The 55761-nt window shown below is 55.8% G+C and carries 53 protein-coding genes (2 of these 53 running past the window's edge); 33 read left to right on the top strand and 20 right to left on the bottom strand.

Going from position 1 to position 55761, the window contains the following annotated elements:
• A protein-coding gene (locus SYN8016DRAFT_RS07665; RefSeq protein WP_006853776.1) for a cation:proton antiporter crosses the window boundary here: on the top strand, positions 1-706 show its 3' portion. Its footprint begins 689 nt before the window's first position; only the last 706 of its 1395 coding nucleotides appear in the window; its start codon lies beyond the left edge, outside the window; its stop codon occupies positions 704-706.
• A 19-nt stretch (positions 707-725) separates the two neighbouring features.
• Here SYN8016DRAFT_RS07665 and SYN8016DRAFT_RS07660 read toward each other — a convergent pair whose 3' ends face one another.
• Entirely contained in the window at positions 726-1040 is a 315-nt protein-coding gene (locus SYN8016DRAFT_RS07660) for a hypothetical protein (RefSeq protein WP_006853775.1), read from the bottom strand.
• Between the two features lie 63 nt (positions 1041-1103).
• Here SYN8016DRAFT_RS07660 and SYN8016DRAFT_RS07655 point away from each other — a divergent pair, with 63 nt between their 5' ends.
• Positions 1104-2060: an alpha/beta fold hydrolase gene (locus SYN8016DRAFT_RS07655; RefSeq protein ID WP_006853774.1), complete on the top strand. Its 957-nt coding sequence runs from the start codon at positions 1104-1106 to the stop codon at positions 2058-2060.
• 32 nt (positions 2061-2092) lie between these two features.
• Positions 2093-2953 carry a galactose mutarotase gene (locus SYN8016DRAFT_RS07650; protein WP_006853773.1) on the top strand — a complete coding sequence of 287 codons (861 nt, stop codon included), beginning with the start codon at positions 2093-2095 and terminating at the stop codon, positions 2951-2953.
• Here SYN8016DRAFT_RS07650 and SYN8016DRAFT_RS07645 read toward each other — a convergent pair.
• Complete coding sequence (locus tag SYN8016DRAFT_RS07645; protein ID WP_071778042.1) at positions 2928-4151, bottom strand: FAD-binding oxidoreductase; 1224 nt, start codon at positions 4149-4151, stop codon at positions 2928-2930. The genes SYN8016DRAFT_RS07650 and SYN8016DRAFT_RS07645 overlap by 26 nt on opposite strands.
• Positions 4152-4207: 56 nt before the next feature.
• Between SYN8016DRAFT_RS07645 and SYN8016DRAFT_RS07640 the strand changes: the two genes are divergently transcribed.
• Positions 4208-5626 carry a four-carbon acid sugar kinase family protein gene (locus SYN8016DRAFT_RS07640; protein WP_006853771.1) on the top strand — a complete coding sequence of 473 codons (1419 nt, stop codon included), beginning with the start codon at positions 4208-4210 and terminating at the stop codon, positions 5624-5626.
• Here SYN8016DRAFT_RS07640 and SYN8016DRAFT_RS07635 read toward each other — a convergent pair.
• Together SYN8016DRAFT_RS07635 and SYN8016DRAFT_RS07630 are read right to left on the bottom strand one after the other, a co-directional pair.
• Positions 5623-6897 (bottom strand): (Fe-S)-binding protein, encoded by a 1275-nt coding sequence (locus SYN8016DRAFT_RS07635; RefSeq protein ID WP_006853770.1) that lies wholly within the window; start codon positions 6895-6897, stop codon positions 5623-5625. The genes SYN8016DRAFT_RS07640 and SYN8016DRAFT_RS07635 overlap by 4 nt on opposite strands.
• A 49-nt stretch (positions 6898-6946) precedes the next feature.
• Positions 6947-8371 carry an NADP-dependent isocitrate dehydrogenase gene (locus SYN8016DRAFT_RS07630; RefSeq protein ID WP_006853769.1) on the bottom strand — a complete coding sequence of 475 codons (1425 nt, stop codon included), beginning with the start codon at positions 8369-8371 and terminating at the stop codon, positions 6947-6949.
• A 207-nt stretch (positions 8372-8578) separates the two neighbouring features.
• Here SYN8016DRAFT_RS07630 and SYN8016DRAFT_RS07625 point away from each other — a divergent pair, with 207 nt between their 5' ends.
• The 9 genes from SYN8016DRAFT_RS07625 to SYN8016DRAFT_RS07585 all read left to right on the top strand — a co-directional run bounded on the left by SYN8016DRAFT_RS07625 (position 8579) and on the right by SYN8016DRAFT_RS07585 (position 20920).
• Positions 8579-9040, top strand: a complete 462-nt coding sequence (locus SYN8016DRAFT_RS07625; protein ID WP_006853768.1) for a hypothetical protein — start codon at positions 8579-8581, stop codon at positions 9038-9040.
• 73 nt (positions 9041-9113) lie between these two features.
• The gene (locus SYN8016DRAFT_RS07620; protein WP_006853767.1) at positions 9114-9827 is read left to right on the top strand and encodes a heme oxygenase (biliverdin-producing); all 714 of its coding nucleotides are present in this window, start codon (positions 9114-9116) and stop codon (positions 9825-9827) included.
• A complete protein-coding gene (locus SYN8016DRAFT_RS07615; RefSeq protein WP_006853766.1) occupies positions 9828-10928 on the top strand; it encodes a glycosyltransferase in 1101 nt (366 codons plus the stop codon).
• A 607-nt stretch (positions 10929-11535) separates the two neighbouring features.
• Positions 11536-13326, top strand: coding sequence for an ABC transporter ATP-binding protein (locus SYN8016DRAFT_RS07610; RefSeq protein WP_253909826.1), 1791 nt, complete (start codon positions 11536-11538; stop codon positions 13324-13326).
• 8 nt (positions 13327-13334) lie between these two features.
• On the top strand, positions 13335-14516 hold the full coding sequence (locus SYN8016DRAFT_RS07605; RefSeq protein ID WP_006853763.1) for a glycosyltransferase: 1182 nt from the start codon (positions 13335-13337) through the stop codon (positions 14514-14516).
• Positions 14517-14976: 460 nt separating this feature from the next.
• Positions 14977-16125: a glycosyltransferase gene (locus tag SYN8016DRAFT_RS07600; protein WP_006853762.1), complete on the top strand. Its 1149-nt coding sequence runs from the start codon at positions 14977-14979 to the stop codon at positions 16123-16125.
• Complete coding sequence (locus SYN8016DRAFT_RS07595) at positions 16118-17386, top strand: glycosyltransferase (protein WP_006853761.1); 1269 nt, start codon at positions 16118-16120, stop codon at positions 17384-17386. The genes SYN8016DRAFT_RS07600 and SYN8016DRAFT_RS07595 overlap by 8 nt, the downstream gene beginning before the upstream one ends.
• A complete protein-coding gene (locus SYN8016DRAFT_RS07590) occupies positions 17386-18534 on the top strand; it encodes a glycosyltransferase (protein ID WP_006853760.1) in 1149 nt (382 codons plus the stop codon). Before SYN8016DRAFT_RS07595 ends, SYN8016DRAFT_RS07590 begins: the two co-directional genes overlap by 1 nt.
• A 901-nt stretch (positions 18535-19435) precedes the next feature.
• The gene (locus tag SYN8016DRAFT_RS07585; protein WP_006853759.1) at positions 19436-20920 is read left to right on the top strand and encodes a hypothetical protein; all 1485 of its coding nucleotides are present in this window, start codon (positions 19436-19438) and stop codon (positions 20918-20920) included.
• A gap of 92 nt (positions 20921-21012) precedes the next feature.
• Here the strand turns inward: SYN8016DRAFT_RS07585 and SYN8016DRAFT_RS07580 are convergent, their stop codons facing one another.
• Complete coding sequence (locus SYN8016DRAFT_RS07580) at positions 21013-21891, bottom strand: glycosyltransferase family 2 protein (protein ID WP_006853758.1); 879 nt, start codon at positions 21889-21891, stop codon at positions 21013-21015.
• A 53-nt stretch (positions 21892-21944) separates the two neighbouring features.
• Here SYN8016DRAFT_RS07580 and SYN8016DRAFT_RS15020 point away from each other — a divergent pair, with 53 nt between their 5' ends.
• The 4 genes from SYN8016DRAFT_RS15020 to SYN8016DRAFT_RS07560 all read left to right on the top strand — a co-directional run bounded on the left by SYN8016DRAFT_RS15020 (position 21945) and on the right by SYN8016DRAFT_RS07560 (position 28718).
• Positions 21945-23504 carry a hypothetical protein gene (locus SYN8016DRAFT_RS15020; protein ID WP_006853757.1) on the top strand — a complete coding sequence of 520 codons (1560 nt, stop codon included), beginning with the start codon at positions 21945-21947 and terminating at the stop codon, positions 23502-23504.
• A gap of 336 nt (positions 23505-23840) precedes the next feature.
• Positions 23841-25070 carry an O-antigen ligase gene (locus SYN8016DRAFT_RS07570; RefSeq protein WP_006853756.1) on the top strand — a complete coding sequence of 410 codons (1230 nt, stop codon included), beginning with the start codon at positions 23841-23843 and terminating at the stop codon, positions 25068-25070.
• Positions 25067-27478 (top strand): UvrD-helicase domain-containing protein, encoded by a 2412-nt coding sequence (locus SYN8016DRAFT_RS07565; RefSeq protein WP_006853755.1) that lies wholly within the window; start codon positions 25067-25069, stop codon positions 27476-27478. The genes SYN8016DRAFT_RS07570 and SYN8016DRAFT_RS07565 overlap by 4 nt, the downstream gene beginning before the upstream one ends.
• Before the next feature lie 4 nt (positions 27479-27482).
• Complete coding sequence (locus SYN8016DRAFT_RS07560) at positions 27483-28718, top strand: CCA tRNA nucleotidyltransferase (protein WP_006853754.1); 1236 nt, start codon at positions 27483-27485, stop codon at positions 28716-28718.
• Between the two features lie 15 nt (positions 28719-28733).
• Here the strand turns inward: SYN8016DRAFT_RS07560 and selD are convergent, their stop codons facing one another.
• Both selD and galE read right to left on the bottom strand, forming a co-directional pair.
• Positions 28734-30842, bottom strand: coding sequence for a selenide, water dikinase SelD (gene selD / locus SYN8016DRAFT_RS07555; RefSeq protein ID WP_006853753.1), 2109 nt, complete (start codon positions 30840-30842; stop codon positions 28734-28736).
• On the bottom strand, positions 30833-31954 hold the full coding sequence (gene galE / locus SYN8016DRAFT_RS07550) for a UDP-glucose 4-epimerase GalE (protein WP_038014099.1): 1122 nt from the start codon (positions 31952-31954) through the stop codon (positions 30833-30835). Before galE ends, selD begins: the two co-directional genes overlap by 10 nt.
• A gap of 91 nt (positions 31955-32045) precedes the next feature.
• On the opposite strand from galE, the gene hisS reads away from it, so the two are divergent.
• Genes hisS through SYN8016DRAFT_RS07535 form a run of 3 tightly spaced genes read left to right on the top strand, consistent with a single transcriptional unit; the run spans position 32046 to position 35857 of the window.
• A complete protein-coding gene (gene hisS / locus SYN8016DRAFT_RS07545) occupies positions 32046-33332 on the top strand; it encodes a histidine--tRNA ligase (RefSeq protein ID WP_038014003.1) in 1287 nt (428 codons plus the stop codon).
• A 36-nt stretch (positions 33333-33368) separates the two neighbouring features.
• Entirely contained in the window at positions 33369-34808 is a 1440-nt protein-coding gene (locus SYN8016DRAFT_RS07540; protein WP_006853750.1) for a nucleotide sugar dehydrogenase, read from the top strand.
• Positions 34805-35857: an NAD-dependent epimerase gene (locus SYN8016DRAFT_RS07535; protein ID WP_006853749.1), complete on the top strand. Its 1053-nt coding sequence runs from the start codon at positions 34805-34807 to the stop codon at positions 35855-35857. Before SYN8016DRAFT_RS07540 ends, SYN8016DRAFT_RS07535 begins: the two co-directional genes overlap by 4 nt.
• Here SYN8016DRAFT_RS07535 and SYN8016DRAFT_RS07530 read toward each other — a convergent pair.
• The 7 genes from SYN8016DRAFT_RS07530 to SYN8016DRAFT_RS07500 form a co-directional block, all read right to left on the bottom strand.
• A complete protein-coding gene (locus SYN8016DRAFT_RS07530; RefSeq protein ID WP_253909825.1) occupies positions 35848-36165 on the bottom strand; it encodes a hypothetical protein in 318 nt (105 codons plus the stop codon). The genes SYN8016DRAFT_RS07535 and SYN8016DRAFT_RS07530 overlap by 10 nt on opposite strands.
• A gap of 392 nt (positions 36166-36557) precedes the next feature.
• The gene (locus SYN8016DRAFT_RS07525) at positions 36558-36758 is read right to left on the bottom strand and encodes a photosystem II reaction center protein J (RefSeq protein WP_006853747.1); all 201 of its coding nucleotides are present in this window, start codon (positions 36756-36758) and stop codon (positions 36558-36560) included.
• Positions 36759-36769: 11 nt separating this feature from the next.
• Positions 36770-36889, bottom strand: a complete 120-nt coding sequence (locus SYN8016DRAFT_RS07520; protein ID WP_006853746.1) for a photosystem II reaction center protein L — start codon at positions 36887-36889, stop codon at positions 36770-36772.
• 18 nt (positions 36890-36907) lie between these two features.
• The gene (psbF, locus tag SYN8016DRAFT_RS07515) at positions 36908-37045 is read right to left on the bottom strand and encodes a cytochrome b559 subunit beta (RefSeq protein WP_006853745.1); all 138 of its coding nucleotides are present in this window, start codon (positions 37043-37045) and stop codon (positions 36908-36910) included.
• Between the two features lie 3 nt (positions 37046-37048).
• Positions 37049-37297 (bottom strand): cytochrome b559 subunit alpha, encoded by a 249-nt coding sequence (psbE, locus tag SYN8016DRAFT_RS07510; RefSeq protein ID WP_006853744.1) that lies wholly within the window; start codon positions 37295-37297, stop codon positions 37049-37051.
• 109 nt (positions 37298-37406) lie between these two features.
• Entirely contained in the window at positions 37407-38417 is a 1011-nt protein-coding gene (locus SYN8016DRAFT_RS07505; protein ID WP_006853743.1) for a photosynthesis system II assembly factor Ycf48, read from the bottom strand.
• A gap of 17 nt (positions 38418-38434) precedes the next feature.
• Entirely contained in the window at positions 38435-38881 is a 447-nt protein-coding gene (locus tag SYN8016DRAFT_RS07500) for a rubredoxin (protein WP_006853742.1), read from the bottom strand.
• A gap of 100 nt (positions 38882-38981) precedes the next feature.
• On the opposite strand from SYN8016DRAFT_RS07500, the gene SYN8016DRAFT_RS07495 reads away from it, so the two are divergent.
• The 3 genes from SYN8016DRAFT_RS07495 to SYN8016DRAFT_RS07485 are packed head-to-tail and all read left to right on the top strand — an operon-like array spanning position 38982 to position 40675.
• Entirely contained in the window at positions 38982-39344 is a 363-nt protein-coding gene (locus SYN8016DRAFT_RS07495; protein ID WP_006853741.1) for an NAD(P)H-quinone oxidoreductase subunit 3, read from the top strand.
• Between the two features lie 3 nt (positions 39345-39347).
• Positions 39348-40127 carry an NADH-quinone oxidoreductase subunit NuoB gene (nuoB, locus tag SYN8016DRAFT_RS07490; protein ID WP_006853740.1) on the top strand — a complete coding sequence of 260 codons (780 nt, stop codon included), beginning with the start codon at positions 39348-39350 and terminating at the stop codon, positions 40125-40127.
• Complete coding sequence (locus SYN8016DRAFT_RS07485; protein WP_006853739.1) at positions 40124-40675, top strand: NAD(P)H-quinone oxidoreductase subunit J; 552 nt, start codon at positions 40124-40126, stop codon at positions 40673-40675. Before nuoB ends, SYN8016DRAFT_RS07485 begins: the two co-directional genes overlap by 4 nt.
• On the opposite strand, the gene yvcK is transcribed toward SYN8016DRAFT_RS07485, so the two are convergent.
• Complete coding sequence (gene yvcK / locus SYN8016DRAFT_RS07480; RefSeq protein ID WP_006853738.1) at positions 40676-42031, bottom strand: gluconeogenesis factor YvcK family protein; 1356 nt, start codon at positions 42029-42031, stop codon at positions 40676-40678.
• A gap of 140 nt (positions 42032-42171) precedes the next feature.
• Between yvcK and SYN8016DRAFT_RS07475 the strand changes: the two genes are divergently transcribed.
• Both SYN8016DRAFT_RS07475 and SYN8016DRAFT_RS07470 read left to right on the top strand, forming a co-directional pair.
• Complete coding sequence (locus SYN8016DRAFT_RS07475) at positions 42172-42999, top strand: ABC transporter ATP-binding protein (RefSeq protein ID WP_006853737.1); 828 nt, start codon at positions 42172-42174, stop codon at positions 42997-42999.
• A 3-nt stretch (positions 43000-43002) separates the two neighbouring features.
• Positions 43003-43896, top strand: coding sequence for an MlaD family protein (locus tag SYN8016DRAFT_RS07470; protein ID WP_006853736.1), 894 nt, complete (start codon positions 43003-43005; stop codon positions 43894-43896).
• A gap of 16 nt (positions 43897-43912) precedes the next feature.
• On the opposite strand, the gene SYN8016DRAFT_RS07465 is transcribed toward SYN8016DRAFT_RS07470, so the two are convergent.
• Positions 43913-46012, bottom strand: coding sequence for a putative cobaltochelatase (locus tag SYN8016DRAFT_RS07465; protein WP_006853735.1), 2100 nt, complete (start codon positions 46010-46012; stop codon positions 43913-43915).
• Positions 46013-46033: 21 nt separating this feature from the next.
• Here SYN8016DRAFT_RS07465 and folK point away from each other — a divergent pair, with 21 nt between their 5' ends.
• The 3 genes from folK to SYN8016DRAFT_RS07450 all read left to right on the top strand — a co-directional run bounded on the left by folK (position 46034) and on the right by SYN8016DRAFT_RS07450 (position 48698).
• Complete coding sequence (folK, locus tag SYN8016DRAFT_RS07460; RefSeq protein WP_006853734.1) at positions 46034-46582, top strand: 2-amino-4-hydroxy-6-hydroxymethyldihydropteridine diphosphokinase; 549 nt, start codon at positions 46034-46036, stop codon at positions 46580-46582.
• A 77-nt stretch (positions 46583-46659) separates the two neighbouring features.
• Positions 46660-47220, top strand: coding sequence for an NUDIX hydrolase (locus SYN8016DRAFT_RS07455; protein WP_006853733.1), 561 nt, complete (start codon positions 46660-46662; stop codon positions 47218-47220).
• The gene (locus tag SYN8016DRAFT_RS07450; protein WP_006853732.1) at positions 47220-48698 is read left to right on the top strand and encodes an FAD-binding domain-containing protein; all 1479 of its coding nucleotides are present in this window, start codon (positions 47220-47222) and stop codon (positions 48696-48698) included. The genes SYN8016DRAFT_RS07455 and SYN8016DRAFT_RS07450 overlap by 1 nt, the downstream gene beginning before the upstream one ends.
• Here the strand turns inward: SYN8016DRAFT_RS07450 and SYN8016DRAFT_RS07445 are convergent.
• Entirely contained in the window at positions 48677-49891 is a 1215-nt protein-coding gene (locus tag SYN8016DRAFT_RS07445; protein WP_006853731.1) for a DegT/DnrJ/EryC1/StrS aminotransferase family protein, read from the bottom strand. The two genes, SYN8016DRAFT_RS07450 and SYN8016DRAFT_RS07445, sit on opposite strands and share 22 nt — an antisense overlap.
• 10 nt (positions 49892-49901) lie before the next feature.
• Positions 49902-50519 (bottom strand): thioredoxin family protein, encoded by a 618-nt coding sequence (locus tag SYN8016DRAFT_RS07440; protein ID WP_006853730.1) that lies wholly within the window; start codon positions 50517-50519, stop codon positions 49902-49904.
• Positions 50520-50562: 43 nt separating this feature from the next.
• Here SYN8016DRAFT_RS07440 and SYN8016DRAFT_RS07435 point away from each other — a divergent pair, with 43 nt between their 5' ends.
• A complete protein-coding gene (locus SYN8016DRAFT_RS07435; RefSeq protein WP_006853729.1) occupies positions 50563-51093 on the top strand; it encodes a hypothetical protein in 531 nt (176 codons plus the stop codon).
• 10 nt (positions 51094-51103) lie between these two features.
• Here SYN8016DRAFT_RS07435 and SYN8016DRAFT_RS07430 read toward each other — a convergent pair whose 3' ends face one another.
• Positions 51104-51532 (bottom strand): hypothetical protein, encoded by a 429-nt coding sequence (locus tag SYN8016DRAFT_RS07430; RefSeq protein ID WP_006853728.1) that lies wholly within the window; start codon positions 51530-51532, stop codon positions 51104-51106.
• The gene (locus SYN8016DRAFT_RS07425) at positions 51532-52479 is read right to left on the bottom strand and encodes an FAD-binding domain-containing protein (protein ID WP_006853727.1); all 948 of its coding nucleotides are present in this window, start codon (positions 52477-52479) and stop codon (positions 51532-51534) included. Before SYN8016DRAFT_RS07425 ends, SYN8016DRAFT_RS07430 begins: the two co-directional genes overlap by 1 nt.
• A gap of 109 nt (positions 52480-52588) precedes the next feature.
• Here SYN8016DRAFT_RS07425 and fabI point away from each other — a divergent pair, with 109 nt between their 5' ends.
• The 4 genes from fabI to SYN8016DRAFT_RS07405 form a co-directional block, all read left to right on the top strand.
• A complete protein-coding gene (gene fabI, locus SYN8016DRAFT_RS07420) occupies positions 52589-53371 on the top strand; it encodes an enoyl-ACP reductase FabI (protein WP_006853726.1) in 783 nt (260 codons plus the stop codon).
• Complete coding sequence (locus tag SYN8016DRAFT_RS07415) at positions 53368-54267, top strand: bestrophin family ion channel (protein WP_038013999.1); 900 nt, start codon at positions 53368-53370, stop codon at positions 54265-54267. The genes fabI and SYN8016DRAFT_RS07415 overlap by 4 nt, the downstream gene beginning before the upstream one ends.
• A gap of 54 nt (positions 54268-54321) precedes the next feature.
• A complete protein-coding gene (gene hisB / locus SYN8016DRAFT_RS07410; protein ID WP_038014090.1) occupies positions 54322-54927 on the top strand; it encodes an imidazoleglycerol-phosphate dehydratase HisB in 606 nt (201 codons plus the stop codon).
• 73 nt (positions 54928-55000) lie between these two features.
• Positions 55001-55761 carry the 5' portion of a carotenoid oxygenase family protein gene (locus tag SYN8016DRAFT_RS07405; protein WP_006853723.1) on the top strand. It continues 727 nt past the right edge of the window, so the window shows 761 of its 1488 coding nt (coding positions 1-761); the start codon lies at positions 55001-55003; the stop codon falls past the right edge of the window.

Here is a 55761-nt window from a genome sequence, read left to right as displayed (position 1 = left end):
GGGCGGAACCCTGGAGATTGGTCCAATCCTCAAGTTGGTGGCTGCAGCGGCTGTGTTTGTTGTGGCGGCGATTGGTTTGAGTCGTACGGCAGCGCCTGCCTTCGATTGGTTGATCGACAAGCTCAAGGCCCCGGGTGAGGTGCTGGTGGCGTCCTTCGTGATCCTGGCGCTGAGCTGCTTTACCGCTACGGCGATTGGCTTGGAAGCGGCCCTTGGTGCCTTCGCGGCAGGGTTGATTCTCAGCAGTTCGAAGCACAATCACGCCATCCAACAGGCCGTGCTGCCGATCGTGACCCTCTTTGCCACGATCTTCTTCGTGCTCGTGGGTGCGGGCATGGATCTGTCGGTGATCAATCCTTCGGACCCTGCGAGCCGTACCGCTTTGGTGATCGCCGCTTTCCTGTTTGTGGTGGCGGTGATCGGCAAGATTGCGGCTGGTTGGGCCTTTGTGAGCAAGCAACCCACCCGTCGTCTTGTCGTTGGGCTGGGAATGATGCCGCGCGGAGAAGTGGGTTTGATTTTCCTGGGCCTTGGCACCAGCGCCAAGCTGCTTTCACCGTCTCTCGAAGCAGCCATCCTGTTGATGGTGATCGGCACCACCTTCCTGGCGCCGGTGCTGCTCAGGTTGGTGATTGGTGGTGACAAACCCGATGACGACGACAAGGTCGACAGCGAGGTGGCGGCTGATCCGGTGGGTTTGATCTAACCGCTAGAGCTTTGAGGCCCTACTCCCCTTGCCCGCGGGCGACCACGAGAAACAAACTCCAGCCAATGGTGATTAAGGCCAGGCTGGAGGCCCAGCCTGGTCCGAGGGCCCAGGCCAGGATGAGTTGGGTGATCACCCCCACAGCGAGGGCGAGCAGCAGACTGCTGATCACCAATGCGGCCTGACGCCAAGCTCCACTGAGGGGCCCCTCCTCCAAGCTGGCCTCCAGTCGTTGTAGTGGGCCACTAAGTGGTAGGTAGAGGGCAAGCGCCCAAAACAGGCCTCCGCTGAGGGTGCTGCTTTGCAGCAGGGGCCCCATGTCGTATGTGTCCATCGTTGGCAATTGCCCGGCGCTGCGGAGGAATGAACTGGATGCCTAGCATCGCCGCCCGACGGGATGTGCGTGGTGGGTGAGACCTGGTGGCAGTTTGAGAACCATGCGGTGCATGGTCTTTGCCAGATGCCTGAACAGCCTGAGGCCGCGGCCCAGGCCAAAAAGCGACCCGCCGTGTTGCTGGTGCATGGCTTTGGCGCTTCGACCGACCACTGGCGCTACAACATTCCAGTGCTGGCAAGTGAGTACGAGGTGCATGCCCTCGATCTCCTTGGTTTCGGCCGCAGCGCCAAACCAGCCGGGCTCACCTACGGCGGTGCGCTTTGGCGAGACCAGTTGGTGGCCTATGTCCAGGAACGGATCGGCCGCCCCACCGTGATCGCCGGAAATTCGCTTGGGGGGTTTGCGGCCTTAGCGGCTGGTGCTGCTTTGAAGGACCAGTCGGCGGGGGTGGTGCTCCTGAATGCGGCAGGCCCCTTTAGTGATGAGCAGCGTTCATCACCCGGGGGCTGGGGTGCGATCGCCCGTCGCACCATTGCTTCGGCCCTGCTCAAAAGCCCGGTGCTGCAACGGGTGTTGTTTGAGAATTTGCGCCGCCCGGCCACGATCCGCCGCACCTTGAATCAGGTGTACGTCGACCGCACCAATGTGGACGAGGCCCTCGTGGAATCCATTCGCCTTCCGTCGCTGGATCCGGGGGCGTTTGGCGTGTTTCGCACCGTGTTCGATATTCCCAGTGGCCAACCCCTGGATGAATTGTTTGATCAGCTGCAATCCCCCCTGTTTCTGCTCTGGGGGATCCGCGATCCCTGGATCAATGCCGCTGGACGTCGCGCCAGCTTTCAACGCCATGCTCCGGAGAACACCCATGAGGTGGTGTTGGAGGCCGGTCACTGCCCCCATGACGAGGTTCCTGATCAGGTGAACAAGGCTCTGCTCGATTGGCTCGGCTCCTTACAAAGCTCACAAACCAAACCAGCGGCGGCTGGATCGAGTCACACCCGCAGCGCGGATGGCTGAACTGTGGTCACACTGAAGAGGCTCTGGGTTTCATGGCCATGACCCTTCGTCAACTGTCGACGCCGTATCCCCATTGGGAATATGTGCATCCCCAAAGTGGTGATCGCCTACGGCTTGTGCCCGAACGGGGCGGCATCGTCACGGAATGGCTCTGCAATGGGCGGGAGATTCTCTATTTCGACCAGCTGCGCTATGCCGACCCGGCGCAGAGCATCCGGGGGGGAATTCCCGTGTTGTTTCCCATCTGCGGCAACCTTCCCGGCGACCGGCTTCCCTTGAAAAGTGGGGAAGCCACTCTCAAGCAGCATGGGTTTGCCCGTGGCTTGCCCTGGCAGCTGGAGCTGCTGGATGACCAGAGCGGCGTGCGTTTGCGTTTGACCGATACGGACGAGACCTTTGCGCACTATCCGTTCCGTTTTCGCCTGGAGATGGCGGTGCGTCCGGTGAGTGGTGCGTTGGAGATCACCACCACGATTGCGAATCTCAATAAGGGAGGAGAGTTGATGCCGTTCAGTTTTGGTCTTCACCCCTATTTCAATGTGACGGACCTCAGCCGCACGAGCATCGAGGGCTTGGCACCCCAGTGCCTGAACCACCTCGTGATGGCAGAGGCTGAAACCGGAGATCAATTGAGCCGACTGCCAGAGGGAGTGGACTTTCTCACCCGCCCGGCTGGACCGGTCACCCTGGTGGATGAGGCTGCGGGGACGCGCTTGCAGCTTCAGCATCAAGCGCCGATGGATCTCACGGTGGTCTGGACAGAGCCTCCGCGTCCGATGGTGTGCCTCGAGCCCTGGACGGGACCGCGCCAGTCCCTGATTAGTGGGGACGGCAAGCTAGAGCTCGCTGCGGGCGAGAGCATCCAGCTCAGTTGTCGCTACGCGCTGAGTTGAGAGGCGTTGCGACCCCAGGCAGTCGCCCTCTTGAGAGTTGTTGTTTGGGGTCAAACTGACGCTTCACGGCCTCAATCAGGGGGCGGGATGGGGCATCCAGCCAGGCCGGTAGAGCCCCGGGCTGGGTCCCTGGCCCTGGTTGGATCAGCACGCTGAGCTGCCCCCCTAACGCCATCACCCGTCGCCTCAGCGCTTCGATTTGGTACGGCGGTGTGGGGTGACCGCTGGTCTGCCAGCCCTCACCGCTTCCGGCTCCAGCGGCCAGCCTCCAATGCCAGCCCGAGAGCGCCGTGCATTCACGCGAGCTCAGCAAGGCTTGGAGCTCGGCGGGGGGGAGGCAGAGGCGCAGCAGCCAGGGCGGATCTGTGCTTAGGCCAGATTGTTCGGGGATCGGGTGGTCCCACGGCTGTCGCTCTGCGCTTACCCCCGCCTGGGCAGCGAGCGTCTCGAGCCGGTTGAGCTGGTCGACGACCGCAGCATCACTGATGCTGGCTACGCCAAGAAGGATCCTTGGCCCCTGGTCTGGGCGGAGCTCCCAATCAATCCACTCAGGTGTGAAGCTGCTGCCCACCACCTCGGCTCTGAATGCTTCGAGCTGGCTGAGCTCACCCTCTAGAACAAGCTGCCCGCGTGGTTCACGCAGCGGTTGCACGCGCAACGTGACCCCGGAGATCAAGGCGACACTGCCCCAGCTGCCGCAGAGCAGGCGCATCAGGTCATAGCCGGCCACGTTTTTCACCACCCTGCCGCCGGCTCGGGCGCTCACCCCATCGCTGCGGATCAAGCTGATGCCAATGATCTGGTCGCGCACGCCGAGGTGCCGTTGGCGCAGGCCTCCGGACAACCCCCGAGCCACCAGCCCGCCGATCGTGCCCGCCGATAAAGGCGAGGCCATGCTGCTGCCCCAGGGCCAGTTCAGCGGAAGCCATTGCTGATGGTCTGTCAGGGCTGTTTGCAGGTCCGCCATGGGCATGCCCGCATCCACGGTGATCGTGAGGTCATCCACGGCGTGGTCAACAATCCGCGAAAGGTGGCGCATGCTCAGCAGCGGCCCCGCATCAGCGGCAAGAGGAGGGCCCCAGTGCAGACGGCTGCCTAAGCCAGAGGGAACCCAGGGCGTCCCATCGGCATGCATGGCGGCGATGAGTTGGCCAAGCTCCTCAAGAGAATTGGGTGCTAGGACCGCAGTGGAGGACAACCCTTGTTCAGGCACGTGAGCGAACAGGCCAGTTCAGTAAACCCATCGATCGTGCCATGAAGATTGTCGTAATCGACGACGATCCCACCGGTTCTCAGACGGTGCACAGCTGCCCGCTGTTGTTGCGTTGGGATGAAGGGGCATTGCGTCGAGGGTTGAGGCACCCCTCGCCGTTGCTGTTTGTGTTGGCAAATACGCGGGCGCTCCCGCCTGAGGCCGCGGCCAGCCGCAACCGCGAGATTGTGGACGCTCTGGCGCTGGCCATGGCCGCTGAAGGCATTCAGGAGCATGAACTGCTGCTCGTGAGCCGTGGTGATTCCACCTTGCGCGGCCACGGCGTGCTCGAACCAGAGGTGCTGGCGCAGGTCTGGGAGGCGCACTTCGGAGCGGTGGATGCCACCTTGCACGTGCCCGCCTTTTTTGAGGGAGGGCGCACCACCGTGGATGGGGTGCATCGTTTGCATGGAGAGCCGGTGCACACCACAGCGTTTGCCCAGGATCGCCTGTTTGGTTATGGCACCAGTAATTTGGCGCAGTGGCTCGAGGAAAAGAGCGCTGGCCGGATCGCTGCCAACGCCGTGGTTCGCATCCCGCTGACGCTGCTGGAAGCAGAGCGATCTGCGGATCTCTTGGCTTGTCTTGAGAGCCTCGAAGACAACAGTCCCGTTGTCGTGGATGCGACCCGTCCCGAGCAGCTGCAGGCGCTCGGAGTCGCCATCCGCAGTTTGCAGGGGCGCAAGCGCTTCTTGTTTCGTTCTGCCGCAAGCCTTCTCAATGGACTCGTGAATTCCGGTCCGACGCCCTTAGGACCCCAGCCCCTTGATGCCCATGGCCTGGCGGGCTTGCGTCGCAGTGATCTCCACGGCCAGCCGCTCCCTGGTTTGGTGGTGGTGGGCTCCCACGTTCCTTTGGCGGATCAACAGTTGAAATCTCTCTTGGCCAACGTGCGTTGCCGCGGCATTGAGCTGCCGGTGGCTCGCATCGCCCGGGTGCTGGAGGGGGGATCTGCTGATCTGCTCTTGCCGGATCTGGAGGCGGAATGGCGGAGTCAACTGGAGCGAGCCCTGGATGAGGGGCACACGCCGGTGCTGTTTTCCAGTCGTGGTGAGTTGCTGTTTGGATCAGGGGCGGCAGCGGCTGCGGGGCGGCTGCGCTTTGGGATGGAGCTGGCATCCCTGATGGCCCGTTTGCTGGCCGGCGTGGCAGCGCGGCTTGGCTACCTGATCAGCAAGGGAGGCATCACCACCGGCACCCTGCTGGTGGAGGGGCTTGGCCTCGAGGCTGTTCAGCTGGAGGGTCAGCTTTTGCCAGGCCTTTCACTGGTGCGATCCATGTCTCCCTTGGATCAGGGGCTTCGGGAGCAGGAACCCAGCGACCCATTGCCGGTGCTCACCTTTCCGGGAAATCTTGGTGAGCCAGACACCCTCACCGAGGCATGGCGTTGGCTCGAATGCTTGAGGGGTGAAGGGCTTTAGGCCTTGCTTGGCGTTGGGCTGAACGGTCCCACCCCAGCGGAGCGGGCGAGCAGTTCCATGGGGTGCTCCACCTTGGGACCGTCTTGGCTGAGGTAACGCCTTAGTTGCAGGCTGCAGCCGATGTTGGCGCTGGCCACAATCTCGGCTCCCGTGCTGCTGAGGTCGTCGGCCTTGAGTTGGCCGAGTTCAGCTGCCTCGTCTGGTTGCACCAGGTTGTAGATACCGGCACTGCCGCAACACACCCCGGCTTCCGTGGCTTCTTTGAGCTGGAGTTCGGGAATGGCACGCAGCAAGTCCCTGGGCTGGGCGGCAATCCCCTGGCCATGGATCATGTGGCAGGCGTCGTGATAGGCCACCTTGCAGGGCAGCGGTGTGAGCGCTTGTCGAAACGACTCCGAAAGCCCCCGATTGGCCAAGAATTCATGCACGTCCAACACCGGCGCATTGAAGGTGTCTGCACCATCGAGCAGTTCCCCATAGGCCTTCATGGTGTGCCCGCAACCGGAGGCGGCCACCAGAACGGCATCCAGGGCGTCCTCTTGAAAGCTCTGCACCAACGCCCTTGCCAGCTCCTGGGTTTGTTGGAGTTGGCCTTGGTGGTGGCTCACCGCCCCGCAGCAGCCTTGATTGGCTGGAATTACCACCTCGAAGCCATTGGCTTGCAGGACGGCCACGGTGGCTGCGTTCACCCCTGGATCAAAGCAGCGTTGAACGCAACCAAGCACCAAGCCCACCCGGCCGCGCTGTTCGCCATGTGCCGGATTCACCCTGGGGAACCGATCGGCAAACCCCTCGGGAGATAAAGGAGGCAGGAGTGCTTCCATCGCTTCCAGTTGCGGGCCCAGCAGCTGGAGTAGCCCTGTTCTGCGAGTAAACCGCTGTAGCTCCGTCCCGGCATAGGCGCGCAAGGGTTGCAGGAGCGCGCGTAGGCGTTTGGGGTAGGGCAGCACCAGGAGCAACAACTGCCGGAAACTGGTTTGCCAGCTGCTGCGGAATTCAGGTTGGTTGAGTTTTGGGCGGGTCGCTTCAATGAGCTGGTCGTAGCGCACGCCGGATGGACAGGCGGTGACGCAGGCGAAGCAGCCCAAGCAGCTATCGAAATGGCTGGCCACCGTGGCATCCATCTCCAGCTCTCCAGCTTCGATCGCCTTAAGGGTGTGGATGCGCCCGCGCGGGGAATCCATCTCTGTGCCCAGCACCCGATAACTGGCGCAGGTGGGCAAACAAAATCCGCAGTGAACGCAGGGGTCGCTTGGGTCGACAAAAGCCATAGGCCGATTCTGGCTTGAATCGGCCTGTTGTTGCTCAAAAGCGCTCCGTTTAAAAACGCTTGATGATGGCGTCTGCAAAGCCACTACAACTCACCGGATCCACTTTGGGTTCCATCAAGCGGGCGAGGTCGTAGGTGACCTGCTTGTCTTTAATGGCAGCGCTGAGGCCCTTGGTGATCAGGTCGGCCGCCTCTTGCCAGCCGAGGAATTCCAGCATCATCACCCCGCTCAGGATTACGGACCCGGGGTTGATTCGATCCAATCCGGCGTGCTTGGGGGCGGTGCCATGGGTGGCCTCAAAGATGGCGGCCGTTTCGCCGATATTGGCTCCTGGAGCCATGCCAAGGCCTCCTACCATCGCGGCGGCGGCATCGGAGATGTAGTCGCCATTGAGGTTGAGGGTGGCCAGGATCGAATATTCCTGAGGCCGGGTCTGGATCTGCTGGAAGATGCTGTCGGCGATGCGGTCATCCACGAGCACCATGCTTTTCCATTTGCCGTAGCCGTGGCTTTCGCCAATCGCGGCGAGCACATCGCGCACTTCTGAATCAATCGCCTCTTTTTTCTCGGGCGTGAGGCTGTCGTAGCCGGGCTCAATCATCCGCGCGTTGTCCTGGGCGCTGAGGGAGTGATCCCGGTCGAGATTGTCGAGAATCCAACTTTCTCGTTCCGTGATGCAAACGTCGCGGAATTCGGTGGTGGCTAGCTCGTAGCCCCAGTCACGGAAGGCCCCTTCCGTGAATTTCATGATGTTGCCTTTGTGCACCAGCGTCACGTGCCGCTTGTTCCCTTCCAAGCGCAGGGCGTGTTGGATGGCTTTACGGATGTGGCGCTGGCTGCCGTGCTTGCTCACCGGCTTAATACCGATGCCGGATCCTTCCGGGATTTGCCGTTTGCCGAGCTTGCCGTTGGCGGGAATGACCACCTCATTGAGATGCTTGCGCAGCTCTTGGCCGATCGGATCATCGGCTTCCCACTCCACCCCCATGTAGATGTCTTCTGTGTTTTCCCGGTACACAATCACGTCTAGATCCTGCGGGCGTTTGTGCGGGCTGGGCGTGCCTTCGTAGTAGCGGCACGGACGAACGCAGGAATACAGATCAAAGATCTGGCGCAGGGCCACATTCAGCGAGCGGATGCCGCCACCCACTGGAGTGGTGAGGGGCCCCTTGATCGCTACACCGAAGCTGCGGATCGCTTCGAGGGTGTCTTCAGGAAGGTATTGATAGGTGCCGTAAAGGTCGCAGGCTTCATCACCGGCGTAAACCTTGAACCACTCGATTTTTTTGTCTCCCTTGTAAGCCTGCGCGACAGCTGCGTCGAGCACCTTCTGAGTGGCGGGCCAGATATCAACGCCTGTTCCGTCACCGCGAATGAACGGGATAATCGGATCGTTGGCCACCACGGGTTGGCCGTTCTCGAAGCGGATTGGGGTGCCCTGGCTGGGGGCTGTGAGCTTCTCGAACTGGGCCATGGAGGGGTCGCTGCCTGGCGGTATTTTGGATTTGGAGAGCTTATGACTCGGGAGGTGCTGCCTAAGGCTCTCCGTAAGCCTTCACGCACGATCGATGGTGAACCTCAACATCGATGTGGAGTTACCAGGGGGTTATTGCTGCTGTGGATGAACCGTAACGGCAGCTGGCGCAAGCTTTGGTGACCCTTCACTCTGGGTTCAGCGGAGATGAACCCAGTGAATGCGGCGATGGCGGTCCATAGCGTGGCATTGGCCCAGTCCTTGGCCTCCGGCATCACGCTGGTTCGGAGGCAGTTCCCTGCGGCTCAGCCGAATTTGAGCCCCTGGCGTGATGACCCATGCACCCGCCATTGGGACGAGGCCACAACCTTGGATTTGGCCTTTGATTTCCCAGGTTGGAGCCCGCGGCTGCAGTGTCGCAGCTTGTTGCTGCAATTACGGCTGAAGCCGGAGGAGGGAGAGATGTCCTCGTCTTGTCCATCCCTCCTTGGCGTGGTCATGCGTGGCATGACCTTTGACGGCGAACGCTGGCGTTTAGCAACGGTGGGCGATTGGTTGCCGGTTGGTCCCCATCTACCTCAACGGGATCAGGTGGAGCGGTTGCAAGTGATTTGTCGAGAGTTGTTTGAGGTGTTCGAACATGGTGTGACCGATCGCACCTGTTCTTAACCCTTCGCAACTGATCAGAGCCATCATCGCAAACTGAATTTAAGGTCATTGAATTGCTTCGTCTTTAACTCGTATGTCCGTCGCTCTGGCTACCCAGCTCCGGGAAGGGACGAAAAAGTCACACACCATGGCCGAGAACACTGGCTTCGTGAGCTGCTTCCTCAAGGGTGTAGTGGACAAGCTGAGCTATCGCAAGTTGGTAGCAGATCTCTTCTTTGTCTATGAAGCCATGGAAGAGGAGATGCATCGACTCAAGGATCACCCCGTGTTGGCCCCGATTGCCTTTGAACAGCTCGATCGCGTCACAGCCCTCGAGGAAGACCTCGCGTTCTATTTCGGCCCTGAGTGGCGTCAACAGATTGAAGCCTCTCCTGCCGCAACGGAGTATGTCGCTCGGATTCGTGAAGTAGCTCAGACGGCGCCTGAGTTGCTGGTGGGTCATCACTACACTCGCTACCTGGGCGATCTCTCCGGTGGGCAGATCTTGAAGAACATTGCTCAGAAGGCGATGAACAACCCCACCGATGATGGATTGCACTTTTATGTGTTCCCTGAAATCGCGGACGAAAAAGCTTTCAAGACCAACTATCGCTCCGCGATGGATGCCTTGCCGATTGATCAGGCCATGGCTGATCGCATCGTCGAGGAGGCCAATCAGGCTTTCCACCTGAACATGAAAATGTTCCAGGAGCTTGAAGGCAATCTTGTTGCTGCCATCGGCAAAGTCCTGTTTGGTTTCCTTACGCGCCGTCAGCGAACTGGAAGCACTGAGGCTGTTGTGGCTTAGATGTTCAGCGAGGAAGATATTCAAGACTCCTCAAGATTGTTGACTCCAATTCGGGTTCTGGTGCCTGGCACCGGGCCCCGTTTTCGCTGTGGTGGATTGAGCGTTGCCTTGCAAACGGCTCGACTCCTATCGGAGTTGCGTTCCACGCAGGTTGTGACTTACCGCGAGCGTGAACTTGGTTATCCATTTCTAGAAGATGTATTGAGGCGCGAAACTGCACCAGGGGAAGCGCTTTGGCTGGTGAGCTGGGGGTTTGATGTTCCCCAGTTGATTCACAAATTGAAGGGAAGACCTGTTGCTTATCAAGCTCACAGCAGTGGATATGGTTTCGACCTCCCGCCAGGTGTTCCAGTTATCGCAGTCAGCCGCAATACTCTTGGTTATTGGGGAGATCGTGTACCGCGGAATCCGCTGTTTTTGATCCCCAACGGATTGGAACAGAAATGGCTGGAAAATGGTGCACGTCCCAGACCAAACCAAACTGCTGACTTGGCATCAAAACGCTCTATCGATGTTTTGGTACAGCAGCGAAAAAGCAGCCCCTATGTGCTTCATCAATTAGTGCCTGCGCTGAGGAAGAATGGATTGCGTGTGGAAGTGCAAAGCGGTTGGGTGGACGATCTTGTGAGCTTGTTCAACAGCGCCACCGTCTATGTCTATGACTCTGCTGAGTACTGGCGTGGCAGCGGTGTTAGTGAGGGTTTTGGGCTTCCACCCTTAGAGGCTCTGGCATGTGGTTGCGTGGTGTTTAGCAGCCTGAATCATGCTCTCGTTGATACGTTGACTCCAGGTGTAACGGCCCATCAGATTGGCTGCGGCAGCCTTCGCTATGACGTGCAACGGATTGAAAAGGCCGTGGCGAATCCGCAGAGATGGCAAGCCCCAATTCGAGAGCTGGCGGTTCTGATGGACTTGAGCTCGGAAGCTGTTATGCAGAAGCGATGGAAAAACGTGCTCAATCAGTTGCAATCATGTGCTGATGCAGGGGGAATGAGCCCATCAGATCAACTTCTAATGTCAAAATCTACGTGGCGCTTGAAGTGGGAAAAGAGGATAAGACTTGTGTTGGCTAAGGCTAGTAGATTGCTTGCTAGCCATTAAAGATTTAAATAAATACTGATGTTAGATTTTGGCTTGAATGATAAATGAGGGATCCATTAGTGGGCTTGGTCTAGATATGAGTTGATAATTGATTTCCGAAAGATTTGCAATGGATGGGCAGATGTCGCACTCTAATTAAGCCTGTCCTGCTTCTGTCTTAGACTAAAACACTAAAGTATGCAGTTACAGGCAGAAGATGCCGCAAGTTTTGATAGGTTTCCCCTCGGTTTTGGCAAGCTTTTTTATTGGGTAATGCTAACAGATTAATGGCTGAATGCTGCTCATGCTATGTGTAAATATCTTTTGTTTTAGCCGGGAAAGCTGGTTTATTGATGGAGAGGAGTGTTTTTTGGCAGTAAAGATTGACGGCATTCGTTTAATCTACGATTTTTCTGGTTGAGGTTGTTATCGGGTCTTCTCAAACTTGAGATGGTTGACAAAGAATTTTTGATTTTGGTGGTCAATCGGTTGTCCGGCTGACACATCCTCGGGATGTGGCGGAGGGCTAATGGATTTATATTCTTTAATACAGATGCTCAGAGGGCTCTTGTTGAAACGACCCTTTCTTGAGCGGACCTCTTTACGGCGCAGTCAAACGCTTCGCCTGTTGAGGGCTCTTATTGCTTACCTGCCTTCGCAGCAACATAGAGTTTTAGGTCTATTGCTATTGATCTCAATAGTTGTTGGTATTGGAGATTTGGTTTTTGTAGGTTTAGTGGCAAAGCTTGTTGGCTCTTTTAGTGGTTCAGACTTGGCCAATAATGTTCCATTTATTAGGGTTTTTGGGGGTGATGCCTTAAACCGTGGGCTTTGGATTGTTGCAATTTTATTGGCATTGATTTGGATTTCTACCGCACTAAAATTTGCCTCTAAATTAATAGAGGTTCGAGTTAGTGCAGATATATGGGCTGTTTTTGGCAATCGTGTTTACAGTAATCTGATTCTTCAAGGCTATGATTATTATAAGGATACTAGTTCAATTACACTGTTAACGAGATTGAATCGCGTGCTAAGCAAAGTATCGGATAATATAGTTATTCCAATGCTGTCCATTGTTAGCAATATCCTGTCTTCGGGTATTCTTGCTTTAGGAGTTGTTGTAGCATTTGGTTGGATCGCGATAGCTGTATTTGGTCTTTTGACTATATCGTATGTTTTAGCTTCACACTTTATTTCCCCCCGTCTCCGGTTTTTGACAAGTCAGCAATACATTTACAAAAGTAAAGTTAATCAAATATTGATTGAATCAACGCGCTCAATTCGCGATATTCATTTACACGGTGCTGAAAATTATTTTATAAATCGTTTTGGTGCGATTGGGACTCAGGGAAAACGTTACGATAGATTATTAAAGTTACTTCCTGACATTCCACGATTTGTCATTGAACCTGCTGGTGTAACTGTTCTATTTGGTTTGGGTTTATTGCCGCCTTTGCTTAGCGGGGGTGGAACTGACTCTGTTCGCGATGCTTTGCCGGCTTTAATTGGTGTTGTATTTGCGTCCTTGAGACTTGCTGCTCCAATGCAATCTGTTTCGAAATCAGTTAATAAATTACGAGGATCTCTTCCAGACCTTGAAGATGCATTGAGTTTGTTGGAATTAGCGCCTGTCCGTTATGCCTTTCAGTCAGAACTACCAGTAACGCCTGCGGGAATCATGCCTCGCCATACAATTAAGCTTAGCAATGTATCGTACAGCTATAATGAATCTTCGGGCATGGCATTAAGTGATGTTGACGTCACTGTTCCAGTGGGTGCCCGGGTTGCATTGGTAGGTAGTACGGGAGGGGGGAAAACAACAGCGGCTCATATTATGCTTGGATTGTTAACTCCAGTGGAAGGTGAATTACTTCTCGATGGAGTTTCTTTGCAAAGAAACGAACTGCAAGCATGGCAGAAATGTTGTGCTTTTGTCCCTCAAAACATAAAGCTGCTTGATGCAAGTGTGCGTGGAAATGTTGCATTTGGTGTTGACGATGACGATATTAATGAGGATCGGCTTTGGGAATGTTTAGAGATGGCTCAGCTTGCAGAGTTTGTTTCGGAGCTTCCGTATGGCGCTTTCACCAAAATTGGAGAAGATGGAATGCTCCTTTCTGGTGGTCAGCGTCAGCGCTTGTCATTGGCGAGAGCTTTTTATAAGCAAGCTCAGGTGCTTGTATTAGACGAAGCGACTAGTGCCTTAGACAATAAAACGGAGAGTGAGGTAATGGAAGCCCTCGAGCTTATTGGCCGACGTTGTACAACAATTGTCATTGCACATCGTCTTTCTACTATTCGTTATTGTGATCGTATTTATGAGTTTAATCATGGAAAGGTAGTTGCTTATGGTAATTATGAACAGCTGCAAAACCGTTCATCTAGTTTTCGAGAATTGGTTGAGCTGCAGGATCTTTAAATTTAGTTATGGCTGACGTTGTTGTACTGGCTACTGCAGATTGGGAGCACCCTATTTGGACGAATAAGCAACATGTTGCTATTTCAATTGCGGATACTGGATTTCGTGTTCTTTATTTGGATTCATTGGGATTAAGGCCGGCTAGGGCCACGGGACGTGATTTAAAACGCATTATTAAACGTTTGTGGCGTGGGTTGTGCCCTCCTCGGCGCGTCAGGCAAAACCTTTGGGTTTGGTCGCCATTGGTTATTCCTGGTGGATCCGGAAGCTTTGTGATTTTGATTAATAAATTAAGTTTAACTTTTGGTCTTTGGCTTGCTTTGCGCTTTCTCAGATTTCGTAAGCCTTGGCTGTGGACTTACAACCCCTTAACGGCATCCTTCCTTAATCTTCGATCATTCTCTCTCAAGATCTATCATGCTGTGGATGCTGTTCAGGAACAGCCATGTATGCCTCGCGAATTGATTGAATCGCAGGAGCGCCGACTTTGCGGAGAAGTTGACCAGGTTTTTGTAACCTCTCCCGCATTGAAGAGAAAGTTGGCTCCCTATTCGCGGCATATTCGCTTTGACCCTAATGTTGCTGACCAGGCTCACTTTTCTAAAGCAATGTCTTTGTCGCTGAGCTCTATTCCAGCAGATATTGCATCAATTCCAGAGCCACGGATTGGTTTTATTGGTGCTGTAAGCAACTATAAGCTGGACTTTGCTTTGATTGCTGCTGTCGCTCGTGCTCATCGTTCATGGCAGTTTGTGTTTATCGGTCCGACAGGTGAGGGCGAACCATATACGGATACAACACTTTTGGATATCGAGCCAAATGTTCATTTACTTGGGCAGCGTCCATACGGTGATCTTCCTAATTATTGTGCAGGCTTTTCTTGTGGCTGGTTGCCGTTAAAGCTCAATCCTTATACCCAAGCTATGTTTCCAATGAAATTTTTTGAGTATTTGTCTGCAGGCCTTCCAGTCGTTGCTACTGATATCGATGCGCTTGGGCAATTCGGTCACGTTGCATTTTTATGTCAGCCCAATGAAAAAGATTTTTCTAAGGCCTTGTCGTTCTCCTTGCTGAATAAAGGGCCTGATTTGGCTTTACGTCTGGCTTTGGCTGCTGAATATACTTATCCTGCTCGGACCCGAAGGATGCTCAGGGTATTAAGGGATCTGAAGGGATCTGAGGGGATTTGAGGCGAGATGGGAGTGGTTGCTGCCTGTACATTGATCATAAATTGTATCAGTGGGTGTTAATCTTCTAACTGATACTATCTAGGAAATTAACTTTCTCTGATTTTTAATCAATTTGAATAATAATTCGGGCGTTACCATGATCAACGGGTTTCATTTTTTGTGCGTTGACGAAGAGCGACTCCCTTCAAGAGGTGAGTCACGGTAGGGAAATTGTTGCATTCATTTCTGCGAAGATTTGTTAGACAAGGGTGTTCAAACTATTTTTTTCGCCAAAAAAATTAAAAAATTTTGCTTTTGTCAAGGAGTCTCAAGGAAATGAGATGATTGCTTGATGCTTTTGTGTAGCCTAGGGTTAGAGCAACTGTTTGGTCTGCATGATTTTCCTTTGCCGCTGGATTGTCTAGACAGCTTTTAAATAAAAATTGTATTTTAGTTTACTTCGCCCATTAGAGTTCTACTAATGGAATCGATTCGAATCGCTTTTAGCATCGACTCGCTCAAGCTGGGAGGGGCGGAAAGAGTCCTTTTGCGTTGGGCAGCTTGGTGCAGGGAAGCTGGGTGGGACGTGGTAGTGATTACACGTCAGACGGCTGATCTTGATGTCTATCCATTACCTCAAGGAGTGCGCCGTTGTTTTGAGCCTCTTTTGCCTGCTGCATTGGATCGGCTTGGGTGGGTTGCTTTTCCCCTGAGGGTTTATCAGCTACGCCAGCTTCTACGGCAACAGAGATGTCATCTAGCGGTTGGTGTGACCACGCTTCCGTCGGTGAAGCTGCTTTTGGCCTGTTTCGGCTTGCAGATTCGTTGCATTGTGTCTGAACGGAATTATCCCCCCGCTAAACCACCGCTTTTGCCGTGGCGCTGGTTGCGGCGTCTGACCTACCCCTGGGCAGACCTTCATTTAGTGCAAACAAAGATCACCGGCTTGTGGTTGCGTGATCACTGTGGTGTGCGTCGTCAGCTGCTTCTGCCGAACCCCGTAGCTTGGCCTTTCCCTGATCGTGAGCCTCGTGTCGATCCTGATCACTGGATTGATGCCGATGCTCCCTTACTTATGGGAGTTGGCACCAAAGCGATGCAGAAAGGTTTTGACAAGCTGATGCCCGTCTTCAAGACGTTGGCTGGAGAACACCCCACCCTTCACTTGGCTCTGCCTGGTGTATCCCAAGGGATCTATCACGGTCGCGATCAGCAAGGCTGGTTGCGGGGGCTGTTGGGAGACGATCCGAACCTTCAGCAACGCTTCTTGCTCCCGGGAACAGTTGGAAACATGTCACGCTGGTATTCACGGACCACTGTGTTTGTTCTGCCATCTCGTTTTGAAGGTTTCCCAAACGTGCTGCTTGAGGCGATGGCTGCAGGGTGTGCTTGTGTCGCTAGCGACTGCTTGACGGGTCCTGCTGAATTAATCCAACACGAGGTTAATGGTCTGTTGTTGCCCGAAGATGCAACCAGCGACGATTGGGTCATGGCTATCCGAGAACTACTGAATGATCCTCGGCGGTGCATGGCACTGGGTCGTGAAGCAATAGCGGTGCGTGAAAGGTTTTCCTCTGAACGTCTCCGGCATGATTTTCTAGAGGCTCTGCGACCGCTGAGCCATGGATGATCTCTGGGTTGTACTTCCTCATCTCGGCGCCGGAGGTGCACAGAAGGTTGGTCTGCTAGCTGCTGAGCATTTTGTTTCTCAGGGGTTTCGCGTTCGTGTGTTGTCCCTTCGACATAGCCATCCCATCAAGCAGAAAATCCCCTCAGGTGTGGAGGTGTTTGATCTTGAACCAGATATTCATCCTTGGTTTCGCGACGTCTCGAATCGATCGTTGAAAGCGCGCAGTCGAAGATTTGTTTTGGCCCAAGTTCTCAAGCTTCTAAGGATCTTTTTCCTTTTAGCGATTGCAGCATCGTGGCCGTTGATTGAGCATCAAATGCATCCGGATAGTGATAATTGGGCAAGCCAATTGCTGCGTCTAGGGATGCCATGGCTGGCGGGATATCGCTCCAAGCGTTTGCGCCAGGAGATTGTGGAGAAGCGTCCAAAACGGGTCTTAGCTCTGCTCACTAAAACTAATATTCTTTGTTGCGCTGCTGTTTGGGATCAGCCCGTGCATTTGGTGGTTTCTGAGCGCAATGATCCACATAGGCAGACCCTTGAGCGTCTTTGGAGTCGCTTTCGCAAGGTGTACTACCGGCGAGCTGATGTGGTGACGGCCAATACCAAGGGAGTGATTGAGGCTCTTCGCTCCATGGGCGACTGGCAACGCCTGGAATTGCTCCCCAATCCTCTGCCCGCATCGTTATCTCGATCTAGTGATGGGCCAACACCAGAACGAACACTCCAGATTTTGGCAGTTGCTCGTTTGGTTCCTCAGAAAGGATTGGATGTGCTTTTGCAGGCGTTTGCCGCCTTGCCCTTGCACTGCCGCAACGGATGGAGCATCACATTGGTGGGCGATGGCCCAGAACGAACAGCCTTGGAGAATCAGGCTCTCTCTCTGGGTATTGCTGAGGTGGTCAGCTTTGCTGGCTTCCGCACCGATCCACTTACGTTTATGCAGCAAGCTGCGATTTTCGCCCTTCCATCACGGTTTGAAGGTATGCCTAATGCGCTGCTTGAGGCGATGGCGGCTGGTCTGCCTTCGGTGGTGAGTGACGCGTCGCCAGGCCCCCTGGAAATGGTGACCCATGGAGAGCACGGCTTTGTGGTCCCACGGGATGACTGGCGCGCTTTTTCTAAGGCGCTCGAGAAGCTGATGTTGGATTTGCCTCTGCGCGAGCGTCAAGGTGCTGCCTCAAAGGAGAAGTTGTGTTCGCTTGATTGGAGTGTGGTGGAGCCCCTCTGGCGTTCGGTTTTAGCACTACCCAACCCCTGATGACAGCTCCCACGGCATCTCAGCACAAGCTGCTGGTTTTGGCGCCGACCCGTCGCGCCGCTAGTGAAACATTTGTTCGTGCCAATCTTCAGGGTTTGCCGTTTGAACTGACGGCTTTTTTTGGTGATGAGCGCCCCCTTAAAAGTCCTTGGCGATTGGCTTACGGATTGGCGATTTTGATCAGTAAGGTGTTGACACGCCTGAGATGGTTCCGTCTTGCAAGCTGGCCCGCAGCCATCGTGACCTTGGGTTTGATTCGTCAGCATCGCCCCAAAGCGGTGATGGTGGAGTTTGGGTTTGAAGCTGTAAGAGTGATGGAGGCGTGTTCCTGGACAGGTGTGCCTTTGGTGGTGCATTTCCGAGGATCGGATGCTTCCGCCCACGCTCGTTTGGGCCTGCTGCGTGACAGGTATCGCCGTTTGCTTTGTATTGCTGCTGGTGTGGTGGTGAAGTCGAAGCCAATGGCCCAAACGCTAGAGACCCTTGGGGCTCGACAAGATCGTCTGCTCATTAGTCCGTCTGGAGCAAATACTGCCTTGTTCAAGGGCAGTGCTCCGGAGAACACTCCGCCGGTCTTCCTTGCCGTGGGTCGTTTCGTTGAAAAGAAGGGTCCGCTCCATACGATCCGCGCTTTTTCACTCATCCACTCTGCCGGAGTGTCTGTGGAGGAGCAGCCGCATCTTTGGATGGTGGGGGAAGGCCCTTTGCTGGGAGAAGCCAAGTCTTTGGTTCAGTCTCTCGCGTTGCAAGAATATGTTCACTTTTTGGGTCTGCGAACGCAGGAAGAGATTGCAATGCTGATGCGCGATGTGCGTGGATTTGTGCAGCATTCTTTGGTGGCATCTGATGGCGACAGCGAAGGGAGTCCTGTGGCCGTGATGGAGGCCCAGCTGAGTGGTTTGCCTGTGGTTGCGACTCGTCATGCGGGGATTCCAGAGGTGGTGTTAGAGGGCGAGAGCGGCTTCCTTGTGGATGAGGGAGATGTGGCTGCTATGGCTAGGGCGATTACTCGGTTGATTGAGGATCCGGAGCTGGCGGCACGGCTAGGAAGTTGTGGTCGCAGAAGAGTTCAGGAGTGCTTCACCATTGACCATCATTTACATCAAGTATCAGATTTATTGAGGCAGGTGATTGAGACTTCTCGCTAAACAAATCCAAGAGAAAGAGTGTTTAATGATTTCAATTGGACTCATTCATAAGCAAATATTTCATTTAACAGAGTAAAGTCTTGAGTGTCAGTGGAGATTCGAAGTGCATTCTCGTTTTAGATATGCATCTGCCCGGGGGGATTTAATTGGATTCATTGCAACAGCCCAATAAAGGCCAAGTGCCATCAAGTGATTCATGGATTCGGCGAAGAAGACTATACCTTCAAAAGCGATGGTGAAAGCAGCGCCTTGACATAAGATTTTGTAGGGAATTTGTCGATTACATATGTAGTTCGAAATTTAAAAATAGGCACTATAAAGGCTTCTTAAATGTCCTGTTGTATTGAATGAATAGAGAGAACAGATGATCAGGGAGAAGCAGATAGCTGTCATGGTAGATGCCTGTTTTAATTCAATGATAGATCTTTGGGCGAGGTGATATTGCCGTGTATGCGATCGGTTGTAGCAGAAAATAAAGGATTTATATGACAGATGTTTATTTCAGTCTTTTGATTTCTGGGCTCTTTATTCGAGCATGGTGTTGGGCGGGATCAATCTATCCCTCAATAAGGTAGGAGTCTAAAATATATCTTCAACTACAGCGCAGAGACGACTTAATTGAAAGTTTCGATGTAAGCCATTGGCTAACTTCCTGTACAACGAATTTGGTTTTGATGTAAACTAATTGGTTGGTTCAATGGCAAAAAAAACTTTAGGAAGAAGGGATAAGTTTTCTGGTCTATTTATTTGTAACCGCTTCTTGCTTTTCGTAAAAGTCTTCTGAGTTTTGGTTTGTAATTTCAAGTTCCAACCGAATACTTCCTCGATCGATGCTGTAGCTTGTGAAGCACTCGCCTTATTTTTACCTGGATTGTCTTAGCAGTAGCCAGCTGAATGTATAATGAAATGGCTCGACGATGCAAGTCCTAAAGATTTTATTATGCCGATGAAAAAGAGATTAAATCTGATTTTATTTTTTTTAATTATTTCTTTTATTGTTTATTGCGCTCATCTAGACTTTCAGATCATTGATCCATCAGGGATCGGCGATGATGCTTCACAGAACTTACGTACTGGCTTAAATCTAGTCAAGCATGGTGTTTATAGTGAGAAGGGAGTCACAAATGATGTTATAGCTGGGTTTAGACGGGAGCCTATTCCCAATTTTATTCTTGCTTTCCAGCTAAAGTATGCTTCTTTGTTTAATGCTGACTTATTGAATTATTCGGGAAAAGATGAGTTTCCATCTGAGCTTCTTCTGGTCGCTAAGCAGGTTAATATAATTTATGCATTGGGACTAATGATTAGTTTATGGGTTTTGACTTTAATGCTTGTTGCTCCAGCTTGGATGGCAAATACTATATCTTTCCCTTTAATTGCTCTTGTGAATGAGCAGTTTATTGCTGGTGAGATGAATACTTTAGATACTGAGCTACCAGCTGCTTTTTTCATGGTACTTCTAGCTCTTGTAGCGCTGGTAATGGTGAAAAATCTACGTTTAGGTTGGATCCTTATGTCAGGGATTTCATTTGGACTTTTAGTGATGACTAAGCAAAGTGGAGCTTATGTTGCAGTTATTTGTATCCCAGTTGTTCTAACATTATTGCCTTCTGCTCGAACTAAATTTTTCATGAATCTGTTTTTGTTTTCTTTGGGTTTCGCAGTTGTCGTTTCTCCTTGGGTTATTCGGAATCGAATTGAATTCGGGCGTTCTGTGATTTCCAGAGGCGGGGGAGATGTGTTATTGATACGCTCAGTTTTTAATCAGATGTCACCTTTGCAGTTTAGAAATGCTTTTTATTCATTTTCTCCTAAACCCATTCGTGATGATCTGTTAGGGCCAATAATGGGTCTCGAAAGCCAAGATCATTCATGTGGAAAGATTCTTGATGTTTTTAATCGAAAATTACTTTGTGATTCTCAAGCCTTAGATGAAGGTCGATATCAGGATGTAAGGTCTTTTTATATACGTGGAAAGCGAGCCGAGCCCCTGTCCATGAACTTATCAAACTCACTGCGAAAGCGGGAGGCTTTATCAAGAATATTGGCTAACCCTCTTCAGCATCTGATCATATCTTTCCCTTTGGCGTGGAGAGGAATCTGGGCTGTTCGTCCCGAAGGTTGGGGTGACGTTATTTTGAATATTTTATCATTTTTAGCTTTACTAGCTTCTCCATTGTTGTACTTTTTGGAGAAGCGTAAGTCTTGGTTGATCGTTTCAATTGTTCCAATTGGGTATTTCCTGTTTTATGCACTGTTTAGTCATTTTATACCACGCTATTCTCAGCCATTAGTGCCATTAGCCTTCATATGTTTCATGATGGTAGTAGTTGATATCGCTTCGAAAATGTTGCCTCCTTTTGTTGTCAGGCTGAGGGATTATTAATAATCAGTTTTTGATTCTTTGTCGCAAGCCAATGGAAGGGACAGTGTGAAGTGTTTGCAGCAGTTTTAAGCGAAGATAGAAATTTTAAGGATTCAATTCCGTTTGTCTATCATGTCAGCTAATAACGCAAACATTAATATGTTGAGGCTTGTAAATCCGAAAAGTAATGTTTTTTCGGTTAAGTTGCTAAGGACTGCAATGTCGTAAATCCCGCTCAAAACGAATAAAATCGCTAGGCCTATGAAGAGTGGAGAAAGAAGTCTCAAGGGGGCAAAATACATGCCTGTTCTAAGTATTAGTTGAGTGAAACGTAGGGTGTCCTTAATTGGCTTAATGTGGCTCTTCCCTATACGTCTTGTATAGCTAATAGGTACATACTCCACCATGTATTTATTCCTGAAAAGGCAAATAGTGATTGTTGTTGTAAAGCTAAATCCGTCTGGAAGCAGCTTAAGGAATTCAAGTGCAAGCTCGCGCCGAAAAACCCTTAGCCCTGAATTCATGTCGGGCACATCAGAGCCACATAGAAATGATACCCATGGCACAAGTATCATTTTGGGGATAGAGCGAACTTTGGAGTAGCTAACATCTGCTCCTATTCGAGCGCCAACTAGCATATCAAGTTCCTTTTCCAGGGTTTTGTTTATTAGCTCTAAAATCCTGTTATTGGGATATGTGCCATCAGCATCAGTGATGCAAATATATTCGCTATGGCTTTTTCGAATGCCAGTTTTTAGTGAAGCACCGTATCCGCGGTTTCGCTTGTGGTGAACGATTGTGAGAGGGTAGGTTTTGAACTCTTGTTGTATGGAATTTAATACATGTTCGGAGCCATCTGATGACCCATCATTGACAACAATTACATCGATATCGCTCGCCTGTGATTTGTCAAGACTGTGAAATATTTCTTCTAACGTGCCTCTTATGGCGTCTTTTTCGTTGTAACAAGGGATAACGATAGAAGCTTTCATGTCGTTGATCAGCTGATACGTCTATTGTACGACCGCAGCCTTTGTATTTTCCAATGAAGATGTGGGCGTGGTTCTTCTCTGTAAGGCCGGTATCATTTAAGCAGCTTCTGCTTTTAGTTGCACCTGCAATAGTCGTTGGCTTTTTAGTGAGAGCCTTGTTAATTGCAGCGATCCCTCAAGGATATTTTGGAGCCGATAGTGGTTCTTATTATGAATTCACGAGCCTGTTTTGGAATAATAATGTTCTTTTTGATTTAAATGAAAAGCGCAGATGGTTTTACCCAATTTTCTTGTTCTTTACTTCTGTCTTGCCTATCCCTCCATGGTATTCAGTCCCATTGATTCAGCATTGTCTTGGCCTTTTGTCGATTTTGGGGATTGGATGGAGTTGTGCTCAAGTAGTCAAACGGCCCAGGTTAGTAGTTCCATTTGTTGGCCTAATTTGTAGCTTATGGCCCAGGACGATTTGGTATGAACATGAATTTATTGCTGAGTCGTTGCAGCTTACATCTTTTATTCTTGTTGTAGCGTTGCTGCTGACTCCTTCAATTGTGAGAAGCCGTCATGGATTGGTAGCACTAATGATTGCTTTTTCACTTCTTGCAGGGATGAAGGGTTCGAGTCGCTTTATCTGGTTGGGATGTGTCATCGGTCTTTTCCTTACGCATCATGATCCACGCAGATGGATGTGGACAAAAATTTCTGCTTTTCTGGCGGCATTTTCTTTTTTGCTGTTCTCTACCGTTGGCAAGAATTCTCAGGGTGATTGGTTGGCTTTGAGCTCATCACTTCCATTGGTTCGTCTTGAAGGTAACCCCTATCCCCATTATCGATCTTTCTTGCGCGATCAAATCATTGAGTCACGAGCATATGGTGATAATTATCCTTGGAAAGTGAAAGTTTATAAAAAGCGTTTGAGACAGAAGCGTAAATCGCTTTCTTTTAGCCCTCAATGGGCGGAATTGGTTGGGAATAAGAAGGAGTTTTCTAAAGTCTCACGAGCTTTTTGGACTGATGCTGTTTTTCACAACCCAATTCGTTTCGGATGGTTTACTCTGAAAACATTTGGCATAGCGTTGTCTTCCTCCATTAATAAGCCACGCTTAGATCCGCAAGTTTTTTGGCCTGAGCAACTCTCAAATACTCAAGAGCGCATGGAGCGAAAATTTTATTATTTCAAGCGTCTTTTTGGAGTTAAGGACATGCATTCTTTTAGGGTTCTGTATGAGAATGGTCGTAAACATGAATATGCCGCATACCCCTTAATGGTCAAAATGAATCAATATTTTGGGTGGATGGGACGCGATCAGGTCACGAGTTCTGGCGGCGCCAAAGATCTCTTTCCTTCTTTGTATCTGAAACCTATGGGTTTTTCGGCAGTTTTCGGGGTGATTGGCGGAATCACTTTCTCTAATAAGCGTTTAAAGATCTTGATTCTGTTCATTCCTTTTTTCTTGTATTTGGCTGGTACGTATGCAGTTGGAGATGCTGTTTCTCGTTATCTTCAGCCAGTCGAATGGTTAGGGGTGATCTTTGCGGGTGTTGCCTTGGATTTAGTTATTGGTATGGTGGTGTGGATCCGTTTTCGATTGCTTACTGTTTTTAATAGTTGAAAGTTTATGATAATGCATTTATTGTTTGACCATTGCATGTATTGAAGTCGTTTATTTTCGAAAACATTTTCGAAAATATGGCAATTGGGTAAGACGATTTTTGATTCCTGGCGTTCAAGCACTATAAAATGTTCGTCCTGAGTCGTCCTTTTATCGCTTTCTTGTCAGAGTGATTTTGACGAATGGTCGTGATGTGCATGCTTGGTGTTTTCCACAGACTCTGATTGGCTTCTTGTTTCTTTTGCGAGCAGTGGGTGAGCGCGGACAGCCATTTCAGGCTCAGAAGTCACCATTCTTGTTCATACAGGGATCTGTCAGGCTTGGTTCAATTGGAGAGTGATTGGTTCTGTGTTGGTTGAGCGCTTAAGGGTTGCCGTGCCCTGGCTGGATGCCCTGATCCCCCTATCGCTTCTGGGGTTTGTTTGGGAACGCAGCGCTGATCCCTCCGTCACGGTCTGGCTTCTGGCCCTGTGGTGCGGGCTCAAATTGGTCAGCCGTCTTGCCAAGACACCGTTGTATGGAGTTTTGATCGGTGTGTTGCTGGTCAGCTTGAGTGCCCTGTTCCACCCACTCACGGTTTCGGCGCCAACGGATCTGGTTTTGGTGTTGCTCGCCTGCGCTGCGGGGCTTCAGCAAACCCCTCGGCAATGGAACATTGCCTTTTGGTGTCTGCTTGCGGTCGTTCTGGTTTGTCTTCCTTTTGTGGAATGGGACCGCTTGAACGGCAATCTTCAGCTGATCCCTTTGGCTCAACTGCGCGACTGGCTCCCTCAAGAGGCGCTTCGGATTCAGCGGATCACCATTAATCGATCAGCCTACTTATTTGGCTTATTCAGCCTGATTGGTTACTCCCTTTGGCGGTTTGAGCGGCGCATCTTGTTGCGTTGGCTGGCTGCAATCTCAGGGATCCTTAGTTTAGTGATGGCTTTCGCTACTGGTTCGAGAGCAGCCTTTGCTTATCCCCTTTTGGTTGTGATCCTCACCGAAGCGGCTTGGCGGCACCGCGATGTTGTGGTGCGCTATGCCCGCTCGTTTGCGACCGCTCTCCTGATGGGAGGTCTGTGCTTCAACGTGTTGTTGTACTGGCCATCAGGCCCTATCGCTAAGGGCGATCCCAGTGATGTCGGTCGGGCTGAGGTGGCGCGATGTTTTCTCGCGGAGTCGGCCCGTTCATGGCAAGATTTTTTGGGTGGGCATGGATACGACCGTGTCTCTGATCGGTGCGTTCAGCAGGTGTTCCTCCCGGATCCACCACGTGGCATACCCCACGCTCACAACGCTTTTCTTCATGTGTTGGCGGATCAAGGCGTTGTCGCTTTTCTGCTGATGGTTTGGGCGCTGTGGCTGGGGTTTACGCGTCTTTTCTCCAGATTTGGCCAGGCTGCCCCTGTTCTGTCCTTTGTTGGGTTGAGTTGCTGGTTGTTCATGCTGGCGGCGGCTTTGGTTGAATCAACTTTGCTGAAGACGGTGTTGCAACAAGTGGTGTCTGGATATCTTTTGGCGATTCCTTGGTGGGTGGCGTCTGCTCCCAGTTCGTCAGATCGCTCGCATACCATCAGCGGATGAGTTTTCTTGCCGGTCTGAATGACGCCCAAAAGCGGGCTGTTGATCACCATGAAGGCCCTCTTCTGGTGGTTGCTGGAGCGGGGAGCGGCAAGACCCGGGCGCTGACCCACCGGATTGCCCATTTGATCGGTGAGCATGGTGCCGATCCTGCTCAGATCTTGGCGGTGACCTTCACCAATAAGGCCGCCAGAGAGATGAAAGAGCGGTTGGAACTGCTACTCGCGCAGCGATTGGCTCAAAGTCAATTCGGTCAGCCCTGGAGCACGCTCCCTCCCGTGGAGCAGCGTCAGTTGCGCACGCGGATTTATCGCGAGGTCACGAAAGAATTATGGATTGGCACCTTCCATGCCTTGTTTGCACGGATGTTGCGCTTCGATATTGATAAATTTAAGGATCCAGAAGGCCTCACTTGGACGAAGCAATTCTCCATTTATGACGAGGCAGATGCTCAGAGTTTGGTAAAGGAGATTGTGACTCAAGAGTTGCAGCTTGATCCAAAACGTTTTGAGCCCAAAAAAGTACGTTGGGCGATTAGTAATGCCAAAAATCAAGGCTGGTCACCTGACGATTTAGAGGCCAACGCTGAAGGGCAGCGGGGCAAGCTCAGCGCTGATGTGTATAGGCGCTATCGCAAGGCTTTGGCTGCGAACAATGCCCTGGATTTTGATGATCTTCTGCTTCTTCCTGTGCAGTTGCTTCAGCAGAATGAGCAAGTGCGCGGGTATTGGTATCGCCGGTTTCGGCATGTGCTAGTTGATGAATATCAAGATACAAATCGCACTCAGTATGAGTTGATCAAGCTGCTGGTAACGGATGGAAAAGAGCCGCAAACAGTGGAAGATTGGTCAGGCCGATCGGTGTTTGTGGTGGGTGATGCGGATCAGAGTATTTACAGCTTTCGTGCCGCAGATTTCACCATTTTGATGGGGTTTCAGGACGATTTTGGTGACAAAGCTCCTGACGATGTCACCCGCACAATGGTGAAATTAGAAGAGAATTATCGCTCCACTGCCACCATTTTAGAAGCTGCGAATGCCCTGATTTCCAATAACAGCGAGCGGATCGATAAGGTGCTTCGTCCCACGCGTGGTGAAGGTGAATTGATTTCACTCACCCGCTGTGATGACGAAATCGCTGAAGCGGAAGCGGTGGTGCATCGGATGCGGATGATGGAGGCGGCCAATCCAGATCTCAGCTGGAAAGACATGGCGGTGCTGTATCGCACCAATGCCCAGTCGCGAGCGATCGAAGAATCCCTGGTGCGCTGGCGCATTCCTTATGTGGTGGTTGGGGGCTTGCGTTTCTACGACCGTCGCGAGATCAAAGACCTCTTGGGCTACCTACGCCTGCTCATTAATCCAGCCGACACCGTCAGCCTGCTGCGCGTGATCAATGTGCCCAAGCGCGGGATTGGTAAAACCACCATTCAGCGCTTGACCGACGCCGCCAATCAACTGGGGATTCCGCTGTGGGACGTGGTGAGCGATCCCGAGGCGGTGCGCTCCTTAGGCGGTCGTTCTGCCAGGGGGCTACTGCAGTTTTGTGAATTGATCAACAGCCTGAAGGAACGCACTCATGCGGCAACTCCATCCGAACTGATTCAAGAGGTGATGGAGAAGAGCGGCTATGTCAGTGAGTTGATCGCAGACGGTTCCGATGAGGCCGAGGAGCGCCGCCGCAACCTGCAGGAGCTGGTGAATGCAGGCCTTCAATACCAGGAAGAAAATGATGAAGGCGATCTAGAGGGGTTTCTGGCCTCCGCCGCGCTCGCCAGTGATGCCGACAGCAAGGACACGGCGGCCGACAGGGTCACTTTGATGACGTTGCACAGCAGCAAGGGACTTGAATTTCCAGTGGTTTGTCTGGTTGGCTTGGAGCAGGGCTTGTTCCCGAGCTATCGCTCCCTCGATGATCCTGCGTCGCTCGAAGAGGAGCGCCGGCTTTGCTATGTCGGCATCACCCGGGCCAAAGAGCGTTTATTCATCTCCCACGCCAGTGAGAGGCGCTTGTGGGGCGGCATGCGCGAGCCAGCCATGCCCAGCGTGTTTCTTTCTGAATTGCCGGAAGGTCTCGTGCAGGGCGATGTCCCTCAAAGCGGGGGAGCGGCGCTGCGCCGTGAGCAGCGCTTGGAGCGACTCACACGTGTTGACCGCCAAGATTCCCAACGGGTGGCTTCTGGCGGAGCATCCGGAGCGCCCGCCAATGCCGTGCGTCGCCGCCAGGCCGGACCGGCCCCTGGAAAAAGCTGGAGTGTGGGCGATCAGGTGGTCCATGCCAGCTTCGGTGTCGGGGAGATCACCCACACCTTTGGCAGTGGTGAAAAGGTGTCGATTGCCGTGAAATTTGCGGGCATGGGGCCCAAAATTCTCGACCCGCGCTTGGCACCTATCGAGCCTGCTGGAGGCTGAGCGGGTGGAGCGTCCAGGCCTTCCTGTCCAGCTCTTGCCTGCACTTCAGGCCAGCGCATCACCCGCTGGAGTCACCCGACTAGCCCTCGTTGGCGGCGCTGTGCGTGATGCCTTGCTGCACGATCAGCAAGGAGATCCATGGCGAACGTTGCCGGATTTGGATTTGGTGATCGAGGGGTCGGCTTCGGAGTTTGCGGCGGCTCTTGAGCAGGACTACGGAGATCAGCGGGTCGAGGAGGTTCGTGTGCATGCTGCTTACGGCACAGCGGAGCTGTCCTTCGATGGCGTGCTGATCGATCTCGCTGCGGCGAGGCAAGAGCGTTACCCGGCTCCTGGCGAAAACCCGTTGGTCGAGAGCGGCTCCTTGGAGCGAGATCTGGAGCGTCGGGATTTCACGGTGAATGCGATGGCCTTGGAGCTACCGCTGTCAGGGCATGGTGAGCCCTGGCTCTTGGACCCGCACGGCGGCCGGGTCCACCTTGCACGTCGTGAACTTGCCTTCTTGCACGCCTCCAGCGTGACCGATGACCCCACGCGCGTGGTGCGTGCTGGCCGGTATGCCGCGCGCTTGGCGTTTGTCCTGGCACCAGAGGCGCGGCAGCAGATCGATCAAACGCTCGAGGCTTGGCCATGGTCATGGACCCATGGGGATCCACCGGCTGCGGCTCCCCCCGCCCTCGCTACGCGGCTGCGGATGGAATTGGAGCTGCTGTTTGACCAAGAACCATGGCTAGCGGCCCTTCGTGCTCTCCAGTCCTGGGGTGCTCTGAGGCTGCTGGACCCTGCCCTCCAGGCTGATTCCCGTTTGATTCGGCGTTTGCTTCAGGCTCAGCGGCTGCAGCTGCCGTTGTTGCTAGCGCTTGTAGCCGGAGCCGCTGACCCGCTGGAACTTGCGGCCCGGCTGCAATTGCCCCAGCAACAGCAGCGCTGGTTGCAGCAGATGCAGGCTCTCAGCGCTTGGCTTAACGCCCGTTTAGTCCAGGACGCGTGGGAGAGCTGGACGGCTGAGCAGTGGTGTGATGCTTTGGAACAGCAGGCCTGGGGAGCGGAAGCGGTGGCCTTGCTGGTGAGTCAGAACCCTCCTTACCGAAGGCCGTTGTTGCGTTGGTGGGGGCGCTGGCGCCATTGCACATCCCCCCAAACTGCGAAGGATCTCTTGGCCCAGGGTTGGCAGCCAGGCCCTGAGCTTGGGCAGGAGTTGCAGCGCTTGCGCCGGCAGCGTCTGCGCGCGATGCGCTGACCGTTGATTGTTCGATCACTCCTGCATGGCTTGGACGACACCGATGCGATGCCATGCCGTGTCGTTGGCTTGAAGCAAGGCGTTCGCCATGGATTCGGTACAGCCCAGCAGCAGAGGCCCGCAGGTTTGGGGATCAACGAGCAGTTCGAGCATGGCCTGATCGTCCTCGGGAGCGCCGCTGCCGCCTGCGCGAGCAAGGATCACCTTCGCTGGATGGTCCTGCGTGGGATCGAGCAACGACCAGGACCTGCGGTTGGCGGGCGCCAAGCTGCTCGCATGCTGGGCTTTCAGCAGCTTCAAGGCTCCTGGCAAGGCCGGAATGGCGCTCGCATCGAGCACCACTTGCAACCGGTGGTGGCTGGCCTGGATCATTTCACCGAGATGGCCCAGCAGCCCAAAACCAGTCACATCGGTGCAGCTGAGGAGCGCCTCGGGTTCAGGGCTGATCAGCGTCTGCAGCTGCTCAACGATGGGGTGCTGGCTCGTCCCCATCTGTTGTAAGGCATGGTCGAGATCCCCTGGTTGGGCGGCACCGGCCATGGCCGCGGCAAACAGCACGCCTGTTCCGAGTGAGCGTGAGAGCATCAGCTGGTCCCCTGCCCGCAGTGCCCCTTTCGTCCAGGGCCGAGCGGGACGTTTTCCATTCACGCTCAGGCTGACTTGTAGCCCAAGCGATAGCGGGGTGGGAGCCTCTGAGCGTGCCTCCAAGGTGTGCCCCCCAATCAGCTGGGCCCCTTGGGGCTCGAAGCCGGAACGCAGTCCCGACAGGGTTTGGCTCAGCAGCTCCTGCTGCAGCGCAGCGGCTGTCTTGGGCAAGGTGATTACGGCCATCGCGGAAGCCACGCTGGTGCCGCAGGCCCAGAGATCCGAGCTGGCATGCAAGGCGGTGAGCCGTCCATTGAGCCATGGATCACTGATCAAGGCGGGGAAGCCGTCCACACTCTGAAGCCAGTCCTTGCCAAGGCTGGCGGCATCTTCCGGCGCCGTGCCAAGCGATTTCAGCCCCGCTGCTTCCAGGGCTGCTTCCAAGGGGGCAGCGGGGAGCTTGGCTGCGCAGCCCCGGCAATCCATCGCTTTGGACTCCATGGCGGGAGCTTGATCAAACCGCTCCATGAACTGGCGGTCGATGCGCTGTTTCCAGCGCCAAATCCAGGGGTGGGGACCGATTTGAATCCCGCCCCACAGGGCCCAGGCTTGGGGGCAGCCCTCTGGATTCACCCCGCCCAGCAGTTGTAAGGCCCGTTGTTGAGGCCGCCATTGGCGCAATCGATCCCCTTCACTGGCGGCACGGAGATTGTGCGCCAAGGTGGCGGCGGCGCGAACGGCCCATACGCCAGATGGGGGGCAGGGTTGGTTTTCGATGACCGCGCAGTCCCCGGCTGCAAAAATCGTTGGATGTCCCAGCACCTGAAGGCTGGCCTGAGTGCGAACCCGGCCGCTGTCTGGGCAACAGGGCAAGCCGCTGGAGCTGAGCCATTCAGGAGCTTGGCTTCCCGTGCAGCGCAGTCCTGGCCCGCAGGGGTTGAGAGCCGTGCTCGGCAGCACGTCAATCTTGAGCTGGCTGAGGCTGGAGAGCAGCCGGCTCGGGACCGATTCCGGTCGATGGAGGACTTGCAGCCTGCGCTTGGGCCAGCGCTGCCGCAACGCCATGGCCACCTCCATGGCGGCCAGGCCGCTCCCCAGGAGTTGGAATGGAGGGGAGGCCGGGCCCTGGGCCGCGTCCAGCGTTTCTAGGGCTGGTTCCAGGGGCTTGATCGCAAGCAGAGGCCCTGGCCGTGTACCCCCTCCGACGTTGATGCTGAGTTGGCTGAAGCTCAGGGCGGGCCGGTCTCGCAATTGCAGCTGCCGCTGCCTTACATCCACACCGGTGATCTCGGCGATCACCAGCGAAACGCCGGCCCGATCGCAGAGGCGGCGAAGGTCAATGGCGATCTCAGAGCGTTCGTAATGGCCGGCGATCAGGCCGGGAATCATCCCGGAATACAGCGTTGAGCTCTGCTGATTCACCAAGGTGATCCATCCAGTAGGTCGCCGTTGCGGATGCATGCACCAATGAAGAAGCACTAGGGCGTGGCTGTGCCCACCACCTGCCAACACGAGATGCTGAGGGCTGGTCAGCGGCATCCATCTCCATAGCCATTCGGATTGGCCTGTTGCCAAGCCCAGCCATCACGGCAGATATCCGTCAGCGTGCGTTGCGTTTGCCATTGCAGCTGTTGGGCGGCCAGGCTTGGATTGGCCACGGTGATCGCGGCATCGCCAGGACGCCGGGGCGCGATGCGATAGGGAATTGCTCGCTGACTCGCCGCTTCCATGGCCTGCACCACATCCAGCACGCTCGCTCCCTGCCCGCTCCCCAGATTGAGGGTGAGCAATTGGGGATCAGCACTGAGAAGGGAATGGAGCGCTTCTCGATGACCTTCGGCGAGGTCCATCACGTGGATGTAGTCGCGCACTCCGGTCCCATCCGGCGTCGGCCAGTCATCACCAAACACAGTGAGTTCCGGCCGGCGGCCAACGGCCACCTGGGTGATGAACGGGAACAGATTGTTGGGGATGCCGTTCGGGTCTTCGCCAATTCGGCCACTGGGATGGGCGCCTACTGGATTGAAATAGCGCAACCGGGCGATCCGCCAGCCACCGCCACTGGCTTGGATCGGTTCCGCTGCACCGCTGCAGCCGGCTAGATCGGCGAGAAGCGCTTCCACGGCGTGTTTGCTGGCGCCGTAGGGGTTGATCGGTTGGATCGGGGCCGTTTCCGGAATCGGCACTTGATCGGGGGATGGGTAGCCGTAGAGGGTGGCGCTACTGCTGAACACCATGGTGCGGCAGTTGTGCCGGTCCATCGTGCTGAGCAGTCGCTGAGAGCCAACGAGGTTCACATCCCAGTACCGCAACGGCTGTTGAACGGATTCACCCACAGCCTTGAGTCCAGCGAAATGAATCACTGCTTGTATGGGCTGGCCGAACGCTTTGGCGCTGGCGAACAGGGCCTCCAGGCATTGGGCGTCCCTGATGTCTCCCTCCACCAGGGTGAAGGCGTCCGGTGCTTCCTCCAGGGTTGGTTGAGCTTGCTGCAAGCGAGTGCCAGCGAGTTCGGCGACCCGCTCAAGGGCGACCGCTGAGCTGTTGCTGAAATCGTCCAGCACCAACAACTGATGCCCCGCTTCCAGCAGCACGAGGCAGGTATGGCTGCCGATGAAGCCGGCTCCGCCCGTGATCAGCAGTTGGGCCATCGAACGATCGTTATCCACCAGCATTCTGAGGGGAGATTGGAGCCGTTCACACGATTGGGCGGCAGACTGCAGTGGTGATGGTGGTAGCGCTGTGAGTCAGCTGCAGACTTTGCGCGGCATGGTTGACCTGCTGCCGGAGCAGACGCGACGTTGGCAGGTTGTGGAGTCGGTGGCGCGCGAACACTTCCGTTGCGCCGGCATAGACGAAATTCGTACGCCTTTGCTCGAATTCACGGACCTGTTTGCCCGGGGCATCGGTGAGGGCACGGATGTGGTGGGAAAGGAGATGTACACCTTTGTGGATCGTGGCGACCGCTCGTGCACCCTGCGCCCTGAAGGCACCGCCTCAGTGGTGAGAGCAGCCTTGCAGCATGGCTTGCTGAGCCAGGGGCCTCAGCGGCTGTGGTACGGCGGCCCGATGTTCCGTTATGAACGGCCTCAGGCTGGTCGTCAGCGTCAGTTTCACCAGATCGGTGTGGAATTTCTCGGGGCCAGCAGCCCGCGCAGTGATGCTGAGGTGATCGCTCTGGCCTGGGATTTTTTGTCTGCGTTGGGGATCCAAGGCCTCAAGCTTGAAATCAACAGCCTCGGCACCCCTGACGATCGCCTGCGCTTTCGCTCTCAGCTGGTGGGCTGGCTCGAGGAGCGGGTTGAGCAGTTGGATGCCGAGTCCCAGGCGCGTCTCAGCACGAACCCCCTGCGCATTCTTGACAGCAAAGACAAGGGCACCCAGCTGCTGCTGAACGATGCCCCAACGTTGTTAGCTGCGCTCAGTGAGGAGAGTGTGGAACGGTTTGAGCAGGTGCGTGCCCTGCTGACCGCGCTGCAGATTCCCTATCAACTCAATCCCCGCTTGGTGCGCGGCCTTGATTATTACGGTCATACCGCGTTTGAAATCACCAGCGATCAACTCGGTGCCCAGGCCACGGTGTGTGGCGGAGGTCGTTACGACGGCTTGATCCAGCAGTTGGGCGGTCCAGCCACGCCCGCGATCGGCTGGGCCTTGGGGATGGAGCGTCTGTTGCTGGTGATCGCCGCTGCTGCGCAAGCCAATCCCGAAGGCCCTGCGGCCCGGCTCACAGCAACGCCAGCACCGCTGGTGTATGTGATCAATCGCGGCGAGCAGGCTGAACCGCAAGCGTTGAGCTTGGCCCGGCAATGGCGCGGCGCAGGTCTTGCTGTGGAGTTGGATGGCTCGCGCGCGTCGTTCGGCAAGCAGTTCAAGCGTGCCGATCGCTCAGGGGCGCCATGGGCTGTGGTGCTTGGCGATGACGAGGCGTTGGCTGGCCAGTTGCGGCTGAAGCCCTTGCGTGGTGAGGGTGAGGAACAGCAGCTCGCTTGGGAAGAGGCTCTGTCTTACCTCATGAATCAGCGATAACCTGCCGGGATCAAAGACGGCACCATAGTTTTTCTGATGAGCAGCAATTCCACCATTCGATCGATTTGCTGTATCGGCGCCGGCTACGTGGGTGGCCCAACCATGGCCGTGATCGCCGATCGCTGCCCGGATGTGAAGGTCACGGTTGTGGACATCAATCAGGATCGAATTGCTGCTTGGAATCATCCCGATCTCTCCAAGTTGCCTGTCTATGAACCAGGTCTGGATGCGGTGGTGGAGAGAGCCCGTGGCCGGAATTTGTTTTTCTCCACGGCGGTGGAGGAAACGATTGCTTCTGCAGACATGGTGTTCATCTCCGTGAACACACCCACCAAGACTCGCGGCCTGGGAGCTGGTCAGGCCAGTGATCTGCGCTGGGTAGAAGCCTGCGCCCGCACGGTGGCGAAGGAAGCGACTGGCCACACGATTGTGGTGGAGAAAAGCACGCTTCCGGTTCGAACGGCGGAAGCGGTGAAGGCGATTTTGGGGTCCGTGGATTCTTCATCGGAGCAGAAAACCTTTTCGGTGCTCTCCAACCCCGAGTTTTTGGCGGAGGGGACGGCCATTCGTGATCTCGCCAACCCTGATCGCGTCTTGATTGGCGGCGAAAACGCTGAGGCGATTGACGCTCTGGCAGAGATTTATCAACAGTGGGTGCCCGAGGAGAAGATTCTTCGCACCAATTTGTGGAGCAGCGAGCTGTCCAAGCTCACCGCCAATGCGTTTCTGGCTCAGCGAATTAGCTCGATCAACTCCGTGGCGGCCCTGTGCGAGGCCACCGGTGCAGATGTGCGTGAGGTGGCAAAAGCGATCGGCACCGATAGCCGCATCGGACCCAAATTTCTCAACGCAGGCCCTGGCTTTGGGGGGAGCTGTTTTCAGAAAGACATCCTCAATTTGGTGTATCTCTGCCGTCACTTCGGTTTGCCTGATGTGGCCGACTATTGGGAGAGTGTGGTGCTGCTCAACACCTGGCAACAACACCGCATCGCTCGCTTGGTGGTGCAGAAATTGTTTGGCACGGTCACAGGCAAGCGCCTGGCCATTTTGGGCTTTGCCTTCAAGGCAGATACCAACGACACGCGGGAGGCTCCTGCGATCCGCATTTGCAAAGACCTGCTGGAAGAAGGGGCCCAGTTGGCCATTCATGACCCGAAAGTGGATCCGGAACAGATCAGTCGCGATTTGAACTTGATCGCAAGCCAAGCTCCGGAGGAGGATGCCGGGCCAACGCGTGGGGCCTTAAGCGGGGAAGCCACATGGTGGCCGAGCCCCGATGTGGCTTCGGCGATCCGTGGTGCTGACGCCGTGCTCATCCTCACGGAGTGGCAGCAGTACCGGGAGCTGGATTGGTCAACCTTGGCGCCCCTGATGCGCAAACCAGCCTGGGTGTTTGATGCCCGGGGGGTTGTGGACCCGAAACAAGTTGAATCTGGAGGCCTGAATGTCTGGCGTGTTGGAGAGGGCGACGCATGAGCCAGCTCTCTTCTCAAGTGTCTTCGCGGCCGATTCTTGTCACCGGTGCTGCCGGATTTATTGGAGCCGCTTTGTGTGAGCGATTGCTCCAACGCGGTGATCGTGTGATCGGCATTGACAATCTCAATGACTACTACGACCCAGCCCTGAAGAAGGCACGCCTGGTTCGTATCGAGACGCTGGCTGCGCCAAAGCCGGCAGCTTGGCGTTTTCAACGGCTGGCCCTGGAGGACGGTGAGGCCTTGCTCAAGCTGTTTGCTGCAGAGCAGCCGCGTGTGGTGGTGAATCTTGCGGCCCAGGCAGGTGTTCGCTATTCACTGGAAAATCCAGCTGCCTACATCCAGAGCAACCTGGTGGGTTTTGCCCACATTCTGGAAGGTTGTCGTCACCACGGCGTTGAGAATTTGGTGTACGCCTCGAGCAGCTCGGTGTATGGCGGCAACCGCAATTTGCCGTTCCACGAACAGCAAGCGGTGAATCATCCGGTGAGCCTGTACGCAGCCAGCAAGAAAGCGAATGAGTTGATGGCGCACACCTACAGCCACCTTTACGGGTTGGCAGCCACTGGCCTGCGCTTTTTCACGGTTTATGGCCCATGGGGAAGACCGGATATGGCACCCATGTTGTTTGCTAAGGCGATCTTGGCGGGTGAACCGATCAAGGTGTTTAATCACGGCAAAATGCAGCGCGATTTCACTTTCATCGATGACATCGTGGAGGGTGTGTTGCGCTGTTGCGACAAACCAGCCACACCGAATCCCAATTTTGATCCGATGCAGCCTGACCCGGCGACGGCAGCGGCTCCCCATCGCGTGTTCAACATCGGCAACAGTCAGCCCACAGAACTGCTCCGTTTCATCGAAGTGATGGAACAGGCTTTCGGCAGGGAAGCGATCAAGGATTTTCAGCCCATGCAGCCCGGTGATGTGGTGGCTACGGCTGCAAATACAGAGGCTTTAGAAGCCTGGGTGGGATTTAAGCCTTCGACCCCGATTGAAGAGGGCATCCAACAGTTTGCTGATTGGTATCAGCATTTTTATCAACCGTAAAAGCGTTTTCCATCCACCCGTTTTTGTTGGTGCCTGCGGGCTTGCTTGCGGGTGTATTCGCTCACGGTTGGATTGGCCACGCTGGGGTCAACATGGGCCACCTGCTCCCATAGATGCTGGGGCGCCCAGCGCACGCTGTATTGATCAGGGGAATGTTTGGTGATGTGGCACCAATGATTGCTGCCGCATTGTTCGCAGAACAGCTCTTCAAGCCACTCGTTGCTCAACACAAAAACTGGATAAGCATTGATTACGAGTCGGGCGGTTTTGGCAGCCATCCCCCGTTGCTGAAGGGCTTCTGCGCTCAATAAATGCAAAAAATATTTTTTTCCGTTTCCTCGCAGAATTTGATCCTGGTGGACCGGGCAAACAAGTTGCCTGCCTTTCGGTCGCCTGGTGCGACGGGACTCCTTTTTCTGCCCGTGATCGACTGAACAGGACATGCCGTAACAGCCTCTTCTGTGAATGATTCAAGCGTACGATTTCGATCGTCGCTAAGAGGTCCCAAACGGGCAAGGATTCGATCGAAAGCGCATTTTTTGCACAATCGGAATCGGAACCATCCATCAAAGTTGTTGGCTTCGGCTTTCCCTCACTTTGTCTTTCCCTGACGATGACATTCCTTGATGCATAGATGACAATAAAAAAATCCCATCCACAGCAGTGAATGGGAAGCAATGAAGTCAATGTTGAATGGTGCTTAGGCGGAACCCACTCCTGTGTAGGAGCCGTAAAAGAAAAGACCTACAACGAAAATAACAGCCATCCCACCAGCTGTGGCAACGAGCCAAAGAGGAAGAGTGCCTTCAGTCCAACGTGACTTCCAGGCAACTGCTGGTCGGCCATCGGGAAGACGATCTGGAATACGACCGTCAGGCAGATTAGATTTCTTGCCGCTCATGATTCAGTCCTTCAGTTGAAGAAGTAGCTGGAGAAAAGGATTCCAGTCGTAAAAACAATCAACAGCCCTAAGTAAAGGCTGGTGCGGTTGAGTTCAACCGGAAGATTGTTTGGGTTGGGATTGCGCTCCATGGAAAATTCGTTGGGTGATTAGCGGCGAATAAACTGCATCGCAGCTAGGGCACCCAAGAAAAAGACTGTGGGAACACCCAAGGTGTGCAAAGCAAGCCAACGCACCGTAAAGATGGGGTAATTGCGAGGCGTTGAGGTGGCGGGAGTCTGTGTCATGGCTTATTTCAAGCGCAGGTCGAGTTCAGATTTGCCCTCATAACGCTGGCTCACAACGGGAGCTTTGCTCTCAGAGGCTTGGAAATAAGCATCTGGACGAGGTGTGCCGAAGGCGTCGTAAGCGAGACCTGTGGACACAAATAAGAAACCTGCCAAGAAAATGGATGGCAAGGTGATGGCATGAATCACCCAGTAACGAATACTGGTGATGATTTCAAAAAACGGGCGTTCCCCGGTGGAGCCGGCAGCCATAGCGTCGGGCGTATCAGCTGATTGATCTTAGGGCAGCTGCCCCGAACTCGCGCTGCTCAAACCGCACTGGTTACAGAGCGTTGTCAGAGCAGCTCTCGAATTCCGTGGATCAGCTGGTCGCGGACCAACGCAGAAGGTTGCCGCGTTCGCCGAGAAGGAAGGCATGTAACTGATTGCCGCTGTGATCGAACACGAAACGGTTGAAATTCGTGGGGGTCTGATTGGCTTCAGGATCCCGCTCCCAGCTATCGCCGTTGTCACGACTCACCAGCAAGGTTCCATTGCCGCCACCAGCCCAAATCGCACCGTCATCGGACCAAGCCATGTCCATATAGCCGTAGCCATTGGTGATCGGGATGATCGCCTTGCTCCAGTTCTCGTTGTCAACGTCGTCTTCGTTGAAACGAATCTGAGCGCCTCGAGCCACCATCCACAGTTTTCCATCGGGTTGGTAGCCGATGCTTTGCAATCGCTGACTGCTTACTCGCTGGTGGACCTGCCAGACGTCTTGCCCAGGGGCCCATCCGGCATAGAAGTTGCCCAGGCTGCTCACGCTCACATATCCCCCTTCAGGGCCGCGGCGTAGGTCGCGAATCGCCCCTGCGGCATCACTCACTTCCGCTTCCCAACTTCCGCCTCCGTCACTGGTGCGATAAACAGCGCCAACATTGGTGGCTAATTCGGCTGTGTTGGGTCCAAGCGCCGTAATCAAATAGGGCTCGCCGGGAAGTTTCGTGTCAAGGAAGAGCCTGGTCCAATTGTTGCCACCATCGGTGGTGTGCATCAGCAAACCAGGCTGACCGGCAATCCAGCCATCGTCACCGTCGAAGGCAATGCTGATGAGGCGAAAATTCTCTTCTTGTGGAAGATCCAGACTGCGTTCATTCCAAGTGGCGCCGCCATCATTGGTTTCAAGAATCAGTCTGTTGCTGCCAACCAGAAATCCGTGATCGGCGTTCGTGAAGGCCACATCCAGAGGATTTCCCTGGGTGTTGAGGTCGATGGCTTGCCAGGGGCTGGACTGTGCCATTGGTAATCGCGTCGTGACACACCCGCCGAGACCGAGGCCGATGCAGGCCACCAAGACAAGGTTGAAGAGAGGGGTAAGCAGTTGCTTCATTGGGATCAGAGGTGGTCTCAGCGCAGGGAATAGAGGGAGAGGAAAAATGCAAAGCCGAGGGCTAGCCCGCCAAAAATCAGAACATTTTTTTGGCCAGGAGTGAGGCGGTTAACTCCAAGACCGAAATTAAGGTTCTCTTCAAAGCCACTGGCCTTGGAGCGAGGCCCGATATCGGTAAAGGCTCCGACCCTGCTGCGGCACACAGGACATCGGAAGCCGATCGGGTCGAGATCTTCAAAAGCCGTGCCGACAGCGATCCCGAGCTTTTTAACCCCTTCATTGGGGTCGTAGACGTAACCACAGCTTCGGCATTCGAACCGGTGCGTGCGTGGGTCTGTTGTTTCGCTCTCCTTGCTGGCAGGAGCCTCGTCTTCCGTCGCCATGGCTTCAGGCGCCACTGACACCTCTGCAGGGGGGTCAACTTCGGCGGGAACTTCCGCTGATGGGCTGATCTCGTCGCTCACCGCTCCTCTTCCAGGTGACAAGACTCTATCGGCGTTGGGACGTTGAACGACAGAGGTGGTCTGCGAATGCCAGACTGAGTTCCACAAAGGGGCTGCCTCGATGTTTGTGCTGCCGGGTTATGACGCATTCCTGGGGTTCCTGCTGATTGCAGCAGCGGTGCCGGTCTTGGCACTGGTGACCAACAAACTATTGGCTCCACGCAGCCAGGGCGGAGAGCGTGAACTCACCTACGAATCCGGGATGGAGCCGATCGGTGGGGCTTGGATTCAGTTCAATATCCGCTACTACATGTTTGCGCTTGTTTTCGTCATCTTCGATGTCGAGACGGTCTTCCTCTATCCCTGGGCTGTGGCATTCCACCGCTTGGGATTGTTGGCATTCATTGAAGCCCTCGTTTTTATTACCATCCTGCTCGTGGCTTTGGCCTATGCATGGCGCAAAGGCGCCCTCGAGTGGAGCTGATTGATGACCGACCCCATCACCATGACTTCAACCGGCGATAGCCCTTCAATTCAGTCCCTTCGCGACCTTCGTGAAGCAAGTTGTGGGCCCGTTGGTGGTGCTGCAGACGGGTCTCCCACGGTCACCAATGACCTCAGTGAAAACGTCATCCTGACGAGCCTCGATGACTTGCACAATTGGGCTCGTCTCAGCAGCCTTTGGCCCCTGCTGTACGGAACGGCTTGTTGCTTTATCGAGTTTGCTGCTCTACTCGGTTCGCGTTTCGACTTTGACCGCTTCGGACTGGTTCCTCGCAGCTCGCCCAGGCAAGCCGATCTTCTGATCGTGGCTGGCACGGTCACGATGAAAATGGGTCCCGCCTTGGTTCGTCTCTACGAGCAGATGCCGGAACCGAAATATGTCATCGCGATGGGAGCTTGCACGATTACGGGGGGCATGTTCAGCGCTGACTCCACCACCGCTGTTCGTGGCGTCGATAAATTGATCCCGGTGGATCTTTATTTACCCGGATGTCCGCCACGCCCGGAAGCAATATTTGATGCGGTGATCAAGCTGCGCAAAAAAGTTGGAAATGAGTCGATCAGTGATCGCCGCCAGCTCAAACAAACCCACCGCTATTGCACTGTGGATCACGCGATGGTTCCGGTTGAGCCGATCGTGAATGGTTCTTACTTGCGCGCTGAGACGCAGGTGGCAGCCCTGGCCGCTGGAACAGGCGTACCGATGGCTGCTCCAGAGCAAACTGAATCCGCTGAGCCCGTCTCCTCCGGTACGTCTTCATGAGTCCTAACTCTCCCGAGAAGCAGTCATCTGCAGAGGTCCCTGTTGCTGCATCTCCTCAGCCGGGGCCTGTGAGCCAATGGTTGAACAAGCAAGGCTTCGACCATGAGGCCCTAGACGCCGACCATCTCGGGATCGAGCAAATTGGCGTTGAGGCTCTCTTTCTGCAAGTGATTGCTGCCGCCTTGAAAAGCAATGGCTTTGATTATTTGCAGTGTCAGGGCGGATATGACGAGGGCCCTGGCGAGAGGCTTGTCTGCTTCTATCACTTTGTGGCGATGGCTGAGCTCATCGATGGCAAGGGAGACACCCTGCGTGAAGTGCGTTTGAAGGTGTTCTTGTCTCGGGAAGGAGAACCGAGTCTTCCAAGCCTTTACGGGCTGTTTCGTGGGGCGGATTGGCAGGAGCGTGAAACGTTTGACATGTTTGGCATCCATTTCGAGGGCCATCCCCATCCCAAGCGTTTACTGATGCCTGAAGACTGGACCGGTTGGCCGCTTCGCAAGGATTACGTGCAACCCGACTTCTACGAGATGCAAGACGCTTACTAACTAAGCGTTTTGATTGTCACGCTTATGCCGCCTGTAAAAACGCATGACGGCTAGGGCGAGACTGCGAGGATCGTGGCGAAGCGTTGCGGTGGGACGGTTCCCTTGAAGGGGGGCTTGCATCACGTCAAATCCTTCTTGTTGCAGCTGCCTGCTGTCGCAGATCACGGGTTCTGCGCCCAACTGGCGATAGTGAGCCAACAGGGCAGATTCCCCAATGGGCTCCTGAGCAAGCACGCAGTCGAACAGGCGTTTGCTCACACCGAGCGAAGCCAATTGCGCTTCGATGGCGCGAAGGTGACCACTCACATCCAACCCATCCGTTTCTCCTGGTTGGGTCATCAGGTTGCAGATGTAAAGCCTGGGCGCGCGGCTGCGTTGAATCGCCGTGACCAGTTCAGGCACGAGCAAATTCGGGAGAAGGGAGGTGTAGAGACTTCCTGGTCCCAGCAAGATCAAATCGGCATGGGCAATGGCTTCCAGGGCTCTGGGCAACGCTGGTGGCTTTTCCGGAAGGCACCCCATCCGCACAATTGGACTACGAGCCTTGCCGATCGCCGATTCCCCCTCAATGCGGGTGCCGTCCTCTAGTTCAGCCCAGAGACGGACATCGGCATTGGTGGCAGGGACCACCTGGCCCTGAACGGCAAGGACACGACTTGAGGCTGTGATCGCTGTTTCCAAGCTCCCCGTAATGGCGCTGAGGGCGGAAAGAAAGAGATTGCCAAAGCTATGGCCTTCCAGGCCGCTGCCGGCCGAGAAGCGGTATTGGAACAGACGGGTGAGCAAGGGCTCTTCGGTGGAGAGCGCTGCAAGACAGTTGCGGATGTCGCCTGGAGGCAACACACCCAGTTCGCGACGCAGCACGCCACTGCTGCCTCCGTCATCGGCAACGGTCACGATCGCAGTGATGTGGCTGCTATAGCGCTTCAGCCCACTCAGCAGGGTTGATAAGCCTGTCCCACCACCAATTGCCACGATGCTGGGGCCTCGATTGAGGCGACTTTTGGCTCGCAGTGCATCCACCAACACCGTGTCTTTTTCCGGCGCTAAGGCCTGTTGGATGGAGCCAAAACTCTGGCTCTGCCCCCATAGCAGTAGGCCAATGCCCAGCAAAAGAACGAGGGGGCCTGTGATCGCTCCCGGTAGCACCCTTGTGATCCAGCCAAGGGCTTCTTGGATCGCCCAGAGCATCCAATAGATCGGTTGCAGATCGGCCCAAACGGCAGCACCTAACAGGGCCAAGACCAATCCAAGTCCTGATGTGAACAGCCAACGCTTCACCACCAGGCCGGGTTGCAACCAGCTCATCGCTCTGCGGGAGCGCAGCATCAGATCGCGCTGCCGCTCCGCCTGCATGGCTCGGACGCGCTGACGATTTCCGCGGCGTGGAGGGCTGGTCAAAAGGAATCAGGTGCGATGGCGTCAAATCCATCGGTATGGGTGAACTGTACGGAAGTTGAACCTGATGACCATCCTTTTACGGCAATCCAGGCAGGATGAGTCAACGTTCAGCCTTCAGCCCTTTGGTTAACGCGCGGGATTCCTCGTTCAAACCCGTTGTCGAGATGCGAGATCTCACGATGCAATGGGGTTCCCACCCGGTGCTGGACGGGGTGAATCTGTTGATGAAACCAGGAGAACGCATCGCGGTGGTCGGCCCGTCAGGAGCAGGGAAATCCACGGTCTTGCGCTTGTTGGCTGGTTTGCAAGTGCCCACATCCGGTGAACTGAGGTTGTTTGGCGAACCTCAGCCCTACCTGCGCCTCGATCAGCGCCGCCCGCCTGATGTTCGGCTGGTGTTCCAGAACCCAGCACTGCTGGCCTCCTTAACGGTGGAGGAAAACGTGGGCTTCCTCTTGAACCGGCTTGGACGGATGGGTCCGGCCCAGATTCGTGAGCGCGTCATGGCCTGCTTGGAGGCCGTGGGTCTGTATGAAGTAGCCCATCAATATCCCGGGGAGCTCAGCGGAGGGATGCAGAAGCGCGTGAGCTTTGCTCGTGCCTTGATCGACGATCCAGACCGCGATGAAGCCGCGATGCCTCTCTTGCTCTACGACGAGCCCACAGCGGGCCTGGACCCAGTGGCAGCAACGAGGATTGAAGATTTGATTGTGAAAACCACCACCGTGGCGCAGGGGTGTTCGTTGGTGGTTAGCCATGTGCACAGCACCATCGAACGCACGGCGGAGCGCATCGTGATGCTGTACGGCGGCCGGTTCCAATGGGACGGAACCGTGGACGATTACCGAACAACCGATAATCCCTACGTTGTTCAGTTCAGGACGGGTAACCTGCGCGGACCGATGCAGCCTGCTGAGCACTGAATTATGCGTAGGAGCGTACGTGAGGGGATCGTTGGATTTTCAGTGATTGCCGCTGTGGTTGCCTTTGCAAGCACCATGCTTTGGCTACGAGGTGAGCGGGCCTTCTCGAAGAGCTGGAGTGTGACGGCCGATTTTGAGGATGCAGGCGGATTGGCGGTTCGCTCCCCTGTGACCTATCGGGGGATCATGGTGGGCAATGTGTCGGACATCAAGGTGACGCCCCAGGCGGTCCGGGTGTCGATCGAGATTTCTGAGGATGATCTCCAGCTAACCCTTCCTGTTCAAGCCACTGTGGCTTCAGCCTCATTGTTGGGTGGCGATTCTCAGGTGGCCCTCAGCAGTCTTGGCCCGCCCCTGAAGAAGGATGCACCGATGCCTAAATCAGCACGCTGTAAGGGCCAGGGTGTTCTGTGTGAGGGCGCGACAATTCAAGGCAGCGAAGCTCCCAGCATCGCAACCATTACCAACTCACTCCAAGAGATTTTGGAACAGGTCAAGAAGGAAGACCTGGTTCCCAAATTGGTGGGATCCACCCAACAATTTGATGCCACGTTGACGGATATTCAAAAGCTTTCGAATCAACTCAGCCTTGATTTAGCGAGGGCTGCGCCCACGATTTCCAACCTCAACGAAGCCACGGCCCAGGCCGCGAGTGCCAGCCGTCATATCAACAACGTGGTGAGTGCTTTCGACAATCCAACAACGATTACGGACCTCAAACAAACAGTGAGCAATGCTCGATCGTTAACGGCGACGTTTGATGAAGTGGGTGGTGACGTTGAAAAACTCACGGCAGATCCCCAATTCATGGCGGCCGTGCGCAGCGTCACGATTGGTTTAGGGCAGTTTTTCCACGAGCTTTATCCCGCTGGCACCCCGGACGTCACCAAGCCTTAAACCGCACCGCATGGGTTTAAACCGTGTTCAGCGCATCCATGGCGACGGCGGCAATCGCCTGATCGCTCGCTTTAGGGAGCTGCACATATTTCCCTCCGGCAGCTTCGGCAAGATCTTTGCCCATGCCGCTACCGATGAATTTGCGCTCGGTGTCGATCACCAGCAGCTTGAGGCCGAGCATGCGATAGCGCGTGGCAACATCCAGGACTTCTTGCTTTAAGTCGGGCTTGTCCTCGCCCTCCAGCACGGGTTGTCCAAGCGAGGTGCTGAGGGGAACGTTGCCTCGCCCATCCGTGATCGCGACCACCACCACTTGGCCGAGATCACCAGTCGCTAAGGCGTTGGCACCCACCCGTGCGGCTTGGGTGAGGCCGTGGGCGAGCGGTGAGCCACCGCCGCAGGGCATGGATTCCAGGCGTCGCCGTGCGGCCGTAATCGAGCGGGTAGGAGGCAGCAGCACTTCGGCTTGATCGCCGCGGAAAGGGATCAGCGCCACCTCATCTCGGTTTTCGTAGGCCTCGGTTAGCAGTCGGATCACGGCCCCTTTGGCACTCTGCATGCGGTTCAGGGCCATCGAACCACTGGCATCCACCAGAAAGATCACCAGAGCACCGGCCTGACGCTGCAGCAGCTTGGCGCGCAGGTCGGATTCTTCCACGATCACGACGCGGTCAGGCTGCCGCGCTCGGCGTGCCTTTTGATACGGAGCGGCAGCGCGCAAGGTGGCGTCAACGGCGATGCGGCGCACCGGGCCGCGGGGAAGCATCGGTTTCACATAGCGGCCGCGGCTGTCACTGAGCACGACGGAGCGGCTGCCGCTGTTGCCGCTTTTGCTCTTGGCAGCGTTGAACAGCAGCAGATCGGGATCAATCGCCACGGCTTCTGGGTCGAGCATGAATTCTTCTGGCACCGACGGTGGTGCCTGCTCTTCGGGGGTGTCGTCCTCGTCATCCTGCTCACTGTTGTCTTCATCCTCTGGCTCCTCGTTCTCCTGCTCGTCCTCTTCCCCAGAGCCTTCTGGCGGCGGCTGTTGGTCGTCAGGTGGCTGTTGCTCCTGCGGCGGAGGCGGCTCCATCTGTTGTTCAGGGGGAGGCAGTTGAGAGGCGCGTGGGACGATCACCAGCGCTACGGCCACTTGCAAGTCATCGGCTTCCACCTGATCGCGCCCGCTGAGGGCGGCATGGGCTTTGGCGGCACGCACGGCATACAGCTCAGAGCGATGCCCTTCCACACCTCCTCGAATCGCTTCGGTGACCAGATATTCGATCTGTTCGCTACTGATCTGCACATCCGGTAGCCATTGCCGCGCCAGGAGCAGCTGGGTGGCGAGCGCGTCTGTTTCTTCGCTCCACTGGTCTGAGAAGCTTCGGCTGCACTGACCGTGGGCCAGCACCGCATTGGTGATCTCCACCCGTTGCTCGGTGCTCACGATTTGATTGGCGGACAAGACGATCGCAAAGCGATCCAGCAGGTGATCTCGGATGGCCCCTTCTTCAGGGTTGTAGGTGGCAATCAACAGCGGCCGGCAGGGGTGGCTCAGGCTGAGCCCCTCCCGTTCCACCTGATTTTCACCGCTGCCAACGGCAGCCAGCAAAAGATTGATGATCCCGTCGTCGAGCAGGTTCAGCTCATCCACGTAGAGCACACCGCGGTGTGCTTCCGCCAGCAATCCCGGCTGGAAAACGGGCGAACCACTGGCCAAGGAGGCGGCTACGTCAACGGAGCCCACCAGGCGATCTTCCGTAACGCCAAGGGGAATCTGGATGAATGGGGCTGGGATGACGGCTGTTGGTGGATCTGGCTGCCGTTCGCCCCAATCCTGGGCACTGTTCGGATCGAGGTTGCGTCCGGGCAGCTTGGTCTCTCCAGCCGCCTCAAGGTCAACGACGTCGATGGGAGGCAGCAGGGCATGCAAGCCGCGAGCCAGCACCGACTTTCCCGTTCCACGGCCGCCGGCGATGATCACCCCACCTAAACCTGGATCCACCGCGGCTAGGAGCAGAGCCAGCTTGAGTGTGCCGTGGCCGGTGATCGCCGCCAGCGGAAAAGCGCGGCTGGCTTGATCCAGCGCCGCTGTGCTGATGACTCCGTTTGATGTCACCCCGCTTGCAACCATGGATGCGCCTTGACTCCACCTGTGAGAAACAGTCTCGCTGATCAGACCCACAGCCTTGCTGTGGCCCTGGGCGCCAATCAGGCCGGCCCTGGTGGTTCGCCGCTGCAGACTCTCAAGGCCGTAAGGCCCTTGCTGGAGGGTGTGGTCGGCAGTTGGGCGCAGACGGTTGAAGAGAACAACCCAGAGACAACCGCTTCGAACAGGGCCTCTTTAGCGCTGACATTTTCTTGGTCCCCGTTGCAGCAGACCGATCCGGTGGGTGGACCGCCCGATCAACCGTCGTATCTCAATGCCGTTCTGCTGGTGAAGGACCTGGAGCTGAAACCTGCCTCGATCGCTGCGTTGCATTTGTTGGATGCACTTCAACAGGTGGAGCGATCGTTCGGGCGCAACCGCTCCCAAGAGGAACGCTGGGGACCGCGATCGTTGGATCTCGATTTGTTGTTTTGGGGCGAGTTGCGTTTGGATCATGCGCGCTTAACGCTGCCCCACCCCCGCTTGCATTTGCGTTGTTTTGTGATGGAGCCCCTGCTGCAGGCCATGCAGGCTTCAACGCCTTGGCTGAACTGATTGGCGGAGCTGAGGGCCTGAGCGCACGGCTGTGAACCTGAACCCGTCATGCTGGTTTTAACGATTGCGCCCTTTGCATGGCCCCGCTGCCCGCGCCTGAGCCCTCCACGTTGTTGGAGACCCTCGAGACCATGGATGCGCGCAAGATTCGTTTTGAGCGCCATCGCATCCGCTTGCCGATGGGGGTGGAAGGAACCTTTGGGATCATTCGCCACCCCGGGGCTTCATTGGCGGTTCCGATCACCGCTGACGGCCAGGTGGTGATTTTGCGTCAATACCGTTTTGCGGTGCAGGCCCGTCTCCTTGAATTCCCTGCAGGCACGCTTGAAGAGGGTGAGGATCCTTTGGAATCGATGCAGCGCGAGCTTGGGGAAGAAGCTGGATACAGCGCGGCCCGTTGGGATTCGCTCGGCCCAATGTTGCCTTGTCCCGGCTACTCCGACGAGGTGATTCATTGCTTTTTGGCGCGGGAGCTTACGCGCTTGGAGCATCCACCTGCTGGCGATGACGATGAAGATCTTGAGGTGATCCTGATGCCTCCGTCCGAACTGGATGCCCGTCTGGCGTCGGGTGCTGAATGGCTGGATGGCAAGAGCGTCACCGCCTGGTTCCGTGCCAAGCAACTGTTGGGTCTCTGATGACAGCGTCTCGCGTTCTGTTTTGGCATCGCCGCGACCTGCGCTTGGCCGACAATCTCGGTTTGCAGGCGGCAGTGGAGATCAGCCCTGCGGTGACGGGCGTGTATGTGCTGGATCCAGCGCTGATTCACCCGCCTGAGTCCTTGCCACCGATGGCTCCGGCCCGGCTTTGGTTCCTGGTGGAAACCCTGCGCGAGCTTCAGCAACGCTGGCGAGACGTGGGGAGTCGTTTGCTGGTGGTGGCTGGCGACCCGGTGCAGGTGCTGCCGCGGTTGGCGTCTTTGCTTGAGGCGCCTGCGGTGGTGTGGAGCCGGGACGTGGAGCCCTACTCCCGGGAGCGTGACCGTCAGGTGGCCAAAGCCTTGCAATCCGATGGGCGCAAGGTGCTGGTGGATTGGGATCAGCTCCTGCTGGCACCGGATCTGATCAAAACGGGTGGTGGTGATCCTTACCGGGTGTTTGGCCCTTTCCTGCGCAATTGGCGCGGTCAGGTGGAGCGCAGCCAGCCCAGAACCGCGGAGGCTCCCAACGCGTTCATCGATTTGGAGGCCGAGTCGCTAGAAGACCTTCTTGGCGGTGAGGGGGCTCTCGGCCGTTTGTGCGCGGAGGGTCAGCGGCAGCTGGAGCAGCTGCAGGCGGAACATGGTTTTCGAGGCACGGATCTCTGCCCGAGCCGCCCAGGAGAGGCCGCGGCTGCGAGGCAGTTGGCCACGTTTGCTGATCGGGCGTTGCTGGCCTATGAACCCGATCGCAATTTTCCGGGGATTCCTGGCACCTCTTATCTGAGTGCGGGCCTGAGCGTGGGTACGGTGAGTCCACGACAGGCCTGGTGTGCTGCCCAAGGAGCCAAGGAGATGGCCCGCAGCGATGAGCAGCGGCAGGCGATCACGGTGTGGGAACAGGAACTCTGCTGGCGTGAGTTTTACCAGCAGGCCCTATTCCATTTCCCTGAACTGGTGGATGGTCCTTACCGTGAGCAATGGAGGCGTTTCCCTTGGGAAAACAACCGCGACTGGTTTGAGGCTTGGAAGGAAGGACAAACGGGGATGCCGATCATCGATGCGGCGATGCGACAGCTCAATCAAAGCGGCTGGATGCACAATCGTTGCCGCATGATCGTGGCTTCATTCCTTGTGAAGGATTTGATCTGTGATTGGCGCTGGGGCGAGCGCGCCTTCATGGAGCTTGAGGTGGATGGAGATTTGGCTGCCAACAATGGCGGCTGGCAATGGAGCGCCAGCAGTGGCATGGATCCCAAGCCTTTGCGGATCTTCAATCCAGCCACGCAGGCTTCAAAATTTGATGCTGAGGGCGAGTACATCCGTGAATGGGTGCCTGAACTGCGGCACGTGAACACCAAGGATTTGATCAGTGGGGAAATCCCTGCCTTAGAGCGCAGGGGCTATCCGGAGCTGCTGATTGATCACAAGGTGCAGCAGGCCAAGTTCAAAGCCCTTTACGCCACCATTCGCTCTTGAGTCTGAGCAACAAGTTGCTGGCGCAACACCGTGATCACCCGTTCCTGTTGCTCGGAGGTTAATTCCGGGAAAATGGGCAGGCTGAGCACCTCGCTGCACAGTTGATCCGTGATTGGCAGGTTGCCGTCAGCCTGAGCTTGGTCTTCGTAGGCCGGCTGGCGATGGATCGGGATGGGGTAATAAATGATCGTATTCACCCCTTGCTCTTGCAGGCTTTGCTTGAGCCAGTCACGGCAACGACTGGGGGGCAAACCAAAATGGCTGGCTGACTCTGAGCAGGTTTTCCTGCAGGACGGCTGGTTGTCAGGACAGAGGCCAACGCGCACCACAAACTGATTCCAGCCGTGACCCACGCTTGCATCAGTGGCGGAATCGGGGAGTTGGACGCCGGGGAGGTCTTTGAGCGCTTCGAGGTAGCGCTTGGCAATCGCTGCGCGCTTCTCAACCCAGCCGCTGAGGTAAGGCAGCTTCACGTTGAGAACGGCGGCCTGGATGGAATCCAGGCGGCTGTTGTAGCCCAAGGCGGTATGGAGATAGCGGCGGGGCATGCCGTGCACGGCGAGTTCACGCATACGTTGGGCCAGATCGTCGTCTTGGCAGGTCATGGCGCCGCCATCGCCTGCAGCGCCGAGATTTTTCGTGGGGAAAAAGCTGAAGCAACCCACATCGCCCCAACTGCCAACAGGCTTGGCGTTCCAGCTGGCACCGGTGGCCTGTGCGCAGTCCTCCACCACTTTGAGCCCATGGCGTTGGGCGATGTCCATCAGGCGAGCCATATCCACCGGACGACCAAACAGGTGGACGGGGATGAGCGCTTTGGTGGCGGGTGTGATCGCGGCTTCAATCAGGTTGAGGTCGATCAGATAGGTCGCAGGATCCACGTCCACGAACACGGGCGTTGCGCCCACGGCACTGATCGCTTCAGCTGTTGCGAAGAAGCTGAAGGATGCGGTGATCACCTCATCGCCGGAGCCGATACCCAGGCCTCTCAACGCCAGGACAAGGGCATCGGTACCGCTGTTGCAGCCCACGGCATGGCGACTGCTCACGCTTGCGGCAAACGCGTCCTCGAATTTTTTAATTTCGGCGCCACCGATGTATTGCCCACTGCGCAACACCCGCAGGACGGCATCATCGAGCTCCGATCCGAGGTCGGCGAGCTGATCTGTGAGGCTGAACGGAGGCACCTGCATGGCGGGCACCTTAAGTCGACCGACCAAACCATGGCGGTTCTTGGCCCGGCTCCCATTTGATATTGCAGCCCACCGAAGGCTGCTGCATCTCGCTTACAGGGGTTCCAGCCAAGATATTTGTGAGGGCTGCCCGTAGATCTGCTCCGTCGAGCGGCAGGTGATTCCCAGGCCGGCTCGCATCCAGTTGGCCGCGATAGCGGAGGGTTTGCGTGCCATCAGTGTCCGGTGCGAAGGCATAGAACTCAGGCGTGCAGGCGCCACGGAGGTCTTTGGCCAGCGTTTGCTGCTCATCCAGGAGATAGGGGAAGCGCCAACCCTGCTGTTCGGCCTGTTGTCGCAACCCATCACGACCGTCTTGCGGATGGGTGGTGAGGCTATTGCTGGAGATGGCGAGCAGGGTGACGTTGTCTCCGAAATCCGCCTCCAAACGGGTGATCTCTGGCTCCACGTGTTTCACGAAGGGACAATGAGCACAGATCAGCATCACCAACAAAGGCTGTCTGGGCAGGTCCCTGCTCCTCACCAGGTCATCCCGCGAGGCCCAGGGCGCATGACCCGACACCAAGGGCAGTGAAAATTGAGGCAGAGGATGCTGAAGAGGCAGCATCGTGGATGGCGTCAGAACCATGGCGTTGAGCGATGGTGGATGTTGCCATCCTGGGCCGGTCAGAATGGCCTGTCAAAAGAGGATCGAGTTGATGGTGCGGGTGCTGACAATGGTGGTCATGGCAGGACTGTTGAGCGCCTGCACGCAGAAGAAAGCAACCACCTGGAAAGTGTTTCCTCTCCAGCGCCAGACACCCCACGACGGACTCGCTGTTGTCAGTCAACCCGATGGCTATGGGGTTCATCTCTACCTGGAGACCGACACCAGCGATCCCGCCGTGTGTTCACCGCGTTGGCTTCCAGACCCGGCGCGATTATTCAATGGCAACGGAACGGCTCCGTTCAGTTCGGGATTGGCGCCTCGCTCAGAGTTCCTTGCAGCGGTGAATCGAAGAGATGTTCGCAACACCCTGAAGCAAGAGCTCGAGGCGCTGTGCAAGCTTCGAGCTCCTCAGGCGCGTTGGCAATGGCTGGAACCACCGCTGAAGGCATCAGAGCTGACGCCCGTGAGCCTGCCAGCCTTGGAATATCCAGACCTTCTCATCGATCCTGCTGAGGAAAAAGAGCGTGAGGACAAGCTTTTGAAGGAGAACTAATGGAGGAGAACTAAAACCCCTCCCAGACCACAGCTTCCGCCTCTCGCCAGTAGCGGCTGAAGCGCCCCAGCCGCGGGGGTTTGGCTAGCGAGACAAAGGGATCGGGATCGAGCATCCAGAGGGGCAGCTCGCGATCAATGGCCGCAGCGATGCGTTGCAGGCGGGGATCCACCACGGCGCTGGTGACCACAGCATCGGCTCCGTGGCGCTGGGCAAAGCGCAGCACTTCACTCGCAACATCACCGCGGCGCAGGGTGAGCGGCAGGCTTACGGCGGATTCGTACAAAAATCCGATGCGTTTGCGGCTGATGGCCTGCTCTTGAATCCAGGCGTCGTCGAACACGAATAGACCTGGTGCGTCTGGATAGTCCTGAAGGGCGGGGTTGGCTGGTCCCAGGGCTTCTTCATGCACCCAGAGGATTGGTTTGCGGGGGTCCATCAAAATCGCTGGGTGCTGGGGCGTGCGTTGGGGCGTTGACTCGGCTTTTGGCTCGAACGGCTGCTGGATCGCGAGGATCGTCGAGCGCTCCCCTCTCGGATGGCTGGCTGAACCTTGAAGAGCTGCTGCTCTAACCGCTCGTAACTGCCATCAAAGGGGCAGGAATCGTTGCTTGGACAGTCCTGGCAATACCGCCCATTGCTGTAGCGCTCCAGATTTTGACGATTAAAGAAATAGGGCTTGTGACTGAAGCAGCTGGCCACCCACTGCCAGCTGAGGTGGTTGCTGGCGGGGTCGCCATCCAGCAGGTGTTCGAGGAACCAGTCAGCCCCTGCACGCCAGTGCACCCGTCTCCAGTGCACGAGGTAGGCCGCCATCCACATCCGCGCGTGGTTGTGGAGCCATCCGTGGCTCACCAGTTCGTTCCTGAAACCGTCGATGCAGGCCAGTTGTGTGCGTCCTTCGCGGATGTCATCGGGAAGAGCTTGCTGATACTCAGCGGCGGCAAAGCCGGTTTTGTGCTCTTCCTGATCGTCATGAATGCGATCGCCGAGATCAAGCCACATCCGTTGCCAGAAATCACGCCATCCCAGCTCGTTAATCAGTTTTCCGCCGTCATCCCTCCCTTGGTTGTTCTTTTTCAGCTGTGAGAAGACAGCATCTCGGACCTCCGCAAGCGTGAGAATTCCGTGGCGGATGTAGGGCGATAGGCGTGTGACAGCACCATTGAGGTGGTTGCGACTGCGGCCGTAGCGCTTGGCATCGATCGCAGCGAGCTGCCGGTCAGCAGCGGCGCGACCGCCTTCGATCGGACTCAGCTCCCCAGAGGCGGTTGGAAATTCCTGCGATAACAGCGAATTCAGCGCCGTGCGCTCGTTGAGATCTCGGGGAAGATCTGTGGATTCGCTCGGCCAACTGAGCGGCGCAGCGTGCGGCAGCCTGGACACCGGTGCATGTCAAACAACACCACACCATGCTGTCGATGTGTCGTTGTGAGCGTGAGTGCCCCGGCATGGGAGAGAATCGCTCGAATCAACCACTCCGGGATGCGGCCTGATGCTTCTTGATCTCACTGGTAAGAAGATCCTTGTTACTGGCATCGCCAACAATCGCTCCATTGCCTGGGGCATTGCCCAGCAGCTAAAGGCGGCTGGAGCCGAGCTCGGGATCACCTACCTGCCTGATGAGAAGGGCCGGTTTGAAACCAAGGTGCGTGAGCTCACGGCTCCATTAGAGCCTTCCTTGTTTTTGCCTTTAAACGTCCAAGATGCCGCTCAAATGGAGACGGTGTTTGCTGAAATCAAAGACAAGTGGGGGCAGCTCGATGGCCTCGTGCACTGTTTGGCGTTTGCAGGAAAGGAAGAATTGGTGGGCGACTTCAGCGCCACCACGGCGGAGGGTTTTGCGCGTGCTTTAGAGATCAGCGCCTATTCCCTTGCGCCTCTGTGTCGTCACGCCAAGCCATTGTTTAGCGAGAAAGCGGGTGTGGTGACCTTGACCTACCTCGGCGCTGAGCGGGCGATTCCCAATTACAACGTGATGGGTGTGGCGAAGGCGGCTCTGGAAGCCTCCGTTCGCTATCTCTCCGCTGAGCTTGGCCCCGAGAAGCAGGTGCGCGTGAATGCGATCAGTGCTGGTCCGATCCGAACGCTGGCGAGCTCTGCGATCGGAGGCATCCTCGACATGATTCACAACGTGGAGGAAAAGGCGCCCCTGCGCCGAACCGTCACTCAGAACGAAGTAGGAAACACCGCTGCCTTCCTGCTCAGTGATCTCTCGAGCGGCATTTCTGGCCAAACCATTTACGTGGATGCGGGCTACTGCATTAACGGGATGTGATTCGACCGCGCGGATGTCTTGATTACCTGCAGCTCTCCTGGTGGCTGATGAGACGCCAGGGGAGGACCTTGGTGCTGGCAACGTTTTTGTGCGTGCTCAGCCTCCCCTTAAACGCAACGATTGCAAAAACGTTGCTTCCAGAAACGTTGGTGCAGGTTCTGGGCTTGCTTCTCAGCCTATTCCTTGGTTTTCGCTACAGCCAGGCCTACAACCGCTGGTGGGAAGCGCGTGTTCTCTGGGGAACTTTGGTGAATCAAAGTCGCAATTGGCGAGATTTGCTCACGCGCGTTCTGCCTAACGAGTTGCCGCTGTCTTTGCGGCGTCGTCTTCTGAAGCAGGTGGTGCTGTTGATGTGGTGCCTGAATGCTGAGTTGCGCGGCTCTGATCGTGAACAGCCAGTGCTGGCTCCCCAAGCCCAGGCGCTTGCTCTCAAGCTTGGATTCAACCATCCATCCGTTCAGGATCTGCTTCAGCAAATGGCAGAGGAGCAGTTCAAACTGCATCAGGCCGATTGCCTCGACAGTGTCGAAAGCCGTGAGTTTGGACGCTTGCAGCAGGAGATCACCAATGCCCTTGGTGGTTTGGAACGGATTCGTCACCAGCCCCTACCCGCCTCATCGACCTTGTTTATCCGGCTTTTGACATGGGTTTATGGCTATTTGGTGTTCCTCAAGCTGGATGCGATCGGCCCAACCACTTCAGCGTTGGTGGGGTGGCTGGTGTTTCTTATTTTTCTGATGGCTGAGCGAATCGGCACCTTCCTGGAGAATCCATTCGTTGATGCACGCTTCGCCTTGCCCATGGACCGGTTGTGTGCCCTGATCAGCCTGGATCTTCTTGGGGCCTCCGACCCACTGGCTCAACCTTCCCCGACGGAGGGCCCCTGGCTGCGCTGAAGGTCATTCGCGATGATTAAGGCAGTCACGGGGCGTCGAGCGGCGCCGGAACGCATGCGTACTGGGGAGATTCACCGCGTTACTGGGGAGACCGATGTCAACGTGCGGCTCGGACTTGACGGCGGCGGCCGCTGCCAGGCCAGCACGGGTGTGCCTTTTCTCGATCACATGCTTCATCAGATCAGTAGCCATGGCCTGATCGACTTGGAGATCATGGCCACTGGCGACACGCATATTGACGACCATCACACCAATGAGGATGTCGGGATTGCCGTTGGCCAGGCGCTCTCGAAGGCCCTTGGTGATCGGCGCGGGATTTACCGTTTTGGCCACTTTGTGGCACCGCTGGATGAGGCCTTGGTGCAGGTGGTTCTTGATTGCTCCGGACGCCCCCATCTCAGTTGGGGACTCACCATCCCAACGCAGAAGATCGGCACCTACGACACCGAATTGGTGAAGGAGTTTTTTGTGGCTGTCGTCAATAACTCAGGCCTCACCTTGCACATTCGTCAGTTGGATGGGGTGAACTCCCACCACATCGTTGAGGCCTGTTTCAAGGCCTTCGCAAGGGCGCTGCGGATGGCCACGGAGATTGACCCGCGCCGCTCTGGATCGGTGCCCAGCAGTAAGGGGGTGTTGGAGCAAGCAGGTGGCTCCTAGCCAACGGATCTTCTTTCAAGGCCACGCTTCATGGTCTGTTACGAGAGGATGGTGATTGCCTCTGGGTAACCCAGTGACCATTGCACCCTCCTCTGTTCGTTTCAATCGCTCGGAGTGGTCCAGTGCCTTCCGCAACGTGGACGAAGAACTCACGGATGTGCCCTTGAAGCCCGTGCGAGGCGCGCTGCCGGATGCGATGCGCGGTTCGCTCTATCGCAATGGGCCTGGCCGTTTGGAACGCGATGGTCAGCGCGTGCATCATCCCTTCGATGGCGACGGGATGATTACGGCTCTGCACTTTGATGCGGACGGCGTGCGCTGCAGCAATCGTTTCGTGCGGACCAGTGGCTGGAAAGCGGAGGAGGCTGCGGGGAAGGTGTTGTTCCGCGGTGTTTTTGGCAGCCAAAAACCTGGAGGTCCACTCGCGAACGCGTTTGATCTGCGGCTTAAAAATATTGCCAACACCAATGTGGTTCGGCTTGGAGATGATCTCCTTGCCCTATGGGAAGCCGCTGAGCCCCACGCCTTAGATCCCCAAACCCTGGAGACAAGAGGCATCTCTCTCCTCGGCGGGGTGCTCAGCAAAGGGGAGGCCTTTAGTGCACACCCCCGTTTTGACCCAGGTCATCACGGTGACCCGCGGATGGTGACCTTCGGCGTGAAAACCGGGCCTCGCAGCACCGTTCGCTTGATGGAATTTGCGACCGCAGACAATGCTGCGGCTGGGATTCGAGCCGGTGATTTGCTCAGTGATCGTCGCGATACGTTTGCCGGATTCGCCTTCCTGCATGATTTCGCCATCACCCCGAATTGGGCGGTGTTTCTGCAAAATTC

The organism is Synechococcus sp. WH 8016 (genome assembly GCF_000230675.1).
Classification (GTDB): domain Bacteria; phylum Cyanobacteriota; class Cyanobacteriia; order PCC-6307; family Cyanobiaceae; genus Synechococcus_C.
The sequence above is the reverse complement of the archived record's forward strand: the minus strand, read 5'-3'. Positions and strand labels throughout refer to the sequence as shown.

What these genes read in the sequence shown, in the direction of transcription:
- SYN8016DRAFT_RS07660 (WP_006853775.1), bottom strand. Translation starts at nt 1,040, where the DNA reads ATGGACACATACGACATGGGGCCCCTGCTGCAAAGCAGCACCCTCAGC.
- SYN8016DRAFT_RS07655 (WP_006853774.1), top strand. Translation starts at nt 1,104, where the DNA reads ATGTGCGTGGTGGGTGAGACCTGGTGGCAGTTTGAGAACCATGCGGTG.
- SYN8016DRAFT_RS07650 (WP_006853773.1), top strand. Translation starts at nt 2,093, where the DNA reads ATGGCCATGACCCTTCGTCAACTGTCGACGCCGTATCCCCATTGGGAA.
- SYN8016DRAFT_RS07640 (WP_006853771.1), top strand. Translation starts at nt 4,208, where the DNA reads ATGAAGATTGTCGTAATCGACGACGATCCCACCGGTTCTCAGACGGTG.
- SYN8016DRAFT_RS07635 (WP_006853770.1), bottom strand. Translation starts at nt 6,897, where the DNA reads ATGGCTTTTGTCGACCCAAGCGACCCCTGCGTTCACTGCGGATTTTGT.
- SYN8016DRAFT_RS07630 (WP_006853769.1), bottom strand. Translation starts at nt 8,371, where the DNA reads ATGGCCCAGTTCGAGAAGCTCACAGCCCCCAGCCAGGGCACCCCAATC.
- SYN8016DRAFT_RS07625 (WP_006853768.1), top strand. Translation starts at nt 8,579, where the DNA reads ATGAACCCAGTGAATGCGGCGATGGCGGTCCATAGCGTGGCATTGGCC.
- SYN8016DRAFT_RS07620 (WP_006853767.1), top strand. Translation starts at nt 9,114, where the DNA reads ATGTCCGTCGCTCTGGCTACCCAGCTCCGGGAAGGGACGAAAAAGTCA.
- SYN8016DRAFT_RS07615 (WP_006853766.1), top strand. Translation starts at nt 9,828, where the DNA reads ATGTTCAGCGAGGAAGATATTCAAGACTCCTCAAGATTGTTGACTCCA.
- SYN8016DRAFT_RS07605 (WP_006853763.1), top strand. Translation starts at nt 13,335, where the DNA reads ATGGCTGACGTTGTTGTACTGGCTACTGCAGATTGGGAGCACCCTATT.
- SYN8016DRAFT_RS07600 (WP_006853762.1), top strand. Translation starts at nt 14,977, where the DNA reads ATGGAATCGATTCGAATCGCTTTTAGCATCGACTCGCTCAAGCTGGGA.
- SYN8016DRAFT_RS07595 (WP_006853761.1), top strand. Translation starts at nt 16,118, where the DNA reads ATGGATGATCTCTGGGTTGTACTTCCTCATCTCGGCGCCGGAGGTGCA.
- SYN8016DRAFT_RS07590 (WP_006853760.1), top strand. Translation starts at nt 17,386, where the DNA reads ATGACAGCTCCCACGGCATCTCAGCACAAGCTGCTGGTTTTGGCGCCG.
- SYN8016DRAFT_RS07585 (WP_006853759.1), top strand. Translation starts at nt 19,436, where the DNA reads ATGAAATGGCTCGACGATGCAAGTCCTAAAGATTTTATTATGCCGATG.
- SYN8016DRAFT_RS07580 (WP_006853758.1), bottom strand. Translation starts at nt 21,891, where the DNA reads ATGAAAGCTTCTATCGTTATCCCTTGTTACAACGAAAAAGACGCCATA.
- SYN8016DRAFT_RS15020 (WP_006853757.1), top strand. Translation starts at nt 21,945, where the DNA reads ATGAAGATGTGGGCGTGGTTCTTCTCTGTAAGGCCGGTATCATTTAAG.
- SYN8016DRAFT_RS07565 (WP_006853755.1), top strand. Translation starts at nt 25,067, where the DNA reads ATGAGTTTTCTTGCCGGTCTGAATGACGCCCAAAAGCGGGCTGTTGAT.
- selD (WP_006853753.1), bottom strand. Translation starts at nt 30,842, where the DNA reads ATGCCGCTGACCAGCCCTCAGCATCTCGTGTTGGCAGGTGGTGGGCAC.
- galE (WP_038014099.1), bottom strand. Translation starts at nt 31,954, where the DNA reads ATGGCCCAACTGCTGATCACGGGCGGAGCCGGCTTCATCGGCAGCCAT.
- SYN8016DRAFT_RS07540 (WP_006853750.1), top strand. Translation starts at nt 33,369, where the DNA reads ATGAGCAGCAATTCCACCATTCGATCGATTTGCTGTATCGGCGCCGGC.
- SYN8016DRAFT_RS07535 (WP_006853749.1), top strand. Translation starts at nt 34,805, where the DNA reads ATGAGCCAGCTCTCTTCTCAAGTGTCTTCGCGGCCGATTCTTGTCACC.
- SYN8016DRAFT_RS07525 (WP_006853747.1), bottom strand. Translation starts at nt 36,758, where the DNA reads ATGAGCGGCAAGAAATCTAATCTGCCTGACGGTCGTATTCCAGATCGT.
- SYN8016DRAFT_RS07520 (WP_006853746.1), bottom strand. Translation starts at nt 36,889, where the DNA reads ATGGAGCGCAATCCCAACCCAAACAATCTTCCGGTTGAACTCAACCGC.
- psbF (WP_006853745.1), bottom strand. Translation starts at nt 37,045, where the DNA reads ATGACACAGACTCCCGCCACCTCAACGCCTCGCAATTACCCCATCTTT.
- psbE (WP_006853744.1), bottom strand. Translation starts at nt 37,297, where the DNA reads ATGGCTGCCGGCTCCACCGGGGAACGCCCGTTTTTTGAAATCATCACC.
- SYN8016DRAFT_RS07505 (WP_006853743.1), bottom strand. Translation starts at nt 38,417, where the DNA reads ATGAAGCAACTGCTTACCCCTCTCTTCAACCTTGTCTTGGTGGCCTGC.
- SYN8016DRAFT_RS07495 (WP_006853741.1), top strand. Translation starts at nt 38,982, where the DNA reads ATGTTTGTGCTGCCGGGTTATGACGCATTCCTGGGGTTCCTGCTGATT.
- nuoB (WP_006853740.1), top strand. Translation starts at nt 39,348, where the DNA reads ATGACCGACCCCATCACCATGACTTCAACCGGCGATAGCCCTTCAATT.
- SYN8016DRAFT_RS07485 (WP_006853739.1), top strand. Translation starts at nt 40,124, where the DNA reads ATGAGTCCTAACTCTCCCGAGAAGCAGTCATCTGCAGAGGTCCCTGTT.
- yvcK (WP_006853738.1), bottom strand. Translation starts at nt 42,031, where the DNA reads ATGCAGGCGGAGCGGCAGCGCGATCTGATGCTGCGCTCCCGCAGAGCG.
- SYN8016DRAFT_RS07475 (WP_006853737.1), top strand. Translation starts at nt 42,172, where the DNA reads ATGAGTCAACGTTCAGCCTTCAGCCCTTTGGTTAACGCGCGGGATTCC.
- SYN8016DRAFT_RS07470 (WP_006853736.1), top strand. Translation starts at nt 43,003, where the DNA reads ATGCGTAGGAGCGTACGTGAGGGGATCGTTGGATTTTCAGTGATTGCC.
- SYN8016DRAFT_RS07465 (WP_006853735.1), bottom strand. Translation starts at nt 46,012, where the DNA reads ATGGTTGCAAGCGGGGTGACATCAAACGGAGTCATCAGCACAGCGGCG.
- SYN8016DRAFT_RS07455 (WP_006853733.1), top strand. Translation starts at nt 46,660, where the DNA reads ATGGCCCCGCTGCCCGCGCCTGAGCCCTCCACGTTGTTGGAGACCCTC.
- SYN8016DRAFT_RS07450 (WP_006853732.1), top strand. Translation starts at nt 47,220, where the DNA reads ATGACAGCGTCTCGCGTTCTGTTTTGGCATCGCCGCGACCTGCGCTTG.
- SYN8016DRAFT_RS07445 (WP_006853731.1), bottom strand. Translation starts at nt 49,891, where the DNA reads ATGCAGGTGCCTCCGTTCAGCCTCACAGATCAGCTCGCCGACCTCGGA.
- SYN8016DRAFT_RS07440 (WP_006853730.1), bottom strand. Translation starts at nt 50,519, where the DNA reads ATGGTTCTGACGCCATCCACGATGCTGCCTCTTCAGCATCCTCTGCCT.
- SYN8016DRAFT_RS07435 (WP_006853729.1), top strand. Translation starts at nt 50,563, where the DNA reads ATGGCCTGTCAAAAGAGGATCGAGTTGATGGTGCGGGTGCTGACAATG.
- SYN8016DRAFT_RS07430 (WP_006853728.1), bottom strand. Translation starts at nt 51,532, where the DNA reads ATGGACCCCCGCAAACCAATCCTCTGGGTGCATGAAGAAGCCCTGGGA.
- fabI (WP_006853726.1), top strand. Translation starts at nt 52,589, where the DNA reads ATGCTTCTTGATCTCACTGGTAAGAAGATCCTTGTTACTGGCATCGCC.
- hisB (WP_038014090.1), top strand. Translation starts at nt 54,322, where the DNA reads ATGCGTACTGGGGAGATTCACCGCGTTACTGGGGAGACCGATGTCAAC.